The 57671-nt window shown below is 41.6% G+C and carries 44 protein-coding genes and 2 pseudogenes (2 of these 46 cut by a window edge); 24 read left to right on the top strand and 22 right to left on the bottom strand.

Features of this window, described 5'->3' with window-relative positions; genetic code table 11:
* Both recA and A3775_RS21595 read left to right on the top strand, forming a co-directional pair.
* On the top strand, positions 1 to 49 hold the end of the coding sequence (gene recA / locus A3775_RS21600) for a recombinase RecA (RefSeq protein WP_066382603.1). 1025 nt of this gene lie to the left of the window's left edge; 49 of the gene's 1074 nt are visible here — the last part of the coding sequence; the start codon falls outside the window, past its left edge; the stop codon is at positions 47 to 49.
* Between the two features lie 474 nt (positions 50 to 523).
* Entirely contained in the window at positions 524 to 2443 is a 1920-nt protein-coding gene (locus A3775_RS21595; RefSeq protein ID WP_066426727.1) for a transglycosylase domain-containing protein, read from the top strand.
* Between the two features lie 60 nt (positions 2444 to 2503).
* On the opposite strand, the gene A3775_RS21590 is transcribed toward A3775_RS21595, so the two are convergent.
* A complete protein-coding gene (locus A3775_RS21590) occupies positions 2504 to 3079 on the bottom strand; it encodes a TIGR04376 family protein (RefSeq protein WP_066382607.1) in 576 nt (191 codons plus the stop codon).
* 191 nt (positions 3080 to 3270) lie between these two features.
* Positions 3271 to 4113 (bottom strand): M15 family metallopeptidase, encoded by an 843-nt coding sequence (locus tag A3775_RS21585; RefSeq protein ID WP_066426726.1) that lies wholly within the window; start codon positions 4111 to 4113, stop codon positions 3271 to 3273.
* A 292-nt stretch (positions 4114 to 4405) separates the two neighbouring features.
* Here A3775_RS21585 and mnmG point away from each other — a divergent pair, with 292 nt between their 5' ends.
* Both mnmG and A3775_RS21575 read left to right on the top strand, forming a co-directional pair.
* Entirely contained in the window at positions 4406 to 6328 is a 1923-nt protein-coding gene (gene mnmG / locus A3775_RS21580; protein ID WP_066426724.1) for a tRNA uridine-5-carboxymethylaminomethyl(34) synthesis enzyme MnmG, read from the top strand.
* A gap of 215 nt (positions 6329 to 6543) precedes the next feature.
* Positions 6544 to 7920 carry a hypothetical protein gene (locus tag A3775_RS21575; RefSeq protein WP_339373721.1) on the top strand — a complete coding sequence of 459 codons (1377 nt, stop codon included), beginning with the start codon at positions 6544 to 6546 and terminating at the stop codon, positions 7918 to 7920.
* Positions 7921 to 8014: 94 nt separating this feature from the next.
* Here the strand turns inward: A3775_RS21575 and A3775_RS21570 are convergent, their stop codons facing one another.
* Positions 8015 to 9577 carry a glucosaminidase domain-containing protein gene (locus A3775_RS21570; protein ID WP_066426722.1) on the bottom strand — a complete coding sequence of 521 codons (1563 nt, stop codon included), beginning with the start codon at positions 9575 to 9577 and terminating at the stop codon, positions 8015 to 8017.
* 243 nt (positions 9578 to 9820) lie between these two features.
* Positions 9821 to 10579, bottom strand: a complete 759-nt coding sequence (locus A3775_RS21565; protein ID WP_066382614.1) for an N-acetylmuramoyl-L-alanine amidase — start codon at positions 10577 to 10579, stop codon at positions 9821 to 9823.
* A gap of 171 nt (positions 10580 to 10750) precedes the next feature.
* Between A3775_RS21565 and A3775_RS25440 the strand changes: the two genes are divergently transcribed.
* A complete protein-coding gene (locus A3775_RS25440; RefSeq protein ID WP_339373773.1) occupies positions 10751 to 11647 on the top strand; it encodes a Uma2 family endonuclease in 897 nt (298 codons plus the stop codon).
* Between the two features lie 101 nt (positions 11648 to 11748).
* Here the strand turns inward: A3775_RS25440 and dapF are convergent, their stop codons facing one another.
* Entirely contained in the window at positions 11749 to 12588 is an 840-nt protein-coding gene (dapF, locus tag A3775_RS21555) for a diaminopimelate epimerase (RefSeq protein WP_066426719.1), read from the bottom strand.
* 130 nt (positions 12589 to 12718) lie between these two features.
* On the opposite strand from dapF, the gene A3775_RS21550 reads away from it, so the two are divergent.
* On the top strand, positions 12719 to 12943 hold the full coding sequence (locus tag A3775_RS21550; protein ID WP_066382618.1) for an Hfq-related RNA-binding protein: 225 nt from the start codon (positions 12719 to 12721) through the stop codon (positions 12941 to 12943).
* A 70-nt stretch (positions 12944 to 13013) separates the two neighbouring features.
* Here the strand turns inward: A3775_RS21550 and A3775_RS21545 are convergent, their stop codons facing one another.
* Positions 13014 to 15350: a cation:proton antiporter gene (locus tag A3775_RS21545; RefSeq protein ID WP_066382620.1), complete on the bottom strand. Its 2337-nt coding sequence runs from the start codon at positions 15348 to 15350 to the stop codon at positions 13014 to 13016.
* Between the two features lie 347 nt (positions 15351 to 15697).
* Between A3775_RS21545 and A3775_RS25325 the strand changes: the two genes are divergently transcribed.
* Positions 15698 to 15826: a hypothetical protein gene (locus tag A3775_RS25325; RefSeq protein WP_255362916.1), complete on the top strand. Its 129-nt coding sequence runs from the start codon at positions 15698 to 15700 to the stop codon at positions 15824 to 15826.
* On the opposite strand, the gene A3775_RS21540 is transcribed toward A3775_RS25325, so the two are convergent.
* Positions 15793 to 16671: a hypothetical protein gene (locus A3775_RS21540; protein WP_066382624.1), complete on the bottom strand. Its 879-nt coding sequence runs from the start codon at positions 16669 to 16671 to the stop codon at positions 15793 to 15795. The two genes, A3775_RS25325 and A3775_RS21540, sit on opposite strands and share 34 nt — an antisense overlap.
* Positions 16672 to 17688: 1017 nt before the next feature.
* Here A3775_RS21540 and A3775_RS21535 point away from each other — a divergent pair.
* Positions 17689 to 20361, top strand: coding sequence for a zinc-dependent metalloprotease (locus tag A3775_RS21535; protein ID WP_066426717.1), 2673 nt, complete (start codon positions 17689 to 17691; stop codon positions 20359 to 20361).
* Between the two features lie 156 nt (positions 20362 to 20517).
* On the opposite strand, the gene A3775_RS21530 is transcribed toward A3775_RS21535, so the two are convergent.
* Positions 20518 to 22713 carry a glycoside hydrolase family 10 protein gene (locus A3775_RS21530; protein WP_082803814.1) on the bottom strand — a complete coding sequence of 732 codons (2196 nt, stop codon included), beginning with the start codon at positions 22711 to 22713 and terminating at the stop codon, positions 20518 to 20520.
* Positions 22714 to 23049: 336 nt separating this feature from the next.
* Positions 23050 to 24456 (bottom strand): Rieske 2Fe-2S domain-containing protein, encoded by a 1407-nt coding sequence (locus tag A3775_RS21525; protein WP_066382626.1) that lies wholly within the window; start codon positions 24454 to 24456, stop codon positions 23050 to 23052.
* Between the two features lie 259 nt (positions 24457 to 24715).
* On the opposite strand from A3775_RS21525, the gene A3775_RS21520 reads away from it, so the two are divergent.
* Positions 24716 to 25468, top strand: a complete 753-nt coding sequence (locus A3775_RS21520; protein WP_066426716.1) for a PAP/fibrillin family protein — start codon at positions 24716 to 24718, stop codon at positions 25466 to 25468.
* Between the two features lie 268 nt (positions 25469 to 25736).
* Here the strand turns inward: A3775_RS21520 and A3775_RS21515 are convergent.
* Positions 25737 to 26717, bottom strand: a pseudogene (locus A3775_RS21515) (fasciclin domain-containing protein); the annotation flags it as partial.
* Between the two features lie 1284 nt (positions 26718 to 28001).
* Here A3775_RS21515 and A3775_RS21510 point away from each other — a divergent pair.
* Positions 28002 to 29933, top strand: coding sequence for an ATP-binding protein (locus A3775_RS21510; protein ID WP_066426711.1), 1932 nt, complete (start codon positions 28002 to 28004; stop codon positions 29931 to 29933).
* A 58-nt stretch (positions 29934 to 29991) separates the two neighbouring features.
* Here the strand turns inward: A3775_RS21510 and A3775_RS21505 are convergent, their stop codons facing one another.
* From A3775_RS21505 to A3775_RS21480, 6 genes are all read right to left on the bottom strand, one after another.
* Complete coding sequence (locus A3775_RS21505) at positions 29992 to 30447, bottom strand: response regulator (protein ID WP_066426709.1); 456 nt, start codon at positions 30445 to 30447, stop codon at positions 29992 to 29994.
* 22 nt (positions 30448 to 30469) lie between these two features.
* A complete protein-coding gene (locus tag A3775_RS21500; RefSeq protein WP_066426707.1) occupies positions 30470 to 33760 on the bottom strand; it encodes a PAS domain S-box protein in 3291 nt (1096 codons plus the stop codon).
* Between the two features lie 100 nt (positions 33761 to 33860).
* Positions 33861 to 34415 carry a pyridoxamine 5'-phosphate oxidase family protein gene (locus A3775_RS21495; RefSeq protein WP_066382635.1) on the bottom strand — a complete coding sequence of 185 codons (555 nt, stop codon included), beginning with the start codon at positions 34413 to 34415 and terminating at the stop codon, positions 33861 to 33863.
* Positions 34416 to 34650: 235 nt separating this feature from the next.
* Complete coding sequence (locus A3775_RS21490; RefSeq protein WP_066382637.1) at positions 34651 to 36381, bottom strand: diflavin flavoprotein; 1731 nt, start codon at positions 36379 to 36381, stop codon at positions 34651 to 34653.
* 260 nt (positions 36382 to 36641) lie between these two features.
* Positions 36642 to 37154 (bottom strand): phosphate-starvation-inducible PsiE family protein, encoded by a 513-nt coding sequence (locus A3775_RS21485; RefSeq protein WP_066382639.1) that lies wholly within the window; start codon positions 37152 to 37154, stop codon positions 36642 to 36644.
* A gap of 87 nt (positions 37155 to 37241) precedes the next feature.
* Positions 37242 to 38972, bottom strand: coding sequence for a diflavin flavoprotein (locus A3775_RS21480; protein WP_066382641.1), 1731 nt, complete (start codon positions 38970 to 38972; stop codon positions 37242 to 37244).
* A gap of 463 nt (positions 38973 to 39435) precedes the next feature.
* On the opposite strand from A3775_RS21480, the gene A3775_RS21475 reads away from it, so the two are divergent.
* Positions 39436 to 40386, top strand: coding sequence for a 1-aminocyclopropane-1-carboxylate deaminase/D-cysteine desulfhydrase (locus tag A3775_RS21475; protein WP_066426741.1), 951 nt, complete (start codon positions 39436 to 39438; stop codon positions 40384 to 40386).
* A 172-nt stretch (positions 40387 to 40558) separates the two neighbouring features.
* On the opposite strand, the pseudogene A3775_RS21470 reads toward A3775_RS21475, so the two are convergent.
* The 3 genes and pseudogenes from A3775_RS21470 to A3775_RS21465 all read right to left on the bottom strand — a co-directional run.
* Positions 40559 to 41362, bottom strand: a pseudogene (locus A3775_RS21470) (RNA-guided endonuclease InsQ/TnpB family protein); the annotation flags it as partial.
* Positions 41363 to 41428: 66 nt separating this feature from the next.
* On the bottom strand, positions 41429 to 41659 hold the full coding sequence (locus A3775_RS25150) for a helix-turn-helix domain-containing protein (protein WP_231867051.1): 231 nt from the start codon (positions 41657 to 41659) through the stop codon (positions 41429 to 41431).
* Positions 41643 to 42245 carry an IS607 family transposase gene (locus tag A3775_RS21465; RefSeq protein WP_066382645.1) on the bottom strand — a complete coding sequence of 201 codons (603 nt, stop codon included), beginning with the start codon at positions 42243 to 42245 and terminating at the stop codon, positions 41643 to 41645. The genes A3775_RS25150 and A3775_RS21465 overlap by 17 nt, the downstream gene beginning before the upstream one ends.
* Before the next feature lie 142 nt (positions 42246 to 42387).
* Between A3775_RS21465 and A3775_RS21460 the strand changes: the two genes are divergently transcribed.
* Together A3775_RS21460 and A3775_RS21455 are read left to right on the top strand one after the other, a co-directional pair.
* A complete protein-coding gene (locus tag A3775_RS21460; protein WP_066382651.1) occupies positions 42388 to 43128 on the top strand; it encodes a dienelactone hydrolase family protein in 741 nt (246 codons plus the stop codon).
* A 162-nt stretch (positions 43129 to 43290) separates the two neighbouring features.
* Positions 43291 to 43890 (top strand): tRNA-(ms[2]io[6]A)-hydroxylase, encoded by a 600-nt coding sequence (locus A3775_RS21455; RefSeq protein WP_066426704.1) that lies wholly within the window; start codon positions 43291 to 43293, stop codon positions 43888 to 43890.
* A gap of 372 nt (positions 43891 to 44262) precedes the next feature.
* Here A3775_RS21455 and A3775_RS21450 read toward each other — a convergent pair whose 3' ends face one another.
* Positions 44263 to 44562: a hypothetical protein gene (locus tag A3775_RS21450; RefSeq protein WP_066426702.1), complete on the bottom strand. Its 300-nt coding sequence runs from the start codon at positions 44560 to 44562 to the stop codon at positions 44263 to 44265.
* 148 nt (positions 44563 to 44710) lie between these two features.
* Between A3775_RS21450 and A3775_RS24485 the strand changes: the two genes are divergently transcribed.
* From A3775_RS24485 to A3775_RS21430, 5 genes are all read left to right on the top strand, one after another.
* Positions 44711 to 44884 (top strand): hypothetical protein, encoded by a 174-nt coding sequence (locus tag A3775_RS24485; RefSeq protein WP_156481701.1) that lies wholly within the window; start codon positions 44711 to 44713, stop codon positions 44882 to 44884.
* A 13-nt stretch (positions 44885 to 44897) separates the two neighbouring features.
* Positions 44898 to 45377, top strand: coding sequence for a GNAT family N-acetyltransferase (locus A3775_RS21445; RefSeq protein WP_066382655.1), 480 nt, complete (start codon positions 44898 to 44900; stop codon positions 45375 to 45377).
* A gap of 38 nt (positions 45378 to 45415) precedes the next feature.
* Positions 45416 to 46087, top strand: coding sequence for a ComF family protein (locus tag A3775_RS21440; RefSeq protein WP_066426700.1), 672 nt, complete (start codon positions 45416 to 45418; stop codon positions 46085 to 46087).
* A 66-nt stretch (positions 46088 to 46153) separates the two neighbouring features.
* Positions 46154 to 46612, top strand: a complete 459-nt coding sequence (locus A3775_RS21435) for a PPC domain-containing protein (protein ID WP_066382902.1) — start codon at positions 46154 to 46156, stop codon at positions 46610 to 46612.
* A 286-nt stretch (positions 46613 to 46898) separates the two neighbouring features.
* Positions 46899 to 47720, top strand: a complete 822-nt coding sequence (locus A3775_RS21430) for a hypothetical protein (RefSeq protein WP_066382662.1) — start codon at positions 46899 to 46901, stop codon at positions 47718 to 47720.
* A gap of 264 nt (positions 47721 to 47984) precedes the next feature.
* Here the strand turns inward: A3775_RS21430 and A3775_RS21425 are convergent, their stop codons facing one another.
* Positions 47985 to 48284, bottom strand: a complete 300-nt coding sequence (locus A3775_RS21425) for a hypothetical protein (RefSeq protein ID WP_066382663.1) — start codon at positions 48282 to 48284, stop codon at positions 47985 to 47987.
* A 246-nt stretch (positions 48285 to 48530) separates the two neighbouring features.
* Positions 48531 to 51434 carry a diguanylate cyclase domain-containing protein gene (locus A3775_RS21420; RefSeq protein WP_066426698.1) on the bottom strand — a complete coding sequence of 968 codons (2904 nt, stop codon included), beginning with the start codon at positions 51432 to 51434 and terminating at the stop codon, positions 48531 to 48533.
* A 497-nt stretch (positions 51435 to 51931) separates the two neighbouring features.
* On the opposite strand from A3775_RS21420, the gene ilvC reads away from it, so the two are divergent.
* The 6 genes from ilvC to A3775_RS21390 form a co-directional block, all read left to right on the top strand.
* On the top strand, positions 51932 to 52927 hold the full coding sequence (gene ilvC / locus A3775_RS21415; RefSeq protein ID WP_066426696.1) for a ketol-acid reductoisomerase: 996 nt from the start codon (positions 51932 to 51934) through the stop codon (positions 52925 to 52927).
* 530 nt (positions 52928 to 53457) lie between these two features.
* Positions 53458 to 54174 carry a pirin family protein gene (locus A3775_RS21410; protein WP_066426694.1) on the top strand — a complete coding sequence of 239 codons (717 nt, stop codon included), beginning with the start codon at positions 53458 to 53460 and terminating at the stop codon, positions 54172 to 54174.
* Between the two features lie 300 nt (positions 54175 to 54474).
* Positions 54475 to 55188: a rubrerythrin family protein gene (locus A3775_RS21405; RefSeq protein WP_066382670.1), complete on the top strand. Its 714-nt coding sequence runs from the start codon at positions 54475 to 54477 to the stop codon at positions 55186 to 55188.
* A gap of 175 nt (positions 55189 to 55363) precedes the next feature.
* On the top strand, positions 55364 to 56725 hold the full coding sequence (gene gntT / locus A3775_RS21400) for a guanitoxin biosynthesis MATE family efflux transporter GntT (protein ID WP_066382672.1): 1362 nt from the start codon (positions 55364 to 55366) through the stop codon (positions 56723 to 56725).
* A 220-nt stretch (positions 56726 to 56945) separates the two neighbouring features.
* A complete protein-coding gene (locus tag A3775_RS21395) occupies positions 56946 to 57170 on the top strand; it encodes a hypothetical protein (RefSeq protein WP_066382673.1) in 225 nt (74 codons plus the stop codon).
* A gap of 332 nt (positions 57171 to 57502) precedes the next feature.
* Positions 57503 to 57671, top strand: the start of a protein-coding gene (locus A3775_RS21390; RefSeq protein WP_156481700.1) for a glutamate-cysteine ligase family protein. It continues 1169 nt past the right edge of the window; 169 of the gene's 1338 nt are visible here — the first part of the coding sequence; its start codon is at positions 57503 to 57505; its stop codon lies beyond the right edge, outside the window.

Here is a 57671-nt window from a genome sequence, read left to right as displayed (position 1 = left end):
TAAGAATAATGAAGATGAAGAGGATGAAGATTTTGAAGAAGAAGAATAGGATATCAGATAAATAATCTGATATCTGGCACTAACTTCAATAACCGTCTGGCGATGCACTGCCAACAAGGTAAAATCATCTACATAAAAAGATTACTTCCATCGGGGGTAATCTTTTCATTTTTAAGCTAAGAGACTTTCAAACCTGTTCCCTGCTGTATAACGTCTCTACATCCAGGAATAAGCAGCATCTTGAGCAAATTTTATTCCTTTAGTCTGAATTTTGCTATGAAAGTTTTATAACAAACAAGTAAAAAGAGGTATTTCTACTCAAATTAAAAGACGACAAAATTATACCTCACAGTAGAAGTTTAATTATGACTAATTTCATATAATCACAAAGTCGCTTTAGTTAATTGCGCTACTAATGTATCGAATTTTATAACTATCAAACTCTGACGAATTGCCCAAGATAATCAACTTGGTGCTGTGGAATAAATTGCCGTTACATCTATAAAAAGGAAGTATAATTGTCGTGTCTTCATTCCGAACATTTGAAGAGCAACAGTCACATTTTCGGACTTCACCTAGTTTTGAATTTTTCAAAGGAGTAGGTCAAATCACTGCTGCTACCTTGATATCAATCACCACTCTAGCAAGTTCTGTGCTGGCTGGGGGATTGGTAGGTTTAGCTGCTAGTTTCCGTAACTTGCCAGATGTGAGACAATTACGCAACTTTTCCCCTGCGGAAACAACTTACATCTATGATATCAATGGTAAACTCATAGCAGATATTCACGGTGAAGCCAACCGCGAAGTAGTAGCCTTAAATCAAATTTCTCCGCACCTAAAACGAGCAGTATTAGCCACTGAAGACAGTTACTTCTATAATCACCAAGGTATCAATCCCACTGGCGTGGGGCGTGCTTTATTAGTTAACTGGGAAGCGGGAGAAGTGCAGGAGGGTGGCTCTACTATTACCATGCAATTGGTAAAAAACCTGTTCCTGTCTAAAGAGCGTACTATCACACGAAAAGTAGCCGAAGCGGTATTAGCCATCCGTCTAGAACAAGTTCTGAGTAAAAACCAAATACTGGATATGTACCTCAATCAAGTTTATTGGGGTCATAATAATTATGGTGTGGAAACGGCGGCCAAATATTACTTTAACAAGCCAGCCGCAAATTTAAACTTGGCTGAGTCTGCAATGATGGCGAGTTTGCTGCCAGCACCGGAAAGTTTCAGCCCGTTTATTAATATAGACTTGGCAAAACAAAAGCAACAAGAAGTCCTACAAAGGATGCTAGAGTTAAAATGGATTAGCCAGAAAGATTACAATCAGGCTCTCCAACAAAAAATTCAATTGAATAAAAATAGATTCTCTGGTGGACTTGGTTTACCTTATATAACTAATACCGTCGCCCAGGAGTTAGCTCGAAAGTTTGGGCGTGATGCCCTCATAAAAGGCGGGATGCGGGTACAGACAACCGTTGATGCCAATTTTCAAATGATGGCGAAAACAACTGTTAAGCGTTGGCACAGAAGATTAGCGGCGCGCGGGTTAAGAAATAATCAAATTGCTTTAGTAGCTATTGATCCGCGCACACATTTTATTAAAGCTTTAGTCGGTGGGGTAAATGAAAAAACCAGCGAATTCAACCGCGCCACTCAAGCTCTGCGTCAACCAGGATCTTCTTTTAAACCATTTGTTTACTATACTGCTTTTGCTAGTGGTAAGTACACACCCAATACAACCGTGTTAGATACTCGCGTTAGTTATCGTGATGGCAACCGTTGGTACACTCCGCGTAACTACGATAGTAGCTTTATGGGAGCTATACCAATTCGCACCGCTTTATCTTTATCTCGAAATATTCCCGCGATCAAACTTGGTAAAGCTGTAGGGATAAATAAAGTTATCGAAACTTGTCGGACTTTGGGTATTATGAGTCCGATGGAACCTGTAACTTCTTTACCATTAGGTGCAATTGGTGTCACGCCTTTAGAAATGGCTAATGCTTATGCTACTTTTGCTAATTATGGCTGGCAGTCACCACCGACATTAATTATGCGTGTCACTGATAGCAATGGCAATGTTTTAATAGATAATACCCCTAGACCTCGTTTAGTTTTAGATCCTTGGGCATCGGCATCTGTAATTGATGTGATGCGATCGGTAATTAGTAATGGTACAGGTAAAGCTGCTGATATAGGTCGTCCGGCTGCGGGTAAGACGGGAACGACTTCATCAGAAAGGGATATTTGGTTTGTTGGCACTGTACCACAGTTAACTACTGCTATTTGGGTAGGAAGAGATGATAACAGACGACTAGCTTACGGTGCTACAGGTGGGGGTATGGTTGCACCTATCTGGCGTGATTTTATGCGAAAGGCTCTCAAAGGTGTGCCAAGTCAGAACTTTAAGCGGCCTGCTGAATTTCCGCGCCCTCGGTAATATTAAAGAGATGGGGTTGAAATATTGGTAGACGCGATAAATCGCGTCTCTACAAGGGTGTTATTTTCCCATGTTGCGTTTCATTTGTTCTAATTCGGCTTCGGTTTCCCAACGGCGAAAGGTGGCTTCTAAGTCATCATAGCTGTTTGTATAACTGCTAGTGGGAGTCCACCAGCCATTAGAGTCTATACGTTGCTGAGTTTGGGCTTTGGCGCGTGCTGTTTGTGCTTCGGTTGCTTTGGTTTGGACTTCTTGCCGCCGTACTTGGATTTTATGCAGGAGTTCTTGAGATTGTTTGATGCGTTCTTTTAAACCTTGCATTTGTCCCCATAGCTGATTGCCTTCACGCAATAGGGCTGCTTCTCTGTCTTGCGCCGCCCCCGCTAAATCTTGTCTACCAGCGTTTTGGGCTTTTTGTACGCGGATGTGCCAACGTTGAATTTCTTGGGCGGTAGAGAGAATTTCGTCTTGCGATCGCTTCTCTTGTAATTGTAAATCTGCAATCAATTTTAATGTATCTTCCTCTTGCTTTCGCAGCTGTTCTAACAACGCCTCTAATTCCAAATGCGGATTATTACGCAAGAATTCCTCTAAACGGTTTTCGAGAAACCGACTAAAATCATCAAATAAGCCCACTGTTAGAACTCCAGAGTTAGGTGTATCACTATTTTAATGTAGTAATTCTGCGTCTGCTCTGACAGGAAATAGTAATTTATCATCCTTCGGGGCTAGGAATTCTAAAATATTAGTTAAATTCTCCCCAATTATCAAATTTCATCAAAAATATTACTTCTTAACTGTACTCCTAAATTGAAAATTACAAAATATTAAAGTGGAGTCAGCCAATAACTAATTCCGTTGATAACTTGCTGTTTTAACCCCAACTGAGGTAAATCTTCTAACTTTACACCTAAATAAGTCCAGTGTGGTACATCTTTGGCGACTGTTTGAAACCAACCATGCTCATAAAGAGCCTGTCTTTGTTGAGCATTAGACACCCGTAAATCAATAGCTAAACCCCACAGATGTTGAGATGTACCGGGTGGTGCAACAACTCCTAAAATAGCGGTTTCTTTTCCGGCTCGAACTTGCTCTAAAGTATTACGATTAGCGTATTTATACCAAAATCGTAAATTAGTAGCAAAAGAACGAGTACAATCACCAGAACCATAACCTGATTTTAGCGGAATATTTTGTTGCGATCGCGCCTCATTTAAAGCTGTGGCTGCTGATGCTTGTAAATAACAATCATTAGTACCATCCACCTTCATCATAGTTAAAGTTTCTTGAAAAGCTAGAGTTTCCGGCTCATCCTGTAACAAAACCGTCGCTGGTAACTGCACGGCGGGATTTTGATTAATAAAAGCTGCACCATAGGCACGTAACAAAATATATTCATAACTACCCACCTGGGGAATAGTCGATAAATGTGGAGCGATCGCCGCCAAAAACCTGTCTTGTTCAGTAACAATAATCTCCGGCATAGGAGTAGGTAAACTGGGTGTAGTTGAAACTCCCCGACAATCTCCCGTACCCACAATTAAACATTCCTGAGAAACTGGAGAATTTGCACCCAACTGGTAATGATTGATGGTATTACTAGCAACTAACGTAAAAACCATCAAAATCATCACAAAAATCAATTTAATTTTCTTGACACTTCGCCGCATCACATTAACTCTTATATTCAGAGAGAATTTCAACTTCCTCACCAAAAAACTCTCCTAAAAACTCCGCGTACCTCTGCGTTTACCTCCGCGTACCTCTGCGTTAAAAAAATCAAATCCCCCCGATTATAAAATTATTTTCCTTCCAAATCAAGACACAAAAACTCTTTATTTAAAAAATCCAGTCACCAAAACATCAACTACTTGAACCCCCACTCAATGAAACAATAACAACCATAAAGCCACCGTATCAGTTAAAATTGAAAATAAATCTCAGCTTGCGAATCCTGTAAGTATGACCATGCACACTCCTATTGAATTTCAAGACGCTTTTGATGTGATTGTCGTCGGTGCAGGTCACTCCGGTTGCGAAGCAGCACTTGCCACTGCCCGCCTCGGCTGTCGTACCCTGCTATTGACCCTCAACTTAGATAAAATCGCGTGGCAACCCTGCAACCCAGCAGTTGGCGGCCCTGCCAAATCTCAGTTGACCCATGAAGTAGATGCTTTAGGTGGGGAAATTGGCAAAATGGCAGACCGCACCTACTTGCAAAAACGCATCCTCAACTCTTCACGAGGCCCGGCGGTGTGGGCATTACGCGCCCAAACTGACAAGCGGGAATATGCGGCTGTGATGAAAAATATAGTCGAAAACCAAGAAAACTTGAGCATCCGCGAAGGCATGGTTACAGACTTGGTGCTGGGTGCTAATGATCAAGTCATAGGAGTAGAAACCTATTTTGGCGTAGCCTTCCAATGTAAAGCCGTAATTTTGACCACAGGTACTTTTCTCGGTGGTAAGATTTGGGTAGGAAACAAATCGATGGCAGCCGGACGGGCTGGGGAATTTGCGGCGGAGGGATTAACCCAAACCCTGAATCGTTTAGGATTTGAAACCGGGAGACTGAAGACTGGCACACCGGCAAGGGTAGACAAGCGGTCTGTAGACTATAGCAAAATGGAACTTCAGCCAGGAGATGCAGAAGTCCGGTGGTTTAGTTTTGACCCCCAGGCGTGGGTAGAACGGGAACAAATGCCTTGTTACATGACGCGCACCACCGCCGAAACCCATCGTTTAATTCGAGAAAATTTACATTTGTCGCCTGTGTATGGTGGCTGGGTAGAAGCCAAAGGGCCACGTTATTGTCCCAGTATAGAAGATAAGATTGTCCGCTTTGCCGATAAGGAAAGCCACCAGATATTTATTGAACCAGAAGGGCGGGATATTCCCGAACTGTACATACAAGGGTTTTCTACAGGGTTGCCGGAAAATTTGCAACTGCAAATGTTACGGAGTCTACCCGGTTTGGAAAACTGCGTAATGTTACGTCCAGCCTATGCGGTGGAATATGACTACCTACCCGCTACCCAGTGTTATCCGACAATGATGACTAAAAAGATTGCCGGGTTATTTTGTGCGGGACAAATCAACGGGACAACAGGCTATGAAGAAGCCGCCGCCCAGGGAATTGTCGCCGGAATTAATGCGGCGCGGTTTGCCCGTGGGCAGGAAATGATTATTTTACCCCGTGAGCAAAGTTACATCGGTACATTACTTGATGACCTGTGTACCAAGGATTTACGGGAACCTTACCGGATGCTCACCAGTAGGTCAGAGTATCGCTTATTGCTGCGGTCTGATAATGCTGACCAACGTTTGACACCTTTGGGACGGGAAATTGGTTTAATTGACGATCGCAGATGGGAACTGTTCACCAACAAACAAGCCCAGATTGCCGCCGAGAAAGAACGGCTGTATGCTACGAGAGTGAAAGAAAATGATCACATAGGTAAAGCGATCGCCTCTGATACCCAACAAGCCATCAAAGGTTCGATTACCCTAGCTGACTTATTGCGTCGCCCTGGCTTCCATTATATTCACCTTGACAGGTATGGACTAGGCAACCCCACCCTGACCCAAGCGGAGAGAGAAGGGGCAGAAATTGACATTAAATACTCTGGTTATCTGGCTAGACAACAAAGCCAAATTGAACAAATTGCCCGTCAAGCTAACCGCCAGTTACCTGCGGATTTAGATTACACACAAATCAATACCCTTTCTAAAGAAGCAAGGGAAAAACTCAATCAGGTAAAACCGCTTACCATCGGTCAAGCTGCCCGTATCGGTGGTGTAAATCCGGCTGATGTGAACGCTTTGTTAATTTTCTTAGAATTACGCCAAGCTAAGAGCCAATCAGGGTTTGCGGCTTTGACCTAACTTGATCTTGATTACGGGTGAGTATAGTAGAAGAGGAGATGGGTATGATAGATGACAAGGCCTCAGCCTTGGCATGATCAAATATGCCCTGTTTGAAGTGGAATTTAATACACTTAACAATCACTTGTCTAGCGTGGACGAACACTGAATATTTTTAATAATTCCTGATACCCAGAAGGGGCGGCGTTGCCCCATCCTGGCAACTACCACCCAAAATGCCTATGTTACAAAAAGTTAGCAACCATCTTATTATTCCAGAGCCATCAGAGGACTTAATTGTTAACGAACCTTGGTCAATCGAATTCTATGCTGATGGCTTGATGGATGAACTTTTTGCCGATATCGACGAGATACTTGATTTGAGTGGTAATCTGCTTGATAATAATAGCAGACGAAAACTACGTCAAGCTACTCCCGTCGCCAACGATTTGTCGTATAGTGCAGGAACCGAGCAACGCACCCTAGAGTATGAACCTCTGCAAACTGTAGATATACAGCAGATAGTTTCATCTACCACAGTCAACCATCCTGTAAAGACTGTGACAGCGATTCAGAACAAACAGGTAAGTGCAGTTGTAGTTGATCAACCGCAAATCAAAGCCATCAGTAAAACTACAGAAAAAGCTCAATTAACTTTGGGCAAACTGTTATTACTGGGGACAACTATCGGTGTGGCGATCGCAGGTGTATTATATCTCTTGCAATCACAACTGTTAGCCCTTCTCACTTCCCAACTCATCCAACCAACTCAACCAAATATTCATCTGCCATCAGCACAAGTAGCTACAAAACCAGATGCACAGACAGAGTTAGTTAATTACATGATGGGAGCATTAGCCATCATCGATCAACAAAATAGGGCAACTAACCAGTCAGTCCGTTCTCAGGTAGGCAATAACGTCAATTCCTCCTCATCAGCCGTTGCACTCAACAACAATCAGCCTGTTAGTAATCTACCATCACCCCTAACCGCCAGCAATACACCACCAACCCCCAGCAAAACCACAAACGTTGTCGAACGCATCTATATACCTGTTTACCAAGCACCATCACCGATGCGCTACGCACCGCCATCGATACCTGGGATGCCCGCACCTTTACCACCAGTGGCAAAATCGCCGACGGCTGAACCTAACACCGTCAAGAATAACTCCAATCAAGTCCCAGCAGGTGCTAAACCAGCCAAAGTCAATATGTCAGCGTCGTCTATTCGTTCTGAAATGAAACCCGTGCCAGTGCAGAATGCACCTATCAAAGTTCAGCAGTCACCCAGTTCTCTACCTAAGTTACCAGTGATTCCCTTTGGTCAAACTTTACCACAATCACCGACCAACACAAATCAGGCAACAGTACCAGTAACAACACTTACAGTTACCCCACCAACACCCGCATCTACCCATACACTCGAAGGCTTGCTAGAGTTGGGTGATAAATCAGTAGCACTATTTGAAATCAACGGTGTCAGCCGTCGTATCCATATTGGTGAAAGCATTGGTTCTAGCGGTTGGACATTAGTAGATGTAAGTAACGGTGAAGCCATAGTCCGGCGGAATGGTGAAGTACGTTCTATTTTTGCTGGACAGAAATTGTAAGGCAATTAAAAATATAATGATGATGGGATAGATCCCCGACTTCTTTGAGAAGTCGGGGATCTAGGTATTACGTTTTTTTAAGTTGAGCTACTTATTAGCTTCTAGCTGGTGGGTTAATTTCAAAATGAATATGATGATCATGACCACCTAGAGGTTTACAAAGTCCTTCTCTAATCAGAGTAGAATCATTGAAGAAAACCGCCCCAAGTCTGACTAACTTTTGCTGACGAATCGATTTAAGAATAGCTCGTGTTGCATCTCGATCATATTCTGCATTTGTCCAGCTAATGCCGCCAAACTGCCCATTTTTTCTAGGTAAGAACACATCACACATCATACCAGTTTCATGTCCCCGATGGTCGGGAGTGTCGCCGCCATGCGGTAGGCTGACATCATTGATGGCGAATGGTGCAGCATTCGGACGAGTATTGCGATAACTGTTTTGATAGTCTTGGGCAATGTTTTTAATTGTCTCCGCTAGCCAGTGGGTGCCAAAATCATGATGATCGTGAGTTTGTGCTAGTTCACCGTTAATGAAACCGTTATCAGGTTCACTTTCTGGCATTAACACCCATCGTGGCGCGTTAGCGGCTTGCAACCATTGGTGAGTTGTACCATCAACATCTACTCTACCATCACCTTGAACAGTGCTACGACCGGCAATAATTGACTGAAATAGTCGAATTGCGTCATAAAGTCCTCTGTTGATGCTGGGGGTGTTAGGCTCACCTGCCCAGGTGTAACCTAGCTCATACAATCTCGCTTTTACTGCTTTGACATCATCAGGTTTGTTAACTCCGCCAACTCCTACGCTACCGGTGAGTTGAATGACTGTAGCTTCCGGGGTGGTTGATGTTGATTGATTTTGTTGAGCTACGGGAAGGATGACTTTAAACTTGAGTGTTAGACTTTGGTCATCAATTCCTAGTAACATAGTGCGATCGCCAGCTTGGTTAAACACAAAGTTTAATTGCCATTTACCATCCTCACCAATTTTCACACCTTCCACGGGGAAGCGATCGTCTATCATCACTGACATAACTCTACCTTTGTCAGTTAAACGCGCTACACCTTCAATATTAAAAACTTGCCCTACAGTTAATTCTTGCGGCGCACGAATTACTTGTAATTGTTCGACTGACACGGGGGAAGGGAGAATCTCAACGCCACTAACATTAGTGAGTAATTTTTGTGCTTCTGGTAGCAAGTTGACAATTTTAGGGATGTAGTCAGGAGCAGATGAATAACCTTTGCTTTTCAAAAAGCCGAGAAAGTTTTCTGGTGTATTTGTATGTTCTTCTAAGCCTTTGTAGGGAGAACGGGTTAAAAACTTCCAATATCCAACAATAAAAGCATCAACATCTGCAAATTTGCAAAATGTAACTTCTTCAGTTTCAGAAGGTACTTTAATTTTCAAAGGTTCGGCAAAACCTATCATATCAGGTTCTCGCCATTTCAACCCCGCAAAATTATTAGCTTTGGTGGCTAAATCACTGCTGGCTCTGCCTGATTCTAGTAACCATTGTGCTAGGGTAACTTCTTTTAAAACTTGCCGATTGATTTCAGAAATTTTGTTACCATCAATTCCGACTTTTGTAAATACCAAACCTAAATCTGTTTGGGAATATTTCTTGACTAAATCATCTAATAATGTCATATTTTTCCCTGATTTAAAATAATTTAATCAACAAGAATTCAGGAAGTAGGAGGGGGGCAGGGGAACAGGGGAGATTTTGAAACCTAAATTATTTAATGCAAGAATTTTGTAGCTTGCTTCTCTTTCCCTACGGGACGCTCCGCGAACAGAGAGGCTACCGCGCCGTAGGGTATTTTGAATTTTTTAGGCGTAAGTCTAGCCGCAGACTATGCGTGAATTGATTGCCCCCTCCCCGCTACATCATCACTTCTCTTGGATTTTGCAGTGTTCAGCAAATACAAAATGTTTGTTACGGTTGCCTTTACTTTTATCAGGCCAAGTTACACAATAATGCTGTTCTTCAAATAAGAAACTTAAAATTGGATAATTGCCTGGGGTAATATCAAATAATGTATCCTTGGGTAAATCAGATGCTTGTTCTGTAGATGGTTTTAAAATTGTTGGCTTTGTAATTTCTAAAATGTAATTTTTATCTGGTTTGGGTGCTTCTTCTTCATCTTCACCAATTAATCCATCCTTAATTGCTTCTGCCATTTTTTCGGCATCAAACAAATCCATGTCTATTTTAGAGTCACAAAAGCAGCACTCAACTAAGATAGCTGGCATTTGGGTATTTCTCAAAACAAAGAAATTGCCTGATTTAACACCTCTATCTCTAAACCCAAGTTTGACAATTTCTTTGAGAACTGATTGAGCTATGCCTTGGGATGTGTTACTAATACCAAAAACTTCTGTACCGTGAGCTTTGCTATTGGCGGCGTTAAAGTGAATCGAAACGAAAACATTCACATTATTGGCATTGGCTTTGTTAACTCTTTGCCTGAGAGAATCGTTGACACCACTAGCACTGTTAGGAGTACAATCAACAACGGTATGCCCTGCGGCTTTTAGTTTTTCCATCAGCCGAGTACCAACGGCTTTGGTTAACTCGTCTTCTTTTTTAATCCCGACTGCGCCAGTATCAGGAGGGCAGTTGTGTCCGATATCAATACCAAATTTCATAATTTATTCTCTGCTTATTAGCTTGATAATTATAGTCATAACTTCAAAACCATCACTGTGTCGGTGAGAAAAGGTGAGTACCTACTGTAAAAAAATATTAAATATCACGAAAATGCTTGATGACAGAGTGAAATATCTCAAAGTGCAAGCAAAAAATGAGTCTAGCTGACTATGATGGCACAAGAAGCCCTTAACCTAGTTGATACACTTCTACACTCTACTCAGTTTGGACAAAAGCTAAATGACGTTCAATCTGTAGTGTTTCAGAAAAGCTGGCTAGGATGCACCTATGCAGCCATTGCAGAGGAATTAAATTATGAACATGATTATATTAAACAAGTTGGTTCGCAGTTGTGGCGATCGCTTTCTTTAGCAGTGGGTGAAGAAGTATCCAAGAAAAATCTGCAAACGGTTCTCAGTCGCTATTATCTGACTTCTAAAAATTTTTCATTAAATAAAATTAAACATTCAAAAGCCACCAGCCAAACAAAGACATTCATGAACCAACCTGCTAACGGAGTAAGTTGGACATCTGACGATTTAGAGGTACTACCCAAGCACGAGGGAACACGCTACGAAATCATTAATGGTGAACTTTTCTTAACTTGTACACCTCACCGCCGCCATCAGCAAGTTTGTGGCAAAATATGGCGACAACTGGATAATTGGTCTGAGTTGAGTAATTTAGGAGAAACAATTTTAAGTCCAGGGGTGTTATTTTCACCAGTAGACAACATCATACCGGATATCGTCTGGGTAAGTCGAGAAAGATTAGCGAAAATTGAAGATGAAGCTGGACATTTGACAGGCGCGCCAGAGTTAGTAGTTGAGGTTTTATCACCAGAAAAACAACACGAACTTCAAGACAAACAAGCAAAACTACAACTTTATTCAGTTCAAGCTGTGGGTGAGTATTGGATTGTTGATTACATAAATCAGCAGGTGACAGTTTATCGGCGAGAACAAACTGAATTGGTGTTATTTGGGACTTTTTCCGGCGATGACGAAATTACATCCCCTCTTTTACCAAGATTTTCTACTGTGATTCGCTCCTTTTTTCCTGAATAAGTCACTCAACTTAAAAAACGTAATATCCAGATCCCCGACTTCTTTGAGAAGTCGGGGATCTATTTAGCTTTAGGTGAAGTCCTGACTGCAAACTTTTGCAATTAGACTTTCCCAGTGAATACTCTCTCAGCCGGGCCTGTCATGTAAACTCGTTGGTCTGCTTCTGACCATTCAATATGCAGCAGACCACCAGGTAATTCTACCACGGCGGCGCGATCGCATTTTCCAGTCAACACCCCAGCCACTAAGGAAGCACAAGCACCTGTACCGCAAGCCAGTGTAATTCCTGCGCCCCGTTCCCAGACACGCATTTTTAGGTAGTCACGACTGACAACTTGAATAAATTCGGTGTTGGTGCGTTGGGGGAACACAGGATGATGTTCAAATTTCGGGCCGATGGTTTCCAAAGGAATCGCCGCCACATCTTCCACAAAGGTAATACAGTGAGGATTCCCCATACTCACACAGGTGACATCCCAAGTTGTCCCCTCTACTTCTAGAGGTTGGTTAATTACTTTTGCGTCAGCCGCAGTTAGGGTAGTAGGTATTTCACTCGCCAATAACCTGGGTAAACCCATGTCTACCTTCACTTCACCATCGGGCATGAGTTGGGGTGTAATCACACCAGCTAAAGTATGAATACGATAGGTGTCTTTAGTGCGGGATAAACCCTCTAAATCTGCTAAAAAGGCTGCTAAACAGCGAATGCCGTTACCACACATTTCTGGTTCTGAGCCATCGGAGTTAAAAATCCGCATGGTGTAATCAGTATCTTTTGCTCCAGGTAAGGCAAAAATCACACCATCAGCACCGATACCAAAATGGCGATCGCATAATTCAATAGCTTGCTCAGGATTCACTACAGGCGACTTTGAGGCGCGATTATCAATCAAAATAAAGTCATTGCCTAGACCGTGATACTTAGTAAATTCGATTGCCATTTTTTTCAGGATGAATTATCAATGTTAAATATTGGGCATCGGGCATTGGGTATTGGGCATTGGGTAATAGTTCTTCTTCCCTGCCTATTCCCTATGCCCCATTCCCTAAATTATTCCATCATTATCAAAAATGGCTATAACTGATTTTGACACCTCACTGCCCAGCATTCGGCAAATTCAAACCCTGATTAAAGAAAAAGAAACAGTAGAGTTTAAGCTAGTCTCTGGCGACTTGATCAGGGGTAGGATTTTATGGCAAGACCCCCACTGTCTTTGTATGATTGATGAAAACAGTCAACAAATCACTATTTGGAAATCAGCGATCGCCTACCTAAAATCAACCCCTTCAGGGTAGGGGCTGGGGATTGGGGACTGGGTAAATGTTTTTTTCTCTGCTTCCTCTGCTCCTTTGCTTCCCCAGTCCCCTATGAATTCTCTTTGTGAATATCAACAGACACAATTTCCTTAATTGATTGTGTTTCCTGGGCTTTCACCATCGGAATGGATAAGGGTATTTGACTGATAAATAGGGATTGCAATTGATTTATACCTTTTGCGCTACCGCACAGCAGCACTTGATCGTCAGCAAGTAAGCCGATGTTGCCATCAGGAACACGGATAAATTTACCATCCCTGCGGATAGCTTGGATTTCCACCCCAAATTCTGGCTGTAAAGCTAAGTCTGTGATCCGTTTACCGACAATGGCAGCATGAGCCTTGACTGTCACCCACTGACAAGCGTTATTCGCTCCTGGTACAGCTACCTTACCTTGAGCTAATTCAGCCAGGGCTGCTAGTTCTTCTGATGCTCCCACAACTAACAAGCGATCGCCTGTTTCTAATTTAGTGTGAGGATTGGGATAATCAATTTCTTCACTGTTAGCGCGGCGAATCGCCATTAAACTAACTCCGGTAAGGTAGCGGATATCTGCTTCTTCTAAACTCATGCCAATTAGGGGCGAATCTGATGGTAAGGGATACCAACGACGGTTTAAGTCGCGGGTGACTTGTTCTAAATGGCGGGAAACCTGGGAAGCAGTACGCTCTGGGCGCAAATCTAAGTAATGATCATTACGAATTTGCTGCATTTCCCGTTGCAATATAGACGGTGAAAAACCTAAACCAGTTAACAGGTAAGTAGCCATTTCTAAACTTGCCTCAAATTCTGGTTGGACTACTTCCCTTGCGCCTAGTTGATACAGCACCTCAATATTTTTATCTTGGGTAGCCCGAACAACTAAATTTAATTCGGGACACAATTCTAAAGCCCGTTTCAAACACAAGCGGATACTCATGGGATCAGGAAGTGCGATCGCCATTCCTTTGGCACGATTCACCCCAGCCGTTTCTAAAACGTGTAAACTCACACAATTACCATAGACATAAGGTACTTTCGCTTCTCGTAATTGCTGAATTCGGCTTTCTGATTGGTCAATTACTACCACAGGTAAGTTATGCTGCTTTAACAGCTTGACCAAGTTTTTACCGACTCGCCCATAACCACAGACTACTACATGGTCTTTAAATGGTAGTTCTTCTGAGACATCTTTGGCGTGAGTTTCATCTAAATAAGGTTGCAACCAAGGTATTGATTCCAACAAATTAAAGATAAATGGTACTAACCGCATCACAAATGGGGTGAGCATGAGTGTCACGGCTGTAGTTCCCAAAATCAGTAAATATATGCGTCGAGATACCAACCCTAAAGCCTGTCCTTCACTGGCTAGCACAAAGGAAAATTCCCCAATTTGCGCCAATCCTAACCCAGCGATTAAGGCTGTTTTCCAGGGGTAGCGAAATACTTTTACTAAAGGGGTAATAATTAAAAACTTGCCGACGAATACTAAGGCGACTAACCCTAAAATTAATTCCAGATTGTGCCACAAAAACACCGGATCAATTAACATCCCAATGGCGGCGAAGAACAAACTTGCAAAAATATCTCGCAGTGGTTCTACATAGGTGAGAGTTTGATCGGCGTATTCCACCTCTGAAATCATCAACCCAGCCACAAACGCCCCCATTTCAATGGAGAGTCCTAAATATTCTGTCAGTAGGGCAATACCTAAACACAACGCCACCACACCTAATAAAAATAGTTCTCGGCTTTCGGTGCGGGCTAAAAGTCTTAATAGAGGTGGTATGAGCCAAATCCCCGCTACCACTGCACCCGCCGCAAATAAACCAATTCGTACCAAGGCTGTTAAGACAGCAACCCCGATAGCTTCCCCTGGTTCGTGTAGTGCAGGTAACACCGCCAGCATTAACCCTAGGGCTAAGTCTTGCACTACCAAAATCCCCAACATTACCTGACCTTGGGGTGTTTCGGTTTCGTTGCGCTCCATCAAACATTTAAGCACAACGGCTGTGGAAGATAGGGAGAGAATTGACCCTAAGAACACACCTTTAGCGGGTAAAGTTCCCCATGCTCCTGTGACTCCACATACTACCACTGTAATCAGGATTGTCAAGGCGATTTGTAGCCCACCACCACCGAGGGCGATCGCTTTCACTTTTTTCAGTTCCGCGAAGGAAAATTCCACGCCCAAGGCAAATAATAAGAAGGCGACTCCAAACTGCGCCAGTGTTTCCACCTGCACAACTTCTTTAATCAGCCCTAACCCAGCCGGCCCCACAACCATCCCGCCGATCAGATAGCCCAGCAATACAGGTTGTCTTAGCATAGCTGCTAACAAACCGCCACAGGCGGCAACTGCCAAAACTGAGACTAAATCGACAATTAATCTAAAATCTTCTTGCACCAGTTTTTCTAAGAACTATTAAGACCTATTAACTTTAGAATACAAATTTTTATCTGTTTGGGGGGAGGGTTGCTGTGCAAGAAACACCAAATTTCTATATTTGGGAGTAGAGAAGCGATTAACTGTGTCTTGACAAAAGGTATATGTATCTATTCGGGACTAGAGGCAGTTCGAGAACAAGCAAAAATAGCCATGTTAAGGAATCTCCAGAGGATGGCGTTGGCTTCTAGTCGAGAATATCGGGACTTCCAGAGCAAAAAATCTCCAAAATGTAGGGTGCGTCAGTACGAGAAACCCTAACTATACCAAGAAAATATTCATCCTGACGCACCCTACTAACAGTCGATTTGGATAATTTATTTTTTGGTGTTCCCACATCATCAATAGATAGGCGATCGCCTAACATCCTGCAAGTAGTGCGATCGCCTAATCATACCACCAATTATCTAGTACCTAATGGTACTGCTGAAGGATAGATACCATCAGCAATTAGCACAGGTTTTTGGCTATATTCTCTCTCTAGCCTTGCTCTCAATGGTGCATCCCAAGCTGGACTGTATTCCCTCTCAATATCAGTAATCACAAATGGGCGTAGCGTACCAGTAGTCACCACCCTTTCACCTTCTTTAATCGGTGCTTTGTCTTTGAGTTTATCGGTGACTAGAATCAATAATGGGTTGACTCCTAGAACTTCTCTATCCTCAACCAAAAATGCGTTAGGGCTATAAATTTCAGACACATTAGCCGGGACAGAAATAGCTTTATTATAATAAAGTTGCGGATTTTCGTTGATTTCTCCTGGTGTTGGTGCTAGTGCAATTGAACGGGCAATAATGGCTGGTTTACCTACATACTCTCTATACTCATTTGTACCTAAATCTACACCGTATTCTTGTTTAATCGTGTTAGGATCAAGCCTGCTCACAGTACCTGTAACTTGTAATCTGGTATCTTGAGGCAAGGGCAAATTAACAGGCTCACCAGTAGTATTCACAACTGCGATTCTTTCACCACCAAAGGCTTCTCTATCAGAAATTGTAAATACTTGGTCATTCACCCTATTAATATCTTGTCCCCTAATAGTCACCAATTTACCAATCAGGGCTTCCGTATTTTGACTAACTTCCGGTGCTGTTACATTATCTTGTTCTGCTACCTGTCTAGACGGAACAGTAGGAGCTTCCTCTGTGGTTGTCTCAGGCACAGTTACCTGGCGTTCAGGAGTTGCACAAGCTGGAATCAATAAAGCTGTTAATGCAATTAATGTTCCACCTATGCGAGTATTCCAACCTGAATTTTTATATCTATTGGGTGTAAGCATTTTCTCTCCTTATAAATTTCACAATTGCAAATAGTTAGACAAAATTGCTGGTTGGCAAGTTTTCAATCATCGGTTCACCAATCTTGAAAAACTCTTGCATCACATAATCAGAAAAGGGGGATTTTTTTCCTCTTGATTACCGATTAATCAGACTTAAAATTGAGATTTAACGTCTAGCTTGTTTGGCAATAGCATAATTTAACAGCCTCTAATATAAGAATTTAAACTTGTTTTACCGTCTGCCTAAAGAAATAAACATCAACTCAAAAATTCTAGCTACCACCTGAGTCTTTAGGAATATATTGAGCTAGAATTTTTCAGTTTTATAATATTATTTAAAACCTGCTTTGCTATCAGGTAGCTGGACTGACACCAAGCTCTTAATCAAGCTATGCGTATAGTGCTATTGGCATGATCACCACAATCTGCTTTGATGCTCAAGGTGATACCATTCCTTGATTTAGCTTGTGTGGCATAGCCATAGATGTTCTTGATTCTTGGCTGTAGAGACGTTACATTGAACGTCTCTAGGATATATCTTGGTCACAAACTTACATAAAATGGGTATGACAACTTGCAAGGCATATACCTTCATCGCACCACAAGCCTAAAATCATCAAAAAATCACATATTTATCTCTTACTTTTAGTAGTTTTGAGCAGGAATACAAGACTCTAATCGACAGTAAAACCCAGAAGAGAAAATTATCACTGTCAATGTTGTATATTCACCAGGACTTTACCTACAAATTTCCTGGTTGTTACTGGATGTAAACAAGCAATATTCGGGAAACATCAGCCATTGATAAATTCTCAGCCGACTAAATGTAGTTGGCTACACATTTTTTTGCTTGACTATTCATCTATCGTAAGACGTAAATATTGCTATCTAGCGAATTTTATTTTATAAAGTAAAAATTAGCAAAAAACGCTAATAGCAATAGAAAAACACACTGGTGAGCAGCTAGTGGTGTTTTTGATTGTCAAGCCACAATATTGATCTGACCAAGGTGGATTGATGCAACACTGGATCAGGAAAATAGCAATTTACACAATAATATTGTGTATTTTTTTCTTAAATGTTGATGAAGCGGTAGCTAACCAATTGGTAAAGCCGGATGTACAGCAATTAAACGCACTTTCAGGAGTGGAAAATTTAGCCAGTGCTGATATGATGGGGACAGGTAGAAGGGAAGATTACCGCCGATTTCGTGAGATAGTCACAGCCAAAAAGAAATTAGAGGGATTATTCAACCTGTACTACAGTCAGGAATCAGGACAAGTTTACTGGGAAATTAAACCAGAACAGTTAAATAAAAACTATCTAGCTACGGTGACACTAGAATCAGGGATTGGGGAAAGTGGGATTTATAGTGGCTTACCTTTGGCGGATTTTCTGTTTTACTGGCGACAAGTAAACAATCATTTGCATTTTGTGGTGCGTAATGTGAAATTTCGCACTGATGTTACAGAACCAGAACAGCGATCGCTCGCTCGTTCATTTAGTGATTCCGTTCTTTATGCACTGGAAATAGAAACTATTGATCCTGAGAGTAAAAACATTCTCATCAACCTGGATGACTTGCTGATGCGGGACTTTCCCGGCTTAACTTCTATATTAAAATACTCCTTACAAAGCGATTACCGTTTAGAAACCAGTAAATCTTATTTTGGTAATCTCAACAGCTTTCCAGAGAATGTAGAAATAGATGCCATTTACGGGTTTTCCTCAGCCGAAGGAGCAGATTTAATTACTTTACCTGATAGCAGGGCATTAACGCTCAAAGTACATTACAGTTTTTCCCAGCTACCAGAAAATAACGGCTATATTCCCCGACTAGCCGACGACCGAGTAGGATATTTTATTACAGCCTTTCAAGATTTCTCGAAAAATAACACCCCAGATACCTTTGTACGTTACATCAATCGTTGGCATCTAGAACCAGCAGATCCTCACGCACCCTTATCTCCACCCAAACAACCGATAGTGTTTTGGATTGAAAACGCTGTTCCCCTAGAATACCGTGACGCGATTCGGGAAGGTGTGTTGATGTGGAATCAAGCTTTTAAAAAAGCCGGATTTCAAAACGCTATTCAAGTCCGACAAATGCCCGATGATGCTGATTGGCAACCAGCAGATATACGCTACAATACAATTCGCTGGTTTAACTCCCTAGATGCAGGTTTTGCAAAAGGGCCGATTCGAGTTAACCCTTTCACCGGGGAAATATTGGATGCAGATATTATCATTGATGCTAACATGGTGCGTTCCATTCAGCAACAATATCGCGCCCTGAAAGAAACAACTAACAACTCATGTCAAAATTTTGATTTGCATTCCTCGGAAGTCTGCTATAGTACAGAATCCGCAAATCAAGCGGCTATGGGAGCATTGGCATTGTCACTGTTGCCAGAAACTCAACCACAGCCTGAAATCATGCAAGAGTATGTACATCAATATCTGCGTTCTCTAATTGCTCATGAAGTCGGACATACGCTTGGGTTACGCCACAACTTTCAAGGCAGCACCATGTTATCGCCGCAAGAATTAAATAACACAGAAATCACCCACACAAAAGGTTTAGCCGCTTCGGTGATGGATTATCTGCCCGTGAATTTAGCACCGCCGGGAGTAAAACAAGGTGACTATTTTCCTTGGGTTGTTGGCCCCTATGATGAATGGGCGATAGAGTATGGATATAAACCCAGTCCGCAGACAGCAATGCAGTCTAGCATACCGGAAGCAGAAAAAGAATTTTTAGAGCAAATTGCTTTAGCATCACCTCAACCAGAATTATCTTATGCCACTGATGAAGATATTTGGGATATTAATCCCCTGGCGAATGTCTGGGATATGAGTAGTGATGTCTTAGTCTATTCCCAATGGCAAATGGATAACGCCCGCGTCATCTGGCAGCATCTGAATGAGCATCATTTGACAAAAGGAGACGGCTATGGCAACACGCTTGTCTTATTTAATAGGATACTGCAATATTATTTTCGTAATGCCAGGTTGTTATCTAAGTATATTGGTGGGCAATCATTTCAGCAACTCCATCTGAGTGATGAACATTCTGGGGTATTTGTGCCAGTGCCAAGGCTCAAACAACGTCAGGCTTTAGAAAAGTTGCAAGAGTATGTCTTTGCTGAAGATGCTTTTAACTTCTCACCACAATTATTAAATCAGCTAGCACCGCCACGCTGGGAACATTGGGGGAGTGCAGTACGGAATAGCCGCCTTGATTATCCGATTCACGAAAGAATTTTGCAGTTTCAGAGTAGAATATTAAGGTCGCTCTTAGATAGCGATCGCCTACATCGGTTACGTGATTTAGAATTAAAAAGCCAACCTGATCAAGTTTTAACCATCCCAGAACTATTTGACAGCTTACAAACAGGTATTTGGACAGAAATTGTAGCCACCCAACAACCGCAGCCAATTTCTAGTATTCGTCGTTCATTGCAACGAGAACACCTAAATATTATGCTAGAAATGCTCCTTGATACCAAAGATTTACCAGAAGATGCTTGTACACTAGCTTGGTACGAACTACGCCAACTACAAAAAGCCATTAATATCAAGCTGAGAAAATTTGGTAAACAACTAGATATTTACACTTTAGCCCACTTGCAATTTACGAGCGATCGCATCACCAAAGCCTTAAACGCACAATTGCTATCAAGAAACTAGCAACAGCCAGTTTGTAGGGTGGGCATTGCTAGCAATTTGCTCAAACCCTGAGTTTGTAGGGTGGGCATTGCTAGCAATTTGCTCAAACACTCAGTTTTAAGTTCTCGGCTGTACATCGCCTATTCTGATTGAGAATGCTGCAAGATAGGAGTATTCTCAAATTTTCCGAAAACCCATCCGCCCATTCACCGAGTCAAACAGAACATTAAATCGATCAAAAAATCCCATACCAGTATTTATTAGTATAGGTTGCTCTGCCTGAGCCGAAACATTGAGATTCCACACATTAAACCCGTCGCGGTTTCCTGGTACAAGACTATAATCGAACACGCTAGGAATTCCTACCTTCACAGAATTTGCTGGGCGTAACCTTCCTGGTTTCAGTTTACCCATCAGAGAAGCAGACTTAAATTCAGTCATACCATTACTTGTCCCAACAACCATTCTGTTATTACAACTATTTTTCATCCCACTCCCAGAAATAGTTAAGCAAACTCCATTCAGTCGAGAATCCCATCTATTACCCGGTACACCATTCATCACAGGTAATGGACTCAAAGAAGCCATCTTAAAACCTTGTTGATTATTTGCAGTCAAACCCAGAATCAGACTACCATTACCAGCAATAATCAATCCATTACTCAAATTTCCTGGTAATTTTCTCAGAGGATTATAGGGAAGTGTGCGCTCAGAATAGTTGACACCGATAATACCAGAGAAAGGTCTTCCACTTTTGGCAGAGCAATTAGGTTTTTGGGGGATACATTGGCGACTGGTGACAACCTGCACCGGAACAGGTTCTTCACTAGCAATCAAACCAATTCGGAAATTAGTGTAAACTAACTCACCTTCTAAAACAGTACCATCACTTAAAACTTCCCTAACAATTTGACCAGTGCTGTTGATAGGGGCATTTCCTAGAAACTCTCTAGTAACTCTCAACCCTGCCGAGCTTGTATCTAATAAAACCCGTCTTGGCTGACCACCAGCAACTGCTACCTCAACAAAATAACCCCGTTGACCAGCAACAACCCTATTAGACAATGGTAAAGTTATTGTATCAAAACTAGGTTTTCGGGCGATAAATTGGGAAGTATCGCGCCTAGCCGTTTGAGAAAACAGGGCTTGAAATCCAGCTTGTCGCTGCGCCACAGGTTCAGGAGCAGAATCCCAAAGACTTTCATAATAGAAAAACACAGCACCTAAACCGCGTTGTTGAGCCGCCCTAACTTGAGACTGAATCTGAGATATAGCAACAGGGCGATTTCTCAGCCCTGTCATAATCCCTATACCAGTAGGAATTAATTTTTGTGTCTCAATGATTTCTGGAGTAATTAGTTTACTGTTAAAACTTTGCAAATCATTGCGATAAACCTGAACTACAAGCTCATCTACAACACCTAAGCGTACCCAGTTGAGCCAGTCTTGTAGTTGTAATTTATAAGCAAAGTCATAGTAATTAGGAGAAACAGAAAAAATCGCATTTGGTTTTCTCGCTTTCACAGCTTTGTTGAGTTCTACCATAAACGCCGTGATTTTATCTGCTCGCCATCGCATCCAAGCTTGAGCTTGCGGGTTGGGTGGAGGAGGGCTACCAGTTTCTTGGGTATATAAGTTAATCGTGTATTTGTCATACCCAAAATCAACAGGTAAACTCATGTGGTCGTCAAATTGAATACCATCCGCGTTATATTTGGTAATGATTTCTACTACTAAGTCAGTAATAAACTTTTGTACTTCTGGGTGAAAAGGATTCAGCCAAGCCACCTCACCCGCAGCACTAATTGAGGTTTGGGTTCCGTCTTGCTTTTGCGTCAACCAGTCTGGATGTTGTGATGCAAGTTCGGAAGTTAAGGGAGCCATGAAGCCAAATTCAAACCAAGGTATGGCTAGTAACCCTTGACTACGAGCTTGAGTAATGATGTCTGCAATAATATCTTGTCCCTCTGTACCTCTAAAGAAAAAAGGGATACCCTTTTTTTGCGTTACTGCACTGGGAAATTTTGTGTAGCCATCATTCCAAACCACCGGATAAACTGTATTAAAATTTAACCTCCGCAATTGTGCAAGGGTATCTTGCACCTTAGCGCGATTTCTTAAGATATTAAAGTCATTATTCGTCAGCCAAACCCCGCGAATTTCTGAAGCTGGTAACTGGGGAAGTTGAGCGGTTACAGGGCTAAGGTTTTCTAGTGTCAATACTGTAGCTAGGGATATAGCAAACAGGAAAGGGAGAAAACGCTTAATTGAACGCCAACTAGGACGAATGAAAGATAATTGCTGATGTATGGCTAATAATTTAGCAACCCAAGAGTTAATTAGTTTACTTTGGCGTTGAAATTGCGTTGACATTACTCTGTAAATATGTATGCTGAATCAATCAGGTGAATTTATTTAGGACTTACGCAAGTGTCACATTACATAAGTCTTGTAGGGTGCGTCAGACTGTTTAAATGCTGTCAATAAGCATTTTTTTGATATCTGACGCACCCTACTATTATGCCAGTTGCGTAAGTCCTGTTATTTTCAGGCAAACCAAACTACTGCACTAGGTTAACTAATGCAGATTTAGGTTAATCACGATAATTGACGCAGCTAATCGGTGATAGTGCCTGTCATATCAAAATTTTTCAGATGAGGAAGCAGGGGAACAGGGGAGATTGTACCCCAATGCCCCATGCCCAGTCTTTACTTCTCCGCTAAATTTCTCGGTGGAATGTCTCTACCCTTATAAAACCGTTGCTCGAATTTGCCTAAACCAAACCAAGCCCCCGCACCCAGTAAAACAACCACCGTCAAAACGATAGCAGTAATTGTAGAAGGTTGTTGCTGCATCAATAAGAGTAACGGCAACAAACTCCAAACCAATACCGTGGCTATACCGACTCCCAGACGCAAACGTTGCAGGTTTTTCAGGGCAGTACGGCAACTAGCACATTTTTTCGTGTGGGAATGGTATCTATCTAATAAGGCTTCTTTGGTTAGTGGCGGTGCTAAAGTTTCTCCGGGGAATGGTTCAGCATCATATTGCTTCAGCCACGAGTGCAACTCAAATACGAAAGCATCAGCTTTAGTTGGCAAATAAAAAGCCTTGTTGACGTTAGCACTGCCACCCCGTTGTGCGAGATATCTTTCTTGGTAATGTAGAAAAATTTGGTCATCTTCCAATACGCCATTCTGCCCTATATGGGAGTACCAGCGTGGAGTCAGTTTGAGAAATAGCCCTGGTAATTTTGAGGAGAACTTAAACGGAAAACGGGCAAATAGCCGACATTCTCCTTTACGGATGGGAGTAGCATAAACTACAGTTAGTGTTCTACCAAACTGCTTCGAGGTGAGGTCATGCCACATCAAGCCCGGCGCGATGAAAGTAGTATCTTGTCTGCCTAAAGTGCCTTTACGGGGGCCTTCTGCCCAAGTTCCTTTAAATCCCCATTTCCCAGATTCTACCACCTCTAAGTTAACAGGTGATACATTAGCTCGGTTGCCGACGGTGCGGTGGTGGGTGTAGGGTATATGGCTAGAATCGAGGACGTTTTCCATTAATGTCAGGGCATCATAGGGTATGTCTCGAAAGGTATTCAGGCAAACCCACCCCTCTGGGTTTTCTTCTAGCGGTTCAACGATGGGAACTTTGGTTTTTGCGGCATTCTCTACTTTACCAGGATAAACGAATAAGAGTCCTTGGCAAACTGTGGTAGGTAGTGACTGCACACAAGCACGTTGAGAAGTTTCGGCTTGATTTCCTGGGGCTTGTTGGGGGATGCTTTCACATTTGCCCGTTCCCGAAAATGCCCAACCATGATAAGGACATTCTAACCAGCCATCTTCGTTAATTCTACCTTCGGAAAGGGGGGCTAAACGGTGTGGACATTGGTCTGCAAAGGCTCTCCAGGTTTGTTCGTTGTTGTCCCACCACAACACAAGATCCTGCTCTAGTAAGGTGAAGCGAGTCGGTTGGGATTTGTCTAAGTCTTCCACATAATGGACAGGATACCAAACTTCTAGCCAGTCAAAACGCTCTGGATCTTGTCCACCTGCTGGTAGGGTTTCGGGACTGGTTGGGGATGGTGATTGTAACAGGCTGTTGGTCATGGTGAGATATGTAGATATTGATGCACTATCACCAAAAATGTAACAATATTTTAAACTTCCTGGCAGATAAGAGTTGAGAAATCCATCGTTGGTCTACATTTACAGTAGGACTTGCGGACGTGTATTCATCAAAGTCTTTTGTAGGGTGCGTCAGAAAAGAGAATTTGCTAAAAATCAACGGATTTTCAACATCTGACGCACCCTACTAATATGCCAGTTGCGTAAGTCCTGATCAGTTGAACTCACAAATTTCAACGCTATGGTAGTAGACACAGGCAAATGTGCAGAGGCTAAAATTGCTTTACGTCAAGCACTGGCTGTTAGTAATGGCAATACCAAAGATCAAGCTGTAATTGCTGCTATTGAAAATCTTCAGGCGGTGAACCCTCAGACAGCCCCAGCCCGTAACAATACACTTATGGATGGCAGATGGCTGTTGATTAGTGCGCCGAATTTTCCGGGTGGGGAATTGCTTCCTAATGGTAAGTTTGCTTATACCTTGGGTCGTTTGGCTTTCAATATGTTTGAGCCAACCAAATTAAAATTAGTAATTGACCGAGTGTTGCAACCTGTGTTGCCTGTAGGTAATGGTGAACAACGCACCCATGATATTGTTGTGGAATTTACTACTATTGATGAGTCTTCTGCCCCATTGTCGGGGGTTGTGCGTAACTTAGGAGTCTGTCAACCTGCTAGTGATACGGTGCTGCAAGTCAAATTTACTGGAGGCGTTTTAGCACCGCAAAACCTTAATCAAATAGATGCTTGGCGAGGGGTTTTTGGTCAGCAAAGTCAACCTAAACAAAGAACTTTTAAAGAACATTTGATGTCTGTGTTTTTGCGGTTGATGTTTGGGTTAGTTCCCCCCCAAGGTATGAATAATACAACTGGTGAAGTGGCTTTTACAATGGAGCGATCGCCTAAAGGTCGTCTGTCTATTCTCTATCTTGACGAAGAACTACGGATTACTCGCGGCGAAAAGGGAACTGTCTTAGTCTGTGAGCGAATTTAAAGACGTGAATATCTGTTGGAGTAGGGAACAGGGAACAGGGAACAGGGAACAGGGAACAGGAAACAAGAAAAGAGAAAAGATCAGCATCGAAAACTTATCATAAGTAATTAGCCGGACATGATATAATTCAGGACTGACGCAACTGACATATTAGTAGGGTGCGTCAGATATGAAAAATTTGTGTCTTGGCAGCATTTTAGCAGTCTGACGCACCCTACGAGACTACGAGATGTATGGAATACAATCTCTGAATTGATGTCAGCAATGTTTAGAAATTGTAGCCTACACCTAATAACAAGCCTACATCAGTCTCATCAACGAATGCGGCATTTACTGCACCTGTAAGTGTCAAACGTTGCCCTAAAGGTACATCTACACCACCTGTGAGCAGCAAACCCAGGTCAGTAATATCCCTAACTTCCACAGCTACGCCAGCACCGACGTAAGGCGATACAGCGAACTGTGACACACCAGCAGGATCGACTGAACGCGGGGCAAAATCTAAAGTCAAGGGTATGAGAAATACTGTATCGTCCCCAAACAATGCTGATGGACGTGCTGATATGGTGGGTGTTAAACCAATTTTGCTGATTACCGCAAAGTTACTTTCACCCAGAGCCGTGTCACCACCTATACCAATGTTACCAGCAACACCAACGTAGCTGCTGCCGCCACGAGTAGCTCTACCTGGTGCGACAATATCAGTGGGTGCTTGCGCTTGATTCATTTGATTCGTTTGATTCGTTTCTTGTTGTGATTGCTCTCCGGTGAGGTTGGGTGGAATCAAGACTTGATTGATTGCATGGATGACACCATTACTCGCCTGAATATTTGGCTGAATAACTGTGGCTTCGTTGACTGTCACTTGGTTCCTAGCAGTGTCAACTTTTACAGTTAAAGGTGAGTTTTCAACTGTTTTTAGTTCTCCTGATCTGAGTTGATTAGCTGTTAATTCGCCAGGAACTACATGATAGCGCAATATTTGAACTAATAATTCTCTATTCTGTGGTTGCTGTAATTGTTCTATAGTCCCAGCCGGTAATAAGGCAAATGCTTGGTCTGTGGGTGCGAAAACTGTATAAGGCCCTGGCTGTTGTAAGATATCTGTTAAACCTGCGGTTTTGAGTAAAGAAGTCAAGGTTGTAAAAGAATCATTAGAAGCAGCCACGGAAACAATATCATTACCATTTTGTGCGTATATGGTGCTTTTAGCTTCTGTTGTATGAGGTGCGGTGTTTTCAGCTAACGCCACGCTAGAAATTGTTATCGGGGCAAGTGTAGCTGTTGCTAATCCTAAAGCGAGGAATTTACCACCAGTTGATGACCAATGAAAGCAATTAAACACGAAAATATCCTCCAAAAATTTTAATTTTCTTCTGAATCAACTTATTCATTATTCAGCTTCGGCGAATATATTATTGGCAACAATCCACCAAGGTTATAGAATTTGTGGTAAGAAATGCTTGATATTTACCATGATATAATTGCATATCAAAATCTATGGTTTTGACATAGCATATTACTTGGGCAATACCATAAGTTTTTGATGATATCAATGTCATAAATTTTGGTGTAGCAAAAAAAGGCTGAAACTACACATCATTCTTAAATTTTTAGCTGAATTATACAACTAACTAAAGGTTAAATTTATTCAAGATTTTTTCAGCCTTTAGACAGTTGATCATATTTGTTGACTAAAAATTTTCTCTATAGTTGATCTGAGGTTATATGAGGTTATAATTGTTGGCTGGGTTTAATCTTGAAGAAGGCGGCGAGGTAGGAGGCAATTAGAGGTGGTCTGATTCATCCCTGTGTGGAATACCATTAAATCTATGATTTATATCATGTTCGTTTGAATAGTTGTCATATCTGTTGGGGTAGGGAACAGGAAGGATCAGGGAACAAGAAAAGAGAAAAGTCAGTATCGAAAACTGATCATAAGTAATTAGCCGGACATGATATTATTGGGATAATTAAACTTAAGTTTGGGCAAAATAAAAATTAATTAATATAATAAATTATATTTCAATTACTATCTGTATACTAAATAATACCTGAAATATGTTAAGTATATTAGGTAAGACTTACGCAACTAGAATATTAGTAGGGAGCGTCAGATATCAAGCATAAGTTTATTGACAGCATTTAAGCAGTCTGACGCACCCTACAAGACATATTTAATGTGACACTTGCGTAAGTCCTAATGGGGTCAGCTTTGCCGACTATAATTAGGTTTGGCAAGGTATAGCCGAGAATATGTATATTGCAAAAATTACATCAAATTCTGATAAATTAACCCTAATTCCAGAAATTCTCCAGGAAAAATCCCCTTGTCTCTGTTTTCAGTTCCCAGACTAAGCATTGCAAGACATTAATCCACTTTGGGCGTTAGTATAAATATCTTAACGAACCAGTACCCATAAAATCACTGTGGCAGAGTTACTATTTCAACGTGGTTAGATATTGTTTGCATCTGGGAATTCATACGGGATGTTTTGATGTTCAACGATAGTTTTCTCGATGAGGCTAGTTAGTGAAGGATCAAGTTGCTGAAGTTACCAAGGGTTTGACTGAAGCTTTTATTACTTATAACCGAGAGTGGCAAGTGAGTGCTGTTAACGCTCAAGCTGCCCAAATCTTTGGCAGAAGTTGTGCTGAGTTGCTCGGTAACAATTTTTGGCTGGTTTGTCCAGAATTTCTCGGTTCTATTTTTGCTCAGGAATGTCATCGAGCGATCGCTCAACAATCTTCAGCCCAGTTTGAGCAATTTTGTCCTGAGATGAATGCTTGGTTTGATGTCTATATCTATCCCACACCGACTAAATTGAGTGTCTATTGGCAAAATATTACAGAACGCAAGCAGATGGAAGCTGTTTTATACACAGAAAATCCTCAACTAACAAACCCTACTCTGCATCAGCAACAGCACAATTGGCAGACTCTGTTAGACAATTCCCCAGATGTGATTGCCCGGTTTGATGTGAATTTGCGCTATGTATATGTCAACCGAGCGATAGAACAAGCTCTTGGTTTACCCCCAACTAAATTGATTGGTAAAACTCATGCAGAATTGGGAATACCAGAACATATTTATCTGCGCTGGGATACATTGCTGCGTCTGGCTTTTACCACTGCTCAGGAGCAATTTATTGAGTTTGAATTTCCTACGCCTAGGGGAATAAGAATTTATCAATCACGGGTAGTACCGGAGATTAACCCGCAGGGTGTGGTGGAGTATGTGTTGACTTTCAGCCGAGATGTGAGTGAGATTAAACAATTAGAGCAACAGCGATCGCAGCTGATGCGGGAGCAAGCCGCACGGGAAGAAGCCGAGCGAGTCAACCGGATTAAAGATGAATTTTTAGCCGTGTTGTCTCATGAATTGCGATCGCCTCTCAATCCGATTCTGGGATGGGCGAAAATTTTACAAACCCGCAAATATGACACCACAACCTTAAACCGTGCCTTAGAGATTATTGAACGTAATGCCAAAATTCAGGCGCAATTAATTGAAGATTTGCTGGATGTCTCCAGAATTTTGCGTGGTAAGCTCAAATTAAAAGAATGTCCCGTCAATTTATCATCCATCGTGGCATCTGCTATAGAAACGGTGCGGTTAGCAGCTGAGGCTAAAGGAGTGGAGATTGTTGTTAACTGTCAGCCAGATGTCAGTAAGGTACTTGGTGATCCCGAACGACTACAACAGGTAATCTGGAATTTACTCACGAATGCTGTGAAGTTTACCGCATCTGGGGGTCGTGTGGAAATTCGGCTGGAGGAGATAGATTTTCAGGCCAAAATTACGGTTAGTGATAACGGTATAGGAATTGCACCGGAATTTTTACCCCAGGTTTTTGATTATTTTTGTCAAGCAGATAGTTCTATTACCCGTTCCTCCACTGGCTTAGGTTTGGGGTTAGCAATTGTACACCATTTAGTAGAACTGCATGGCGGCACAGTCACAGCACACAGCCCAGGCTTAGGAGAAGGGTCTAGTTTTATTGTCAGACTACCGATTCTCAATTATGCTGCTAGAGAAGATGACCCACAACAATCTTTGTCACCACGTATAAGTTTAGAAGGAGTGCGGATTTTGGTAGTAGATGATGAGGCAGATTCCCGCGAATTCGTGGCATTTTTACTAGAACAACATGGAGCGATCGCCACAACTGCCGCATCTGCTAGTCAAGCCCTGGAAATGTTTCACAAAATTCAACCAGATTTAATCATTTGTGACATTGGCATGCCTAAAATTGATGGTTATACTTTCTTGCGGCAGATTCATAGATTACATCCCCATGAGAAAATATTAGCGATCGCCCTGACAGCTTACGCCAGTGAAACCGACCAACAAAAAGCCTACCAAGCAGGGTTTCAAAAGCATATAGCCAAACCCATCGAGCCAGACAAATTCTTGGCTAGCGTTGCCAATCTCATCCAGCAATTTACAGCAGATTGGGGGTAAATGAGGTACAAATTTGAGGAACAAAGTCTTATAGCTGTTGCCTGTTGCCTGTTCCCTGCTAGTCAATAATCAGCTTGGTTGGCGGTGGCACCCAATAAATACTAATTGCCTGAATAATACTGACTAAAGCATCAACATTATCTGGCTTCACCAAACAAAAATTCACCCCTAGCTGGTAAGCTAGTTGAATATCTTCATCTAAAGCCGAGCCAGTCAACATGACAACCGGGAGATGCTGAAATTGTGGAGTTTCCCGTATCCATTGCAAAAGTTGCAGCCCTGACTGTCCAGGTAATCGTAAATCTGTCAAAACCAGACTGGGCAAAGGATGAGCAACCCTATCCTCATAAGGAGCTTGCCCTAACAGATAACGTTGAGCATCTTCCATTGTGACTACAGTCTGCAAATTAGGCAATTGCTCTAACTTGGAGCGTTGCAGAGCGCGTCTGACTAACAAAACATAGACTGCATCATCCTCAACATATAATACTGTTTTCACCTGAAAATCTGGCATTGATTGCTACCTTAAATAAAAGTTATGTTGCTGGCAGTTCTACCCAAAACTGGCTTCCTGCTCCTGGCTGAGACTCCACCCCAACTTTTCCGCCTAGGCGTTCTATACCTTTTTGGACGATTGCTAATCCTATTCCTGTGCCTGAGTAGGAATCGACGGCGTGGAGGCGTTCAAATACGCCAAAAATCCGCTTTTGATATTCCGGTGCGATGCCAATACCATTGTCTGCAACCCAAAGGCGAATCCAATTCTGTCGCTGTTCTGCCCAAACTCTGATTTGGGGGTGAATGCCGGGTGGAACATATTTCATGGCGTTAGTCAGCAAATTAATCAACACTTGAGTTAAAACTGTCGGCTGACTGATGACTGGAGGGAGGGGAAAAGTCACCGTAATTTCTGCCTGTCTGGCTTGTTGTTCTAGTCTCAATTGGCTGAGGATGTCTTGCATGACACTGGTTAAATCAACCACTTGCAACTGAATCTCAGTTTGGCTGAGTTGGCTGTAAGCAAGCAAGTCTTGAATTAGCTGATCCATCCTGTGGGCAGAATTGCTAATCTGTTGTGTATATTCTTGTCCTAGTTCATCGAAGCGATCGCTGTAATCTTCTACTAAAGCTGCTATCAACCCTCGGATAGCACGTAAAGGCGAGCGCAAGTCATGAGAAACTGTGTACGTAAAGCGTTTTAACTCCTGATTGACTTCTGCTAGTTGGGCGGTGCGTTCTTGTACCCGTTGCTCTAAGGTAGCATTGAGTTGACGAATTTTCTCCTCGGCTTGTTTGCGCTCTGAAATATCCTCAAAGGTACTCACACCGGCGATGATTTGTCCCCGTTGATCCATAATGGGAGCAGCCGTTACTGAAAAAAACGTGGTAGTACCATCACCCCGGCGATAAATCATTTCTTCGCCTTTGATGGTTTCGCCATTCAGCAAAGCGCGGGTAATTGGGTATTCTTCAGGATGATAAGGCTGTCCATCGGCGTGAATTGCGCCGTATTGAATATAATCTTGATAAGTATCTAGCAGCAGCATGGGATGGCGCAGCAGTCTGACTGCTTCCTGGTTGTGAAATAGCAGTCTGCCAGCAGGAGCTTCCGAAATTGAGACACCTAAAGGCATTTGCTGTAATACTTGTTCTAATCGCGAGCGTTCGATTTCTAGCTGTTGCAACAGTCGTAGACGTTCTGCATCTACACGTTTGATTTCACGGATGTCACGGATAACTGTGGCAATGCTCAACGGCTCACCAGTTTGGCGATCGCGATTGATAAATGATAACTGATGAACAGGGATTAATTCTTCTGTCTGAAAATCACGTAACAGTGACTCTCCTTGCCAATATCCCTGCTCTAGTATGGTAGGCAAAACTTGATGTAATAAGAAATTTTCGTATTCTGGTGGATGAAAATCAGTGACTTGGAGTTGGGTTAATGATGCTGTTGGTTCTAACCCAACCATTGCGCGCCCTGCCGAATTAACATAGATTAATTGACCATCGAGATTAGCGATCGCAATAAAGTTAGGAATATTTTCCACAATTGACGCTAATCTTTGCCGCTCTTGCTCAATCTGCTTACGTTCAGTAATATCTCGATTGACTTCTAAAATACCCTTTACCCGACCTTGAGCATCTCGCATCAAAACTTGACGGCTTTCTACTATAATTTGGTTGCCATCTCTTCGTGTGTGTCTCAATTCACCTTGCCAATGTCCTTGTTGCAGCAGCGTAGCTTGAAAGTCTAAGTCAGGATCAGGAAATTCTGTTTGTAACAGGGTGTGTGGTGAATTGCCTAATACTTCTGCACTTGTCCAGCCATAGAGTTGTTCAGCACTGCGGTTCCAAAATCTGATAGTATTATGATTATCCCGGACAAAAATAGCTTCATAGGCTAAATCTAACAATTGGGCTTGCTCTCGCAATTGATTCTCAGCTTGCTGGCGTTCGGTGATATCAATAGCTGTACTAATGGCTAAACGTCTACCATCGGGTAGTTTACCAAGGGGGGCAGAATAAAAATCCCAGATGCGTGTTTCACCTGTGCTGGTTCTAATTACATATTGCCCTTCGTAAATGCGACGATTAAGATGATATAAGCCAGCGATATCAGTCTGTACTTGTTCTTGACGTTTACCGTAAGCTTTTTCTGTCCAATCTGCGATTGTAGAAATTTCTGCGGGATGGTAGCCAGTAATTTCTGTCCAAGTATGATTAACTTGTAGTATCTCTCCATCTTCGGCGTGTAATGCCATAGGTAGAGGAGCATCCAGAATCGCCCGACGAAAATTTTCTTCACTTTGGCGCAAAGACTGCTCTGCTTGCATGCGCTCGGCAATTTCCCGTTTTAAGGCTTGATTGGTTTGAGAGAGTTCGGCGGTGCGTTGCGCCACTCTTGTTTCCAATTGATTGTAGGCATCTGTGAGTGCTGCTTGTGTTTGCTGACGCTGGCTATCTAAACGATAAAGACGTTCGGCACAGTACCAAGTTAACCCTAGAAAAGCGATGATATTGCCAGTTACGTGCAAAGAAAGCCCGAAGGCTTCATCAAACAAACCAATGCGTTCTCCGAGAACTTGCAACCAGCCTAAACCAAAATGAATAGCGATCGCTGCTGGTAACAATATCCGAGCCGTAATTCCACCCACGGTATTGCTAACAACTAAGCGCATCCATCCCTCAGCCGGAGCCGCCAATAAAATCCCCAGGCTGAGAATCACAAATGTCACAGCCGTATGGATAGCTATCCCTGTAAAGAATGTCAAACTGAATATTGGCGTAACTGCATACACTTCGGATTGGTTGCCATAACTGAAACTCATCAAAATTTGTAGGGAAAAAAAGGCTGCAACCAGTGTCAGCAATTGCACCAGTCGGTAGGGGACATGACGCAGTACCGAAACAAACAGTGCTACACTAACTAAGATGAAGTTTAAGGCAACTGGTAGTGGTATTCGAGCCAATTCAGAAGTAGCGATCGCTCTCGACTGCTCAATTACCCAATTTCTATCTAATATATATTGGCTGATTGTCAGTAATCCCAGAAATGCGATCGCCACCGCCAACACCTGAATCACTCGACGCGGGCGATTTCCTCTGCTATTGAGCAAATATAATGCTAAACCTGAAAACACAAAGCCTAGAGCAGTTTTCGCTTTCATTGCTACCCACCCAGGAAAAAAGCTGGTGAGGATGGGAATATCAAACAGCCAACCCACCAAAACAGCACCACCAACCAAAGTGACAATGATACTGGCGAGTTGTGAAACTGTTTTTAGGGCAGTGAGCATCTGGCGGTTTGACTGAGCAATAGTCATAGACTGTCTTAGTTACCTATTTCTATCATTGCTCAACTTTATTCTTGTGCGCTGGTATCAACAGGAAAGCACAATATAATTCATACCCAAAAGTTAAGTTTTAGGGTATTTTACCGAGTGGAGTCGGTAAACCGTCAATACTGACAGTGTTTTTCTGCTGTTGATAGTCTTTTATACCTTGTTCTCCTTTTTTCTCCGCCCAATTAATTAAAGTCTGTCTTTGTCCTTGATATTCGTAAAGTGGTACAGCAAAACCACAGGATGTCTGCACACGTTCCACATCAACCAGGATAATTTGACGAGTCCCTGGTATTTGGTGAAACAATGAATACAAATCATTCCAATCTGGGGAAGTTGGTAAGATTGTCTTTCCCCGTCCGTAGAGACGTAAAATACAAGGGGGTTCTTCAAAGGCACAGAACATTAAAGTTATCCGCCCGTTTTCTTCAAGATGGGCTGAGGTTTCGTTGCCACTGCCTGTTAAATCCAAGTAAGCTACTTGATGAGGTGACAGCAACCGAAAACAATCTAATCCTTTAGGTGACAGGTTAACATGACCATCAGGGCTGAGAGGTGCAGAAGCCACAAAAAATAGATGTTGGGCTGCAATAAACTCTTGCAGTTGTTCTGTAATACAGTCAAAAACTTTAGCCATAAATTATAATAACATCATGTCCGTTAGAATAGTTATCATATCTGTGAGGGCTAGGCAACAGGCAACCGGCAACAGGCAACAGGCAACAGGCAACTGAGTTAAACAAAAGTCTGCATCTTCAGTTAATTATCAGTAATTAACCGGTCTTGACATAACAAAAGACTTGATAAAACAGCAAAAGTAGGGGTTTAGCAATGCTAATCCCCTACAATCTTGGACTGTGACTCGGTATCAATTAAAAATAACTGCCTGATTTGCGATGTTCTACAGCAGTTACGCCCTCACTTTCTAAGACTTCTCCCTGATCGACGACAGCATAAATTAACCATCTATCACCACATTCAAGCTGATTTTTCACTGTACATTCTAAATAGGCTAATGCTTCAGTTAAAATTAAACAACCGTTATCAGCAGTTTTAGTACCAAGGTGAGCAAAGGGATTCTCCCCTAGTGTACTTTGACGGGAAAAATAACGCCGGACATTTCTACCTTCTTTGAGGATATTCAGCACAAATCTATCCCCAGGATGACGCATTAAGTCTGCATTCTGTTCTTGAGCGACTGCCAGCATAATTCCTGGGGGGTTAAATGTGGCTTGTGATACCCAAGAAGTTAAAATACCTTTGTGGTTGTCTTGGTCGCGGGTAGTGACGACGCACAAAGAGCCAATAATTCGCCCTACAGCTTGATCAGTGCGGTCAATTTGGGCTTCGGTGGCAGCTTGGCGGGTATTGCGGAGTTTTTTGGTTTTTTTCAAGGTTTGGGCAAAGTTCGCCCCGGCTGTCTGACATTCTTGTAGGGTGTCTGGTGTGGGGCTAAAACGTACTCGAATAGTTTCAAAGCCTAAGCGGTAGTTAGCATCTTTGAGCTTACTTTCAATTAAATCAATGGCTTCTCCACTCCAACCGTAGGAACCAAATACGCCAGCTAATTTTGTTTTTGCGGCTGTGGAAAGGACTATACCTAAAGCGGTTTGAATCTGCGTTGGTGCATGGCCGCCGAGTGTGGGAGAACCGATAATAAAACCGTCACAAGCTTCGATGATGCGGGTAATTTCTGCTGTATCTGCGAGTTCACAGTTGATAGACTCGACGTTGATACCATTTTCAATTAAACCTTGAGCGATCGCCTGAGCTACAATTGCTGTATTGCCATAGGCAGAAGCATACAACAACGCTACACTGAAATCTTGAGATTTCTGTGCCTGACACCATTGGCGATAATCATGAGTAAAACGACTCAGGCTATAGCGAATCACAGGGCCATGAGCAGGTGCGTAACATCTAGCCCCTAATCCTGCTAATTTATCTAAGGCGACTTCTACCTGTTTAGGTTGGGGTGCATGGAGACAGTCAAAGTAATAACGTCTTTCTCCGTCTAACTTTTTCCAGTCTTCATCAAATAGGGTATCTTCGCAGACATGCGCCCCAAAAAACTTGTCTGTGTACAGAATTTTGGTAGCAGTATCATAAGTACAAAGTCCATCCGGCCACCGGGGAGTCGGGACGGTGATAAAATTGAGCCGATGTCCTTTTCCTAAATCTAGGGTGTCTTCCCAGCGTACAGCTTGAATACGGGCTTCCCATTCAGGAAACGATGATTTCAGAATGTTAGCAGCCGGACGAGAACAAATTAAAGTTATTTGCGGGGCTTGCGACAGCAATACTTTTAATGTCGCGCTGCGGTTGGGGTTAACGTGTCCGAGAATAATGTAATCGAGGCGTGTGACATCGAGACGTTGGGCTAGTTCCTCTAGGTAAATTTTGGTGAAAGATTCACCGGGAGGATCAATTAAAGCTATTTTGTCGCCTTGGATGAGATAAGAATTGGCTGTAGTTCCCCGTTGACGGGAATACTCAACTTCAAATTTTAATCTTTCCCAAGTACGCGATCGCAGTACGAGCGTATCTTGGCCAATTTCTGCAACTTGTACATCTCTGGGGCGAATAGAGGTGGAGATAGTCATAATTCAAAATTCAAAATTCAAAATTCAAAATTCAAAATGGGCATGGGGCATTGGGCATATAATTAAAAATTGAATAACACACATCTTGCACCTGTTCCTGGATGATAATTTTTGTAGGGTGGGCATTGCGTGCAAGTTGCTCAAAGCCTTAATTTTAGGTTCTTGGCAATGCCCACCTCAAGCTGATTGAGAATGGTGCAAGATACGAGATAACTAATACCTCCCCGGCTTCTTCCTAGCCCTCAGTACCTTCTAAACCCTCATCTGCCATTGGTTTGTGCTAATTCTTGCTTGGTGCGCTTTTTGTAGCGTTGAGATATTTGTTGTTCGGGATCAATGCCTTCAAATGTGGGGGGTAGCCAAACTCGTACAACTAAAAGGACGCTGAGAACTAAGAGGAAGGCACAAGTGGCTAGAACTTGACTCCAATTGATTTCTAGTACACCTTTAACAATGATTTCTCGCAAAACGGAAACAATGGAGACTTCAACAGCTACGCCGATAGATATGCGCTGTTCTTGCAGGTAAATAATTAGTAGGCGAAATAACTCTACCAAGATCAGCAAAAACAAAATATCGGCTGTCACAACATGAAAGTCTAAGGGCGGAAGCAGGGAGAGAAACATATCTCTTACCTGAATCGCCATGAAACTAAATAACCCGATACATAAGGAAATCACAATGACATCTTGGATCAGTTCCAAGCTGCGAACAATGCGACTGCGATTGATTTCATACAGAGAAAGTGGGTTATCTTCTACGTGTTTATACATAGCTATTTGGGGATTGGTGGTTGGGGATGAGGGGGATAAGGAGGATGAGGGATATTCTTCTGCCTCCTGCCTCCTGCCTCCTGCCTTCTAGTAATGATTACCGACTTTGCGGTGGTGAACGGCGGTGAGTGCGTTGATATCGGCGACTCTGCCGCTTTTTACTGTGCTGTAGATAATCCAATGATCACCGCAGTCCATGCGGCTGGTAATTTCACATTCCATGTAGGCTAAAGCTTCTGCTAGAATGGGCGCACCGTTGCTAGCAGGATAAGTTTTCACCTCGGCAAATCTGTCGGCACCGGGGGGAAAACGTTTGAGGAAATGCTTCATTAATCCTTGATAGTTGCCTTCTGCAAGTACGTTTAAAATAAAGCGATCGCCTAATTGCAGTAAGGATTCAATGGCTCTTTCTTTACCGACTGCCACCGCTACACCTAAAGGGTTAAGACTAGCTTGTGTCACCCAAGAGGCAAACATCGCGCTGTGAATTTCGCCTTTTTTGGCAGTCATAATATATAGTCCCCCACTAATGCGTCCGAGGGCTTTTTCTAATTCACTATTAATTGATTTGATTTGTTTGATGGTGCGATCGCGATTTAACCATTGTCCCATATCTGTCCCCGCTTCATCGCACAGTTTTTCTAGGGTTTGGTTGGGGGCTTCTTTGACTAAAATTGGGGGAAATGCTGCTGTTAATCCCAACTCTTGGAATTTATTGCGTAAGGGAAATACAGGCTCATCTTCTCCACCGCCCGATTCTAATAAACCAATCGCTTGTTTATGATGTACCGCCGCCAAAATTGTACTTAAAGCTGCTTGTGCATTCACCACCGATTGAGGCGGCATAGCAATAATTAATCCGGCTGCTTGTGCTACGATTTCTCTGACTTCGTGCGGTTCAGCAGTGATTAAATCGATTAATTCTACTTCTACGCCCGCCTTTGTACATCCATGGGCGATATTTCTGACTAAATGCTCACTATAGCCATAATCTTCGGCATAAAATAGCGCGACTAATGTCTCTGTTTTTGCTTGTTCTAAACTCCAGTTTTGATAAAGTTTGATCCATTCAGGTATATGATGTTGTAGTAAAGGCCCGTGTCCGGTGGCGACGGTTTTGATTTCTAATTTGTCGATGCGTTTTAAAGCCGCTACCACAGAGCGCGCATTCGGCCCCATCAGACAATCGTAGTAATACTTAAAATCTGCTTCTATGGAGTGGAAGTTTTCATCATAGGTTTGGTCGTCGCAATAGTGCATTCCAAATACATCACAGGTGTAGAGAATGCCTGTTTTATGGTCGTAGGTGAAAATTGTATCAGGCCAATGTAAGTTAGGGGCAGAGATAAATTCTAACTCGTGACCGTTGCCTAAATCTAGGCGATCGCCACTTTTTACCAGCTTTGATTTAAAAGACTGGTGAACCATATTTTCTAAAAATTGTATAGCCACCTTCGCACCAACCACGGTAATATCAGGAGCTAACTGCAAAATGTCTTTGACTAATCCACTATGATCTGGTTCTGTGTGACTAATAATCAGGTAGTCTATCTGATTTGGATCAATTAATCCTGTGATTAACTCTAGATATAACTGTTCAAACTTTCTATGAGAAGTATCAACTAAAGCAATCTTTTCACCTTGAATCAAGAAAGAATTATAGGTTGTACCATTGCGTAAACCAAACTCAATATCAAAACGCTCGCGTTCCCAATCTAAACAACGGATAGCTGTTGTTTCGCTAGCAATTTCTACAGTTTGAACCGTCAAAAGCCCAGGATTAGCAATAATTTGAGTATTTTCTGTGATTGCGACCATTGGAGTTATCCAAAATAATATTATTGTTTTTTAGTATGCTTATTCCTATATTTAACTTGAGAATCTCGATTGGTAAAATGTCAATATTTAAAGCTATTGATTAGAAATATTTATTAAGCAACCAGTCAAGCGTCAGTTTGGATGATAATTTATCTAACATTGAAATGAATCAATGTTTATCATGAGAATTCAACAGCAATTACCATTCAAGTGAGGTACAGTCAGTCGGAATTAAACGCAGATGCACGCAGATATAGCTTGCTGCCCGCAGGGTACGCAGATAAATTTTAGGACTTACGCCAGTGTGATTATGAAACTTTGTTGTAGGGTGCGTCAGCGCAGATTATTCTGGAAAAATTAACAGATTTTTAACATTTGACGCACCCTACTAATGTGTCAGTTGCGTAAGTCCTGATTTGTACCTGATTCGACTAAAAAACGCTATAAGCTAAATTGTATGATGATGCCCCATGCTATCAGCCCAATACCCACACAGCCCATCAACAGCCAAATTGCTAACAATGCAGGTGTGGAAATATCTGTACTGCGTCTTGACTTGATGCACCCGACGGTAAACGGGAATAAATGGTTTAAGCTGCAATACAATCTCTTAGCTGCCAAACAACAAAATTACACTACATTACTCACCTTTGGCGGTGCTTATTCTAATCATATCTATGCAACGGCGGCGGCTGGGAATCTGTTAGGATTTCGCACTATTGGTGTGATTCGTGGTGAGGAAACTTTACCCTTGAATCCTACTCTCAGTTTTGCTGCTCAACAAGGGATGCAATTAGTATATGTTGACCGCGAAACTTACCGCAAACGTCACACCTCAGAATTACAGGAACAATTACGCCAGCGTTTTGGTGAGGTGTTTATCATTCCTGAAGGTGGTTGTAATCTCAATGGTGTGCGCGGTTGTACAGAGATAGTTCGGGAAGTACAAACAGCTTTTGATACTGTCTGTGTGGCTTGTGGTACAGCTACTACTTTAGCTGGGTTGACTCTTTCCTTAGCATCACCACAGAAAGTGTTTGGTTTCCCGGTGTTGAAAAATGGTGACTTTCTCCGAGAAGATATCAACAACTTACTGACGCAATACCTCGCCTCTGATTTACCTGCACCATATCCTACTTCTGCACCTTGGGATTTAGTCTGTGACTACCATTGTGGCGGTTATGCCAAGGTAAATGAGCAACTTTTAGCCTTTAGCCAAGAGTTTACCAAAATTCATGATGTCCCTCTTGATTACGTATATACCGCAAAAATGTTTTATGGGGTGATGGATTTAATACAACAAGGATTTTTTCCCATAGGCGATCGCTTGCTTTTAATCCACACGGGCGGTTTACAAGGTAATCTGGGAATGAGAGAAAAGTTAAAGCAACAGTCAATCGTCAATAGTTGGTAGAGACTTTGCATGCCACGTCTCTACAATTGAATAGTCCGTTACATAAAACTTACTCAAACCTACCTACTTAGACTTTTCTAAAAAAGATAACTTGTACTAAATAGAGTTTGACGTTTATTTTCTGCTTCATCCTGGTAATGTCGGCATTATCCAGTCCACAGACTAACACTGTCTAACTGACAGCTTTTGACAAATTAATTTTGGATAAATTAATTGCTGCGTTTAAATCTCTATCACACTCAAAACCACAATTTTCACATTTGAAAACCCTATCATTGAGTGTGAGATTTTCTTTTTTAGTCCCACAGCTAGAACAAGTTTTAGAACTGGGATACCATCTATCAACTACCACAAGTTCGGAATTATATAATTCACATTTGTAAGTTAATTGGCGACGAAATTCATAAAATCCCATATCTGAAATTGCTTTTGCTAACTTTCGGTTAGCTAACATTCCAGATACATTTAAATCCTCAATTACTACTTTGCTGTGGTTCTTAGCTAAAAGTGTGGTGAGTTTGTGTAATGTATCTTTACGGATATTAGCTATTTTCAGATGTAAATTAGCAATTTTTAATTGTGCTTTTCTCCAATTATTTGAATTGATAATTTTATTTCGACTTAACCATTGGAGTCTATTTAATTTAGATTCATATTTTTTGTAAGACTTTGCCCCTTCTATTATTTCACCTGTTGATAGAGTAGCTAAATTTTTTACGCCTAAATCTACCCCAACAATACTATTGGAATTATTTTCTAGTTTTTCTACATCAAATCTAAAGCTAATAAACCATCTATCAGCTTTACGGCTAATAGTTACTGATTTAATTTCTTTTTGAGGTAGTCTTTCATGAGTTTTTAAAACTCCAATTTTAGGGACTTGAATTTTATTAGAACCTAAAATCTTGATAGTACCTTCTAAAGTAAAACTATCGTTTTTACCTCTTTTTTTGAATTTTGGTACACCTGATATTTTTTTAAAGCATCTATCCCAAGCTGTTCTTAAAGCTCGTAGAGCTTCTTGTGGTGCTGATTTTGAGTATTAATAATACCAAGAGTTTTCCGACTTAACTAATGCTACTAACCATTTGTGTAAATCTATTGCTGTAGGAAATTTTATTTGAGAGTTGGGGTATTCTTTGTTGTGCTCAAGTATTTGCTTGGTTAGTGCTAAACCCCAATTCCAAGCATGACGAGCAACACCGCAATGTCCTATCAATTGAGTACGCTGATAATTATTGATTTTTAACTCAGTTTTAAATCCTATCAGCAACTTCTTTCAACTCCTCAATGATTTTCTTGTTTTTATGATTTCTAGATCCATAAAGACGAGCAGAGAAAACTGTAATTATTTCTAAAACATCCTGTGCTAAATCTTCTTCAAAAGTAGAATCTTCAGTTCGGTTAATCATCACAATTTCAGTACCGAAATGTTCACAAAGACTAAAAATTAATTCACTACCAAATCTTAGTAGTCTATCTTTGTGGGTTAAAACAAGACGTTCAACTTTACTATCAACAATTAATCGGATTAACCTTTTCAATCCTTTTTTGCTGTAGTTTAAGCCTGAACCTAAATCTTCTATGATTTCAAATTGCCAACCATTTTGAGAGCAAAATAATTCAACAACTTGTTTTTGTCTTTCTAAGTCTTCTTTTTGGTCATGACTAGACACTCGACAGTAACCAATTGTGTAAGATAGATCAGGCTTAATTCCTAGTAATTGAGCTAAATCATATCTTCTATGACCACTAGCTGTTCTCTCAGGAATTAATTTACCTTCAGATTCCCATCTTCTAAGTGTAGAAACACTTACACCTTTTAATTTTGCTGCTTCCGATATAGATAACTTACTCATACAAACACTGTAGCATAGTTTTTGAGTAGATATAAGCAAAATTAGATAAAATTTTTTAATCAGTTCCTATCCCCTAACCCTATCCCGATTTGCTGACTCACTGCTGTAAAAGCTATTGAAAGCATGAGATGGAGAGAAAAACGTGCAAATCACTCAGCGTAACGTGGAGTTGAGAGTTGATGATAGCTTAATGCGTGTTTATGTGGCATCACCAAAGCCAGTCGGAAAATATCCAGGTATTTTATTTTACAGTGATATTTATCAGTTAGGTGGGGCAATGATTCGCCTAGTCAACTACTTAGCGGGATTTGGCTATGTAGTAGCAGCACCAGAAATTTTTCATCGCCTAGAACCGATTGGTTTAGTGATTGAGCCGGATGACCTTGGTAGAATGCGAGGTAATGATCATGCACGACGAACTGCGATCGCAGAATATGATGCTGATTGTCGGGCTATGATTGATTTCCTGAAAGCTGACACATCGGTTGATGCCAATAAAATCGGCACTCTCGGCTTTTGTATTGGTGGACATTTATCATTTCGGGCTGCTTTTGCCCAGGAAATTAAAGCCTCTGTTTGCTGCTACCCTACAGGGATACCCAGTGGTAAATTAGGTAAGGGAATAGCCGATACTATCCACCGAGTCAGCGAAGTCAACGGAGAAATGCTGCTTGTACTTGGTACTCTTGATCCTCACATTCCCGAAAATGACCGACACACTTTAATTACAGCCCTTGAGGATGCTAAAATTCCTCACAGCGTACATTTATACGAAGCAGAACATACTTTCATGCGAGATGATGGTTATCGCTACGATGCCGCCGCTTCTACCTCTGCTTGGGCTGAAATCATCTCTTTCTTAAACCGGATATTTGCCCCCTGAACCAACTATTAACACTAATTTCAAAAAACATTATACTCAGATCCCTGACTTCTCAAAGAAGTTGGGGATCTATATCCTCAGAACTAAAACACCGCCATTTACATTAAAATCGATTTGCTGACATATTCAGCACTATTCTTATTTGTTTAGTTTTATCGCCCTATGCTTAACTCTGTGTTACCAACCATTAATGCACTAAAGCAACCTACCAGTGATGCTTGGATAGAACAAGCCATTACTAACTTAGATATTATTTTGCTGGATCATTCCCACTGTGAACGTAAAGCGGCTGGGGTGGCGTTAAACTTTATGTTTCGCTATCCTTCTAATACTAAAATGGTGCGGGAATTAACAGCGATCGCCCGTGAAGAATTAGAACATTTTGAATTGGTGAATCAATGGTTAGAAAGGCGAAGTATCCCTTTAGCACCCCTCTCACCACCTCCCTATGGCGCAGGTTTAAAAGCAGCTGTGCGTCCCCAAGAACCTGAACGTTTTTTAGATTCCTTACTCGTGACAGGTTTAATTGAAGCTCGCAGTCATGAACGTTTAGGATTATTAGCTACACACTGCCCTGAGCCAGAATTAGCCAAGTTTTACAAGGGTTTGATGGCATCAGAAGCGCGACACTTCGGTACTTATTGGGTTTTAGCTGATACTTATTTTGACCGTGAAATTGTCAATCAACGGCTGGATGAATTATCAATAATTGAAAGTGAGTTACTGGTAAATTTACATCCAGAGCCTAGAATTCATAGTTAGTAAAATCAGGCACTATTTATGTCGCTACGGTTAACACATATCAGGTTACTCGTCTCTAACTACAGAGAATGTTTTCTGTTCTACCGTGATGCACTGGGATTTACTATCGACTAAGTTACGCTTTATAGTATAGCGTAAATAAATAACAAGTACAAAATATCACTGCGGCTAAAGCCGCTTGAGTTGTTTTTCATCCCACCCCTAAAGGACGTAACACCCTGAAAATTTTTGGGATTTTCAGGGTGTTACTGGTGGGCTTTCAAACTTCCCACTATTTTATGTAAGCGCAGAGGTACGCAGAGATTTTGCTGCTAATTAAATTTGTGGTTTGGGATTTGCTTGTGCGCTGTGTCTGTTGCTTTGTTGTTGCCTCTACTGGCAAACTCTTGTGCCATTAGTTTTAGTGACTGAAAAGGCATCAAACTCGCCTCCATCAAATTCGCCTGTTACGGTGACTTGCTCACCAGCCGATATGTGCCGGGTTGTATTATCTCCACAGATATCATAAGTATCGACTGTGATGGCACGATTACCGGTGTTTAACCTAAATCCATCTTCCCAGACTCGCTGAACTCTACCAGAAAAGGAATTACCTTGATTTTGAGCAATTGCAGGTACAGATGCCAGGACGACAACACCGAGAATTAGCAATCTTGTCACATTTAACTTCATGACTTAACTCATTTAAACTTGAAGTGTTAAGAAACGCTTAATAATTACATGGTATCAGACTCAGCTAGAGGTTAGGATAACCAGTTTCTATGATTGGAATCAGCAGAAATCTATCGGTATTTTCAGTTTGTGACTTGCTAGTTGAAAATTGCTAGTTAAAGTGAATGATGATGCCCAAAAACAAATTTATAGACCAGGGAAACTTGGAGAAATTCTGATTTATCATGCTGTGATTGCGTCACCTGCGTTAAAATCAGCAAGAGAAGCTATTCGCTGGGTAAATTCGGGAAGATTTCCAGAAGACTTTTCTGTACACACCTGACCCATAAACGGTAATGCACAGCTACTACAAAGACTTCTTAATTCGTAACTGGCAAAAAAGCGATCGCACTAAAGCCGCCGCCATCATCAGTTACGTATTATCAGAATACGGTTTGGGTTGGGAACCTAAAGGCGCAGATCGTGATGTGCTGGAAGTCGAAGAGTTTTATTTAGCCACAGGTGGCGAGTTTTGGGTAATTGAACACCAAAGTCAAATAGTGGGTACGGGGGCATATTATCCGGTAAATCGGGGTAAAAATGCCGTGGAAATCAGGAAAATGTATCTTTTACCCAGCGTCAGGGGTTTAGGATTGGGGAAATATTTGTTACAACAGTTAGAAGCAGCGATCGCTAACCGTGGTTTTGAACAAATTTGGATTGAAACTGCCAGCGTGTTGGTAGAAGCAGTCAAATTGTATGAACACAACGGCTATCAGCTAGCTACAGGTGTGGAAACTCCACGCTGCGATCGCGTGTATGTTAAATACCTCTAAGAGACAATATAGTTTCACGCCTCGGTCATCTCTCACCAATGTTGAAAGGCTTTCTGGATTTATTTCTACAATCTCATTGTCCTCTGTGTCAACGTTCTACATCCGGTGTGTTTTGTGAAAACTGCACCAGACAGTTAAAAAAATGTCAACACCATCACCCTCATAGTTTATGGAAACCTCCCATACCTGTGTTTAGCTGGGGTGTGTATGGTGGGATAATTAAACGTGCGATCGCGGTAATGAAATATGAACGTCAGCCACAAATCGCTCGTCCTTTAGGACAATGGATGGGAGAAACTTGGTTATTAAATTCGCTTCATCAAAAGCAACAAATTTTAGTAGTACCAATCCCACTCCACCCCAGCAAGCAAAAACAACGGGGTTTCAATCAAGCGGCATTAATCGCCCACAGCTTTTGTCAAACAACTGGATTAAAATTAAAAGAACATGGTTTAGCCAGAGTGCGCGAGACTCAAGCACAATTTGGTTTATCTGCGTCGGAGCGAGAAAATAACTTAAGTGCAGCTTTTACTATTGGTTCAGATTTTCGCGCTCGCCCGCCGCAAAACCCAGTATTGTTAGTGGATGACATTTACACTACTGGTGCTACGGCGCGCTCTGCTGTGCATATACTGCGTCAGTCTGGAATTGTTGTTTTAGGGTTAGCAGCGATCGCCACTCCTGTCAAACACAAAGATACCAAAAATTAATGGATGGGCAACCTATCTCTGAAAAATCAACAAACTTACCCTGTTATCTTGGGAACATCTCTGGTTATGCTCACTAAACATATTTATAAAAATTTACGCAACATTATCCTATTGCCAGCTACATTATTGGCAATCGTGATGAGTTCAACCGCCGCTTTCGCTCAAAATAAATTGTATAGTCCTGTGGTATTAACTGATTTTAAAGAAATTACTGATACCCTTTCGGAAAAAGATATTCCCACAGGTCAGGGTGGTTTTGCTCGTGATTATGCTATCAAATTGAATAAAGGCGATAATCTCGCAATTGATTTAAGTTCTGATAGCTTTGATTGTATCATCACCCTGTTAGCACCCAATGGTTCGACAGTAGCAGAAAACGATGACGGCCCTGATGGTACCAGTAATTCTTTACTGTTTACCCGCATCAATGAAACAGGAACTTATATTGTGAGAGTGCGCTCTTTTGGTGAGACTGGAGTCGGGCCTTTTAAATTGAAAGTGACGAAACTACAACCAATGAAATAAGTCTATAGTCTATAAATTAAAATGGCATTGCATAAATGCAGGATAAATCAAGCAAATACCTTGGGCTTGATTGATTTTGCGAGGATGTAATGCCTTTTTTTCATTCTTGCGAAAGAAGACATTTAATTTTTAACCTATTAGGATGAAATCAGTGTGTTACTGCAAAGCAAACAATTTACTCGTTGCCATAATTACAAGCAGTAATTGCATCTGCTTTAGTCAGGTGTTATCCGATTAGCAACTGAACTTGTAATTAGCTTTGCTAAAGTTACGAGGAGATTTTTTCATGTTGAATAAACATTATCATACTGTTAGCAGCTTGAGCAGCAAACGAACAGGTTTAATCGCTCTAGCTATGACAATTATATTTCTTCCTGCTTGTACCAATAACTTAGGTGGTAGAGAAATTGGTGAATCTGAAAGCAATGTGACTACTGAACAAGTTGCAGATAACACCAACGCTCTTTTAGGTAGAATTGTGAGTGTCAGAAGTGAACCAGTTAGAAAAGTTAGTGCCAGTACATTCACAATTAGCGACAATGAATTTCTAAGTGGTGAAACAATTTTAGTTGTGAATGCTTCAGGAAAGCCAGCCGCGCTTCCTGAGAATACAGAATTACAAATTACAGGTAAAGTGGCTAACTTTGTCATTACCGAGATTGAAAGAGAATACGGGCTAGATTTAGATCCAAATTTATATCGAGAATACGAAAGTAAACCAGCTATTATCGCTCAATCTATTGCTCCCGCAGTCAAGCCAGGGACATTGACTACCAATCCCAGCGCATATTATAATCAGGTGATTGCCGTACCTGCGGAAGTTGAAGAAATTGTTGGTAATAATGCCTTTACCCTTGATGAAGACAGGTTAATTGGTGGGCAAGATTTATTAGTTTTATATCCCCAGGGACAAACACCAGTGAGAGATGGTGAGCAAGTTGTGGTTACTGGTGTACTACGTCCATTTGTTGTTGCTGACATTGAAAGAGAATACGACTTTAATTGGGATACGGGTTTTGAAAGGCAACTCGAAGCAGAATACACCAATAAGCCTGTGTTAATCGCTGAATCTGTATATCCATCAGCAATTCCTGATATTGTGCAATAACAGGATTTACGCTACTGGGATATTAGTAGGGTGCATCAGATATGAAAAATACGTTTATTGACGCACCTTACCAACCATTTGTGTAGGGTGGGCATTGCTGGAAATTGCCTCAAACTCTGAGTTTAACTTTGTTGGCAATGCCCACCTGAACGAGAGTGAGAAGACAAATAATTAAACGCAGATAAACGCAGATAAACGCAGATATAGCTTGCTTCTCTTATGAGACGCTACCAATAACCTGTAGGGTACGCGGATGAATGTTGACTACTGATGAGAATTATGATTAACGGCTAAGATTACTTCTTTTACTTCTTCTTGATTAGGTACATTAGCTTGCATTTTGAGTTCAATTAATCCCATAATATTGACGCTAACTTCTAGGGAAACTTTTTCTGTAGGTATATTTCTTTCCCGCACTCTTTTACTAGCTATTTCAATTACATTGAGTGCTTGATCAACAGCTTGAAAAATAGCTTCTTCAGTAATTTCAGTGGTTTTCTCTTGGGTAGTCTCAACAACATTTTGGATGATTTCTTTGGCTTTATTTTGGGCTGAGTTCAGCATATTATAAACCACTCATATCAATTCCGGTTAATTACTGATGATTAACTGAAGATGCAGACTTTTATCTGACTCTGTTACCTGTTACCTGTTACCTGTTACCTGTTACCTGTTACCTGTTACCTGTTACCTGTTACCTGTTACCTGCTACCTGTTACCTGCTACCTGTTACCTGTTCCCTGTTCCCTAGCCCTCACAAATATGATAACTATTTATTAATATCAATGCTCACCACTTGCCAGCTTGGGACTAGAGATTGATGACTCCATTATAAATGTAGTAATTATTGCGTCCTCGTGCTTTGGCTTGATAAAGTGCTTGATCGGCAGCATTAATCAAGTCTAGAGCTACCATATTGGGTGTAGGAATGACAGTGGCAATGCCAATACTGACTGTCACCCATGAAGCTACAGCAGAGGCAGCGTGAGGAATTTGCCGTTTTTGGATAGCTTCCTGCACAAATTGGGCAACTGCGATCGCGCCATCACTGTCTGTGTCTGGTAAAATCAGGGCGAATTCTTCCCCACCATAACGAGCAACTAAATCGTTGCTTTGTCTGGCTGCTTGTTTCAGGGCTTGAGCAACTGATTGCAGGCAAACATCCCCGGCTGAATGACCATAAGTATCATTGTATTGCTTGAAATAATCAATATCGCATAAAATTAACGACAATGGGCGTTGTTTACAGGTGTGGTGATGCCATTCATGATTGAGGTGCTGATCAAAGCAGCGTCTATTAGCTAGTTGTGTCAATTGATCAATCAAAGCTAAGTTTTGTAGATGCTGGTTGGCAATTTGCAGTTGCTCATGCAATTCTGACTGTTGGATGGCGATCGCTAACTGCGTTGCTAGTTGAGTCAACAATTCAATATCAAAAGGTTGCCACTGACGAGGCGCGCTGCAATGGTGAGCAATCAATAACCCCCAAGTTTGTTGTTGCTGCAAAATCGGTACCACCAACTTGGCTCGGACTTGTAACTTTTGTAGTAACTCTAAATGGCAGGGGGTAAAATTAGCCTTGTCAATATCCGAGACAACATTAACTTGCCCTTGATGGTAAGTTCCCCCTTGGGTTTCCACAAAATAGCTATCTGTAAATTCCATCTCCCGAATTGCTAAAAACTCCGAGGCAACAGACTCAGTAATCACCACACCACTCCAGTTAGCATTAAAGCGGTAGATAACGACGCGATCAGTTTGTAAAAATTGCCGTACCTCAGCCACGGTAGTATTAAGAATCTGTTCCAAGTCGAGGGATTGACGGATATTTTGGGCGATCGCGTGGATGGTGCGTTCTCGTCTTACCTGCCGTTTTAATGCTTTTTCTGCTTGCTTTTGCATTGTGATATCCGTAAATGACACCACCGCCGCATAGGGTTGCGATTGTTGCAGATAAAACAATGGTTGGGAGTTGATCGAAATCCAGACGAGATTACCATCAGGTTGATGAACACCCATGACGACGTTAAATTGTGGTTTTCCCGTGCGTAAGGTAACAATCGCCGGGTAATCTTCTCCGGGAAACGGTGAGCCATCCTCGTGAATCGCCCGCCAACGCGAATCAATCAAGGCTCGCCCCATCATTTGATCAGGTGTCAGTCCCATTATTCTCTCAGCACTCTGATTACAGGTAATAATCTGTCCATCTGCTTGCTGTAGCACAATCCCCTCCGCCATCGTGGTAATTACAGAACGGTAACGGGCTTCGCTCTCTCTGAGTGCCTCTTCCATCCACTTGCGTTCAGTAATATCAGTATGGGTGCCAATCAATCGCAGAGGAACACCTTTGTTTGTATAAGTGACAATTTTACCCCGATCTAAAATCCACTTGTAAGTACCATTTTGGCATCTGACGCGGTACTCACTCACATACTGTTGAGTTTCCCCGCGAAAATGCTTTTGAATTTCCTGATAGACTCGCGTCTTATCATCTGGGTGTAGCAGTTGTTCCCATGCGCTCAGGTTACTGTCAATCTCATCTTCCGCAAACCCTAACATTTCTTTCCAACGACGGGAAAAGAAGATTTCCCCAGTTTCAGCGTTCCAATCCCATACCCCATCGCCATTACCTTCTAGGGCAAATTGCCAGCGTTCCTCACTGGCTTTAAGCGCGGCTTCTGTTTGTTTACGCAAGGTAATATCTTCAAAAATATAGAGTCGCCCAAAGTATTGATCATGAACATCCCGAATCTGACTGGAAAAGCGGCGAATCATCCGTCCATCTGTAAACAAAATTTCGTCTTCCACTATGCAGCGATTTTCTTCACTCTGTAGGGGTTTGCATGATTCAGCAAAGGCGGGAACGTCTGCAATTAATGACACACAATAGGGAATAATGTCATTATTTTTTAATAAATCACGCTGCATCTGGTGTTCTAGATGTTCAATTCCCCAAATTTCACAGAAACGGTGATTGAAATAGAGAATGTTATCTGTGCGGTTATCTACCACATAAAAAGCCAACGGAGAAGTATCCGTCATCGAGCGTAACAATGCTTTTTGCCAGCGCAACTCTTTCTCTATTTGTTTGTATGTCTCTAAAGCGGCTTTCTGCTCAGTAATCTCCTGTTCCCGGTAGGTTACTAAATGCTGGAGGTGCTGTTGCTGTTGTGTATGCTCCAGGGCGATACCTAACTGCATCCCTAGATGACGTAAAAGCTCGATTTCTAAGGAGTGCCACCGACGAGGATGTATACACTGTTGAGCAATCAGTAACCCCCAGAGGTGAGGTGTTGACTCATGCCTGAGTAAGATAGGAACTACCAAATTAGCCCGCACCTGAAAGTGTTGCAGTAACTCGATATGACAGGTTTGCAATTGGCTAGTATAAATATCGTTAATCACTTGCACTCGCCCCTGTCGATAGGGTTCTATCCACTTCTCAGCAAAGCAGGGATCATAGATCAGTTGACCCATGACTGGTGTGATATCATCCCTACCAAGAGACTCGGAAATAATTACACCATCACCGTCGGGTAGAATTTGGTAAATGAGAACGCGATCGCACGCCAAGATTTTCCGCGTTTCTTCGACTGTAGTATTCAAAACCTCATCAACATTAGCTCCTTGATGAATTTGCAAGGAAACTGATGTAATTTGATTCAAAAGTTGTACTAAATAAGTTTCAGAACTCAAGGAACAGTCGCCAGGCATGGTTCAAGAATTGACTAATAATCTTAGTATCTAATACAGGCTGTTGAGTCAGTGCTAATTTGTTAGAAACTTCATAAAAACAGCATTTAGACTAAAGTTTTATGGTTCAACTAGAGAAATTACGGAGTAGTTGCGCTGTGATTTTTTGGAGATTTTACATTATGTAATTCATTAACATACATCAAATTAATTTGAAATACACTTTTAGTAATCTGATACCAGTATATAAAGAAACCACCTAAACGGGTAGAGACTTGTTTTGAGACATAGCCTGATGCAACAATATATCGATGTTGGGGATATACGATATATGTGAGCGATCGCCAACATTGCACAGTCTCAGAAGTAATCAAGACGGGTGGGGGAGAAGTTGAGCGAACTTCTGAGTACAGAATTCTTTTTTCACCATCCCAAAGTTAATTCGTGGTGACACGATTTAAGGTACAATCAAAAACCTGCCAATAAATGAGACAGGTTGCTGACAGGAGATACTTTATATGGCCCGGATGTACTATGATACAGATGCGAATTTAGACCTTTTGGCTGGAAAAACCATTGCGATTATCGGCTATGGTTCACAAGGTCATGCCCACGCCCTAAATTTGAAAGATAGTGGTTTAAATGTAATTGTGGGGCTGTATCCGGGTAGTAAGTCGGCAGAAAAAGCCCAGGCAGCAGGGTTAACTGTGAAAAGCGTGGCAGATGCTGCTAGTGCTGCTGACTTCATCATGATCTTACTACCTGATGAAGTCCAAAAAACAGTTTATCAGAACGAGATTGAGCCAAACCTGAAAGCCGGGGATGTATTAGCCTTTGCCCACGGTTTTAACATTCACTTTGGACAAGTTGTACCACCTGCAAATGTAGATGTGGTCATGGTAGCACCCAAAGGCCCCGGTCATTTAGTCAGACGCACTTACGAACAAGGGCAAGGCGTACCAGCATTGTTTGCAGTCTATCAAGATGCTAGTGGTCAGGCACGCGATCGCGCGATGGCTTATGCTAAAGGTATCGGTGGCACTCGCGCCGGTATACTCGAAACCACCTTCCGCGAAGAAACCGAAACCGACTTGTTTGGTGAACAAGCAGTATTATGCGGTGGTTTGAGTGCCTTAATCAAAGCTGGCTTTGAAACTTTAGTAGAAGCAGGTTATCAGCCAGAATTAGCGTATTTTGAATGTCTGCACGAAGTCAAGCTAATTGTAGACTTGGTTGTAGAAGGCGGTTTAGCAACCATGCGTGATAGCATTTCTAACACTGCTGAATATGGCGATTATACCCGTGGCCCCCGCGTTGTCAACGCCCAAACCAAAGCGGAAATGAAAAAGATTCTCAGCGAGATTCAATCTGGACAATTTGCGCGGGAATTTGTCCTGGAAAACCAAGCTGGTAAACCAGGATTCACCGCTATGCGTCGTCAAGAAGCAGAACACCCCATTGAAGAAGTTGGTAAAGATTTACGCGCCATGTTTAGCTGGTTGAAGAAAGTTTAAAACATTCTTAAAAACCTGACATCAAGACGCAAAGCAGTTATTAGCCGCTTTGCGTCTTTGTTTTTTGGTAGTCGATTCTTTGCTTCATTTTAGTTGTATAATATCGTGTTTGTTAGAATAGTTATATTAGTATCTTTTTGGTAAGTATCCCACTTTTAAGTGCGTACTTTTCATTTTATATTGCCATACTTTACTATTTAGATAGTTCAAATTTAGATAAACAACTCTCGGAAATAAAATATTTAGAGAACACCGAAAAATAAATTATCCGAATCGACTATTAGTAGGGTGCGTCAGTATGAATATTTTCTTGGGATAGCTAGGGTTTCTCGTGCTGACGCACCCTACATTTTGGATATTTTTTGCTCTGGCAGTCCCTCAACCACAGAATCACAAAGTTAAACCATAATCAACCCATAGAAATTATTTAGCAATAAAGTAGCAATAGACTTTTATTAATCATTCACTCATTTTCTCCGAATTTAGCATTACTAAATCACTACTTTCTAATTTGCAAATGAGGTAAATCCATGTCTTTGAACACAGTTAACTACTTAATTCATCATCGTAACGAGCGTGGGCGTAGTCAAATTAGTTGGCTCGATAGTTATCATACATTTTCCTTTAGCCATTTTTATGATCCCAAGCGCATGGGATTTCGGGCGTTAAGAGTGATTAATGATGATCGCATCGCTGCCGGTGCCGGATTTCCTACCCACGGACATCGTGACATGGAAATTCTTACCTATGTGCTATCAGGTGCAGTAGAACATCAAGACAGTTTAGGTACAGGTTCAGTGATTCGCCCCGGTGATGTTCAGATTATGAGTGCTGGTAATGGAATTCAGCACAGCGAATTTAATCACTCAAAAACTGAACCACTTCACCTATTGCAAATCTGGATTTTACCAGACAAGTCGGGACTATCTCCCAGATATGAACAAAAAGCGTTTACCCCTGAAGAAAAACGCGGACAACTCCGCCTAGTTGCGGCTAAAGATGGGCGTGATGGTGCTGTGACTATTCATCAAGATGTGGATATCTACGCCTCTATTTTAGAACCGGGCGATATAGTCAATTATCACCTTAAACCAAATCGTTATGCTTGGTTACAAATTGCTCAAGGTGTCGCAACTTTGCATGGTGAAGAATTAACAGCAGGTGATGGTGTGCAAATTCACGGAGAGGAAAAACTAGAAATCAGCACAGATATCGGTACAGAATTTCTGTTGTTTGATTTGGCGTAATTTCTCAAGCTAAATGTTTCGTGAGCCATATTGAGCCGATAAATCTAGTTGTAGAGACGTTGCATGCAACGTCTCTACAAGCAAAGTAACTTATTTTCTGTCACTAGAGGCTACAGAATATCCCTGCCCTCTTCTGGCTGATGCTGCAATTTTCCTGTCACCATTCAAAAAATCCGTAAATAAATATGGACTAAATAATTTGTCTCAAACAATGTAAATTATACAAGTGGTAGCTCATCTACTCAATTTTTGAGTCTGTATTTTCCATTTCAAGTATTACTTGTCAGGTATCGAAAATTTATGGATCTTTCAAACTTTACAACTTTGCAAAACTTAGAAGCCGCCTTTGCTGGGGAATCAATGGCGAATCGAAAATATCTATTCTTTGCTGAGGTGGCACGTAAACTAGGATTTAAAGATTTAGCTAAACTGTTTCGGGAAACCGCCGAACAAGAAACCGAACACGCTTTTGCTCATTTTGAGTTGTTACACCCAGAATTGGTTGTAGAAAATCCAGAGGCTTTGACTGACGAACAAAAGCGAGAAATTGTTTCTCGTTGTTTATCTTTGGCAATTGAAGGGGAAACCTACGAATACACCACCATGTATCCTAATTTTGCCGCAGATGCTGCACGCGATCGCGATCATCCCGCCGCCGCAGAATTTCTGAAACAGGCTCAAGAATCCAGTGAACACGCTGGCACCTTCCGCGCCGCCGCCCACCGTTTCGGCTTACTCAAGTTTATCGAAAATTACCACGCCGATCGCTACACAGAAGCTTTAGAAATATTAAATGGTGGCGAACCTACAACCAGAGTAGCTAGTGAAGATCCCAATACCCGGAAATGGATATGCAGACAATGCAGCATGATTTACGATCCTGTAACTGGTGATCCTGATTCTGGCATTGCAGCAGGTACACCCTTTGAAGCTATTCCTGATGATTGGCATTGTCCCATCTGTGGTGCTAGCAAAAAGACTTTTATTCCTCTTGAGGAAAAACTTGCTGCCTAAATATGTCTAAATATAACGATTAACCATACAATTTTTTGACGCAAATAACGCGAGTTAATTTATAGAAACTTCGCGTTATTTTTTACATAAGTCACCAAAAAACTGTATATTCTTGCCCTGTCGCCTAAACTGAAATAGTGACAATTTCCATTAATAACTGCATTAGAGCCAATTTATGCGATTTGCGGCAGTATCACTCCAGTATGACTTTCTACCTCGCTTTTACAAAATGGCAAGCATTAATGTGCTTTCCAACATGATGGTACCCTTGGCGGGTATTGTTGACATTGCTTTTTTGGGACATTTAGCAGATATTCGCCACTTGGCGGGAGTTATTCTTGCAACTATTCTCTTTGACTATCTTTACCGGGTGTTAAAGTTTTTACGTTCCAGTGTGAACGCCCTAACTGCACAAGCTGTAGGCATGGATGACCACAAAACCATATTATTAGTTGGGATGCGGAGTGTTTTAATTGCCCTAGGATTGGGGTTACTGATTCTGTTGCTGCAATACCCAATCCAAAAGATGGGGTTTTTGATTTTAAGTGGTTCTCCAGAAATTGAAAGTTCGGGAACTGATTATTTCTCTGCGAGAATTTGGGCAGCCCCGGCTGTATTGCTCAACTTTGTGTTAATTGGTTGGTTTACCGGGCGAGAAATGAATAGTCTGGTGCTGCTGATGTCTGTCATTGCCAATGGTTCTAATGTGCTGCTGGACTATTTAATGATTGTCAAGTGCGGTTGGGCAAGCATGGGGGCGGGATTGGCAACAGCCATCAGTCAATATCTTGCCTTAGTGACTGGTTTGCTGGGGGTGGGTTTTAGCATTCAATGGGCAGAACTACCAGCCGCCTTACAAGAAGTGTTTGATTGGGAGGCATTGAAAGATACTGTTGTGCTGAAAACCAATATTCTGGTGCGATTTTTAGTGTTAATTTCTACCTATGCCATTTTTACAAATTTAAGCGCGACAATGGGAACTATTACCTTGGCAGAAAACGGTTTACTGTTGCAAATTGCCCTGTTGAGTCAGTTCACAATTCAAGGTGTAGGGATGACAACGCAAACATTAACTGGCAACTTTCAGGGTAAAGGTACAACCGAGAAGATGATTCCATTGTTGAGTATTTCTATAATTACCAGTTTATTTATTGCTCTAGGCTTTGCGATCGCATCTGTAATTTTCCCAGATACAATATTTGGACTCTTGACTAATCATGCAGAAATCAACGAAAACATCAGTATTTACGTCACTTGGTTACTACCGCTTTTAGGATTAACTGCAACTGCTTTCATGTTGGAAGGGTACTTCATCGGCTTAAAGTCGGGTGCTATCATCCGTAATGCCGTTTTATTAGCCTTTGGATTAGGTTTTACACCCCTAGCTGTCACAGGCTGGTATCTCCACAATAATCACCTTTTATGGATGGCACTTGTTTCTTACATGACCATCATGATTATAGTGCTGGGGTCACAATTACCTAAGACACTGGTGAGCAAAAATTTAGCCAATCAAGATTTACTCCCCAGTTCCTAAAATCATCTCCCATTGTAGAGGAAGCTGAGAAAGCTGAGGCGCAAAGGGGAAAAATCCCATACCCAATTCCCAATGCCCAAATTTTTTAGCAATCATCAGCATTCCTCACAAGTTCCTCACATTTTCTGTTTATAACAGCTTTGAAGGTGATGGTTAGAAGCCAACAACTCGATCACCACCTGATATTTACCAAGTTGTGTCAAGATATGGTGTGATGATTATGAGTACCCACTTGTTTCACGATGAACAGAGCTTATTAGAAAAAACAGAAGAATTAGGTAGACAGGCAGTGAATTTAAAACTAATTCCTTCCTTTGTGATTCATTATTACGCAGATAGCTGGGAATTTTGTATTCCTGATGGTAACATTTCTAATTGTTTGACAGCACCAGAAGCCTACTTGAAATTAAAAAAATTAGTTGATTCTGCCATGTCCACCGTGTAGATCAAGCTGCCTATATTTAACTATGATGGAGGCTGTTGGAAAAACCAAACTTGTTTTTTTCGACTGCCTCCCCTACTCTCTTTTGCTAGCCCAGATTGCTGTAATATTAATTGCTGAATATTTTAGGGTTTGGAGTCCAGCTATGTATTATCAATTAAGTCAGTAACATTAACTTTTATATTAGTAAATTGTCAATGATGTTATATTTAACTACATATTTATATAAATTGTTATATTTTACATATAATTAAGAAATGTTTTTATGAAAATTCAAAAGATAAAATTTGATATTGGAATTTAATAACTAATAATAGATTATTCAAAAAAATAATATGGATATAGTAAAACGTCGCATCGGTCTAGAGCAAGAATTTTTTTTAGTCGATGAAGCAGGTGAAATTAGCGATCGCGCCGATGAATTCTTGCAAATTTGCCGCCAAACAGCAGCAGATCAAGGTTTAAATTCACAATACTTTGTACCAGAGTTCGTCAAGTGTATGC

Origin of the sequence: Anabaena sp. 4-3, assembly GCF_001597745.1 — a bacterium.
Taxonomy (GTDB): Bacteria; Cyanobacteriota; Cyanobacteriia; order Cyanobacteriales; family Nostocaceae; genus Trichormus.
The sequence above is the reverse complement of the archived record's forward strand: the minus strand, read 5'-3'. Positions and strand labels throughout refer to the sequence as shown.

What these genes read in the sequence shown, in the direction of transcription:
- ilvC (WP_066426696.1), top strand. Translation starts at nt 51,932, where the DNA reads ATGGCCCGGATGTACTATGATACAGATGCGAATTTAGACCTTTTGGCT.
- A3775_RS21475 (WP_066426741.1), top strand. Translation starts at nt 39,436, where the DNA reads ATGCCCCATGCTATCAGCCCAATACCCACACAGCCCATCAACAGCCAA.
- A3775_RS21395 (WP_066382673.1), top strand. Translation starts at nt 56,946, where the DNA reads ATGAGTACCCACTTGTTTCACGATGAACAGAGCTTATTAGAAAAAACA.
- A3775_RS21465 (WP_066382645.1), bottom strand. Translation starts at nt 42,245, where the DNA reads ATGAGTAAGTTATCTATATCGGAAGCAGCAAAATTAAAAGGTGTAAGT.
- A3775_RS21410 (WP_066426694.1), top strand. Translation starts at nt 53,458, where the DNA reads ATGTCTTTGAACACAGTTAACTACTTAATTCATCATCGTAACGAGCGT.
- A3775_RS21490 (WP_066382637.1), bottom strand. Translation starts at nt 36,381, where the DNA reads ATGACTATCTCCACCTCTATTCGCCCCAGAGATGTACAAGTTGCAGAA.
- dapF (WP_066426719.1), bottom strand. Translation starts at nt 12,588, where the DNA reads ATGGCAATCGAATTTACTAAGTATCACGGTCTAGGCAATGACTTTATT.
- mnmG (WP_066426724.1), top strand. Translation starts at nt 4,406, where the DNA reads ATGACCATGCACACTCCTATTGAATTTCAAGACGCTTTTGATGTGATT.
- A3775_RS21435 (WP_066382902.1), top strand. Translation starts at nt 46,154, where the DNA reads ATGCTCACTAAACATATTTATAAAAATTTACGCAACATTATCCTATTG.
- A3775_RS21520 (WP_066426716.1), top strand. Translation starts at nt 24,716, where the DNA reads ATGGTAGTAGACACAGGCAAATGTGCAGAGGCTAAAATTGCTTTACGT.
- A3775_RS21445 (WP_066382655.1), top strand. Translation starts at nt 44,898, where the DNA reads ATGCACAGCTACTACAAAGACTTCTTAATTCGTAACTGGCAAAAAAGC.
- A3775_RS21450 (WP_066426702.1), bottom strand. Translation starts at nt 44,562, where the DNA reads ATGAAGTTAAATGTGACAAGATTGCTAATTCTCGGTGTTGTCGTCCTG.
- gntT (WP_066382672.1), top strand. Translation starts at nt 55,364, where the DNA reads ATGCGATTTGCGGCAGTATCACTCCAGTATGACTTTCTACCTCGCTTT.
- A3775_RS21440 (WP_066426700.1), top strand. Translation starts at nt 45,416, where the DNA reads ATGTTGAAAGGCTTTCTGGATTTATTTCTACAATCTCATTGTCCTCTG.
- A3775_RS21530 (WP_082803814.1), bottom strand. Translation starts at nt 22,713, where the DNA reads ATGTCAACGCAATTTCAACGCCAAAGTAAACTAATTAACTCTTGGGTT.
- A3775_RS21550 (WP_066382618.1), top strand. Translation starts at nt 12,719, where the DNA reads ATGGCTATAACTGATTTTGACACCTCACTGCCCAGCATTCGGCAAATT.
- A3775_RS21425 (WP_066382663.1), bottom strand. Translation starts at nt 48,284, where the DNA reads ATGCTGAACTCAGCCCAAAATAAAGCCAAAGAAATCATCCAAAATGTT.
- A3775_RS21540 (WP_066382624.1), bottom strand. Translation starts at nt 16,671, where the DNA reads ATGCTTACACCCAATAGATATAAAAATTCAGGTTGGAATACTCGCATA.
- A3775_RS21575 (WP_339373721.1), top strand. Translation starts at nt 6,544, where the DNA reads ATGCCTATGTTACAAAAAGTTAGCAACCATCTTATTATTCCAGAGCCA.
- A3775_RS21485 (WP_066382639.1), bottom strand. Translation starts at nt 37,154, where the DNA reads ATGTATAAACACGTAGAAGATAACCCACTTTCTCTGTATGAAATCAAT.
- A3775_RS21570 (WP_066426722.1), bottom strand. Translation starts at nt 9,577, where the DNA reads ATGACATTATTAGATGATTTAGTCAAGAAATATTCCCAAACAGATTTA.
- A3775_RS25440 (WP_339373773.1), top strand. Translation starts at nt 10,751, where the DNA reads ATGATGGCACAAGAAGCCCTTAACCTAGTTGATACACTTCTACACTCT.
- A3775_RS21495 (WP_066382635.1), bottom strand. Translation starts at nt 34,415, where the DNA reads ATGGCTAAAGTTTTTGACTGTATTACAGAACAACTGCAAGAGTTTATT.
- A3775_RS21455 (WP_066426704.1), top strand. Translation starts at nt 43,291, where the DNA reads ATGCTTAACTCTGTGTTACCAACCATTAATGCACTAAAGCAACCTACC.
- A3775_RS21480 (WP_066382641.1), bottom strand. Translation starts at nt 38,972, where the DNA reads ATGGTCGCAATCACAGAAAATACTCAAATTATTGCTAATCCTGGGCTT.
- A3775_RS21405 (WP_066382670.1), top strand. Translation starts at nt 54,475, where the DNA reads ATGGATCTTTCAAACTTTACAACTTTGCAAAACTTAGAAGCCGCCTTT.
- A3775_RS21525 (WP_066382626.1), bottom strand. Translation starts at nt 24,456, where the DNA reads ATGACCAACAGCCTGTTACAATCACCATCCCCAACCAGTCCCGAAACC.
- A3775_RS21420 (WP_066426698.1), bottom strand. Translation starts at nt 51,434, where the DNA reads ATGCCTGGCGACTGTTCCTTGAGTTCTGAAACTTATTTAGTACAACTT.
- A3775_RS21505 (WP_066426709.1), bottom strand. Translation starts at nt 30,447, where the DNA reads ATGCCAGATTTTCAGGTGAAAACAGTATTATATGTTGAGGATGATGCA.
- A3775_RS21500 (WP_066426707.1), bottom strand. Translation starts at nt 33,760, where the DNA reads ATGACTATTGCTCAGTCAAACCGCCAGATGCTCACTGCCCTAAAAACA.
- A3775_RS21585 (WP_066426726.1), bottom strand. Translation starts at nt 4,113, where the DNA reads ATGCGGCGAAGTGTCAAGAAAATTAAATTGATTTTTGTGATGATTTTG.
- A3775_RS21535 (WP_066426717.1), top strand. Translation starts at nt 17,689, where the DNA reads ATGCAACACTGGATCAGGAAAATAGCAATTTACACAATAATATTGTGT.
- A3775_RS21430 (WP_066382662.1), top strand. Translation starts at nt 46,899, where the DNA reads ATGTTGAATAAACATTATCATACTGTTAGCAGCTTGAGCAGCAAACGA.
- A3775_RS21565 (WP_066382614.1), bottom strand. Translation starts at nt 10,579, where the DNA reads ATGAAATTTGGTATTGATATCGGACACAACTGCCCTCCTGATACTGGC.